Here is a 57,645-nt window from a genome sequence, read left to right as displayed (position 1 = left end):
TTTTTTAGGTATAGTAACAATGAATTCGCTACCTTGTCCTAATTCACTATTTACATTTATAGTTCCACCTAGATTTTTTACTATATGTTTAGTTATAGCTAATCCTAGACCCGTTCCACCTACATCTCTACTTCTAGCCTTATCTACCCTATAGAACCTTTCAAATATTCTGTAAGTATCTTCTTTAGGTATACCTACACCTTCATCAATTACTTTTATAACGATATTATCATTTTCTAAAGCAACTACTACATTTACATTTTTATTATCCTGTGTATATTTAATAGCATTATCTATTAAATTTAAAAATACTTGTTTTATATAGTCTCTATTAGATAAAACTTTTATAGACTTGTCACTAAACTCATAGGATACATTTATATTTTTAGATTTAGCTATATAGCTTGTTAAATCATATACTTCTTTAAATACCTCGTATACAGATACATTATCAAATGACATATTCTCATTATTTTCAATAAATGATAATAATAAAATATCATCAATTAATCTTTTTAATCTATCTGACTCACTCTCTATTATTTCTAAAAATCTATTTCTTGTTTGTATATCTATATTTTCATTTAACTTTAATGTTTCAACAAATCCACTAATAGAAGTTAATGGTGTTTTAAGTTCATGGCTTACATTTGCAACAAAGTCGCTTCTCATATTTTCTAATTTTACTTTTTCTGTAATATCTTCTATGTTAATGATAGAACCAATTATTATGTTATCAAAATCTTGAAGATATATTGGATCTAAATTAACCTTATATACTACATCATCTTTGGTTTTAAGTTGTAAACTTTTATTTTTCTTTGAACCTTTAAATGATATTATTTCTTTTAATATTTTTTCTTCTTTTATTACTATATTAATATTATTTCCTTCTATCGGCTTATTCGTGTCACATTTTAATATTCTTTTAGCTTCTTGATTTATTAGCATTATGTTTCCATCTATATCTACTGCCAAAATTCCATGAGATATACTTTTTAATATAGATGTCATTTGAAGATGATTATATTCAACCTCTGCTATTGTGCTGTCCATTATTTTTATCATCTCATTAAAGTTCTTAGCTAATTCTCCAAGCTCGCCTTTAGCTGATATATTTAATCTTGAATTAAATTCTTTATTACTTATTCTTTTAGATACATAAATAAATTCCTCTAAGTACCCTCTTAAGCTTAATGTATATCTTATAGATATTATTGCTATGATTACTGATACTAAAGCAATAAAGAATAATATTCCTTGTAATTCTTCCATAAAATAGTTCTCCTAAATATATTTCTTTTAATCAACCTTATATCCAACGCCTCTTATTGTTTGTATATATTTTTCAGAACTACTATCTCCTTCTATTTTCTTTCTAAGATATCTAATATGAACATCTACCGTTCTAGTCTCTCCATAGTATTCATACCCCCAAATTTTATCTAAAAGATGATTTCTAGAAAGAACTTTTCCCTTATTTTCAAGAAGTAACTTTAAAAGTTCAAATTCTTTAAGTGTTAGTTCTATTTTCTCAGTTCCTTTATATACTTCATGTTTATTTAAATCTACTTTTAGATTTCCAGATGATAATATACTTTCTGCATTTTGACCACTAATATTGTACCTTCTAAGTACAGAACTAATCCTTGCTAATAATTCTTTTACACTAAATGGCTTAGTTATATAATCATCGGCTCCTATTTCCAAACCTTCAACTTTATCATTTTCCATATTTTTTGCTGTCAGCATTATAACTGGTATTTGTTTTAAAAATTTATCATTTCTAATTTTTTTTAAAATTTCTATACCACTTATATTAGGTAACATCCAGTCTAGTAATATTAAATCTGGTTTAGTTTCCTTAGCTTTTATATAACCATCTATGCCATCATAAGCATAATCAACATCATAATTTGAAGTCTCTAAATTAAATTTTAGAAGCTCAACTATATGTATTTCATCGTCTATAACAAGTACCTTTGCGTTCATATTAAGTTTATCTCCTATCTATTTTATCTCAAGTATCATTCCTATCCTTTGTGGAGTTTTATCATGTTTTCTATAAGAGTGAAACTTATGACAGTTACAGCTTGTGCATAAGTTTAAATTAATTATATTATCTTCTTTGACTCCACTAGATTTTAGGACATATTCATTCACTTTCCATAAATCTAAATAATACTTATCTTCTTTTATTATATAGAATTTATCATCACAGTTTGTAAGATTTGTGTTAAATTTTTCAACTAAATCTTTAGATACTTCATAACAACATGGTCCTATTGATGGCCCTATAACGCAAACTAAATCTTCAGGATTTGTATTATATTTTTTTTTCATAACTTCTATTGTTTTTTCTGCTATTTTATCGTAAGTCCCTCTCCAACCTGCATGTGCTAACCCTATTGCTTTTTTCTTTTTATCTATAATAGCTATTGGTACACAATCTGCTGTAAATATTAATAGAGGAACTTTTTTTAGATTTGTTACTAATGCATCCCCTTCAATCTTTTCGTCTATATTATTTTCATTAACAACATTAACTATGTCTGAATGTATTTGTATATTACTAGTTAAATTTTTTATTTCAATATTTTTACTTTCACATACTTTTTTCATATCTTCACGTGATTTAGCGTCTACATTTTTAAGGGTTATAGCTAAATTTACAAAATCAATATTTTCTTCAATTTCTTTTACTGTTATATAATTATTCATTTTAGTCTCCCTTTTCCATTAGTATGTTCTTTAATTCTATAACAAATGTATTTATATCTTTAAATTGTCTATATACAGATGCAAATCTTACATAAGCTACTTCATCTAAGTCTTTTAGCTTATCCATAACCATTTCCCCAATTTTTTCAGTTTCTATTTCTGTTATGTAACACTTATTTATTTCATTTTCAACATATGATACTACTTCTTCAATTTGTTCTAATGAAACTGGTCTTTTTTCACAAGATTTTAGTATTCCATATTTTATTTTTTCGCCATCAAAGTATTCTCTGCTATCATCCTTTTTTATAACCATAACAGGAGTTGTTTCTATTTTTTCATAAGTCGTAAATCTTTTTTTACAAGATTCACACTCTCTTCTTCTTCTTATAGATTTACCATCTGTATGTCTTGAATCTATTACTTTAGATTCTTTATAGTTGCAGTAAGGGCATTGCATTATTTTTTCCTCCTTAGGTTTGCTATATGTTAAATTCGTCTAAATTAAGTTCTGATCCTATATTTACTATTATAGTATCACATCCTATTTTTAGTATATCATTCCAAAATATTACTTGTCCTTCATAACCTCTAGAAAATATTCCTCTTCCGCCATCTCCTGTTATTGTAAATGACATTATTTTACCTTCGTTTATATCCATATCTATATCAGTTATAAAGCCCATCCTTTTTCCATTCTTTACATTTATGATTTCCTTTTCCATTATATCAGATACTCTAATCATATTATATAATTCCTCCTTTTAAAATTAAGTAGTCTTATAAAAATAAATATGTTCTCGTCCAAAAAAAAATGACCTATCTAGGTCATTTTTTTAAAAGTTGTCCTTATATTTTTCAAGCATCTTTATAAATTCTTCAACTAATTCAGGGTCAAATTGAGTTCCTGCATTAGCTCTTAATTCTAAAATACCTTCTTCATGACTTTTCCTAACATTATATGGTCTATTAGATGTCATTGCATCAAAGCTATCAGCTATTGTAAGCATTCTTGCTAAATAAGGTATTTCTTCCCCTTTTAATCTATCTGGATAACCAGATCCATCATATCTTTCATGATGGTGCTTTATAAGAGGTGTAAATGATTCAAATGGCTTTATATTTTGTATAAGATCCACTCCAGCTTGAGGATGATCTCTAAACATTTGAAATTCTTCATTTGTAAGCTTTTCTTTTTTATTTAACACTTCTTCAGGTATTTCTAATTTACCTATATCATGTAAATAAGATGCAATTTGTATCTTAACCTGATCCTCTTCAGGTAAGTTAAGCGATTGTGCAAACCATTTAGTATAAATTACAACTCTTTCTGTATGACCATATGTATATCTATCTTTTATATTTATCATACTTATAAGAGATTTCAGTGACTTTATTCTATCTTCATTTATTCCTATTTGCCTACACAAGTCATCTAAGACACTATGATAAGATTCAACTCTATTTTTATTAAATGATTTAGCTCTGTAAAGAGCATCATCTGCTGTATTTATAAATTGATGTTTACTTGTAGCTCTTGTTGGATAAGATGATACTCCTATTGATATAGTTATATTTTTATCTGGTTGATTTTCTTGACCTCTAAAGTTAGTATTTTGAATAGACTGTCTTATTCTCTCTCCTATTTTTATAGCATCCTTTTCACCTGTATAAGGTAGTATAGCTGCAAACTCTTCTCCACCATATCTTGCTACAACATCATCTTCTCTAACACATGTTTTTAGTATTTTACCTATTTGTCTTAATAGTACATCTCCTGCTTGATGCCCATTTACATCATTATAATTTTTAAAGTAATCTATATCCATAAATAATAATGATACTTCACTATTGTTTTTATCTGCATTATCCATGGCTTTACCAAGATACTCTTGGAAGTATCTATGATTGTACAATCCTGTCAATTCATCTCTATTTGCTATATTTTTAAGTTCTTTACTATGTTCTCTTTCTATATCCACATACATACCTAATATAAATGCAGTTACAGATAAAGCACTTACTATTATTAAATCACTTTCAAAGTATACACTTAGAGTTTGCTTGCCTTGATCACTTGCTAAAAAATAACCCATTATTATTGGCCTATTTTTAGCACTTATCAGAAAGTCTATTATAAATATTAATATTGATGAGAATGTAGCAACCCCTATACTATAATTTTTCCCAAATTGTATAGCCGCAATTAATACTACAAATACACTAATTAATTTATACTCACTAGATTCTAAACCAGTAGAACATACAACTATCGCGAATATAAACAATGTAAAACTAGTTTCTATTAAATCTGTTAGTCTTGGCTTTTTATCTATCCTGTCTTTAGTATGAGTTGCCATCCATAAGAGATACCCTAATATAGAAATTAAAATTAGTGTAAATATTATAGGCGTGAATATAACATCTTTAGCTTCTGTTGGAGCTTTCGATGCACCACTAGATATGGCCACCATACTTAGTATTATATATATTACTTTCAGCAGTATTATTATTTCACATACTTTATCATTTCTTTTTTTATCAAAGTTACTCATATTCTATCACCTAAAATAATTATCTTTATCTAAACAAAACCATAAGGATATATTTCCTTATGGTTTTTGATTGTTTATTCTTCTCTTAATGACTCTGGTACTTCTGCTTCAAAGAACATAAACGCACAAAATGTTGATGCTCCTCCAGCTACCTTTGTTAATAAATCTGATACAGAGTTAAATAAAAATTCCATTCTGTATACCCCCCCTTTATCGTAAAGTTAAATTTATTTTAAAATAACTTACATGTTACTTTAAAAGCAAAATATTTATATATTCAATGATTTTTCCATGCTATTAAAAATATTATCTAGCATATAAATGAATTTAGAACCTATATTAGTTAAAACAAACACTTGCAAACCTATTCCTAATAACATTGATAAGCATATTATCTTTATACTTTGTATACTAAATATGAAATATATTATGCTTAGTAATATTATTAATACTGAATATATAGTTATTAAATTAAATGCTTTTTTCCTTAATTTTTTCTTGTACTCTCTTTTTTTAGAGGTTTATTTTTTGATGGTACTGGACATTTTTTATATACTACACAATAAGAAAAACTTAAAATTATAATTTCTAATAATATTAACCATTTAATATCCAATACGCTTTCTAAATATCTACATACTATAGATAATATAAACGACAATAAAACTCCTATTATGGCACACCTTTCAGGAGTAGATGCATGAACACCACCTGTATATCTTTTTAGCCAAGCAGTTGTAACAGATATAATCATCATCTCTAAGACCATTCCTGTTATTATACCCACCAAAAATGTTATTACTATGCCTATAAATGTATGTAGCATTACAAATAACCCATAATTTAAAACCGCTTTTTCTTCAGCTGTTTTATTTAGCTTTGTACCTAATTTATCTGATAAATCTAGCGATACTTTCTCTATACATCCCATAATTAACCCTCTTTATGCAGATTTATTAATTTTATTTTTAATTTCTTTAAATATAAATACTAATATTAGTATTATTATTAAAGACGGAAGAGTTATTAAAGCACCTGATATCTCTTTATTCATCAATATATCAATTGGTATTTTTAAAATTACAGTTGCTATAATTGAATATACCCCTTCACTTAATACTAATGCTATCCAAACTGTACATGTTGTTATCATAGTCTTTATTGTATCTTTACCTGAAAGATTAAAAATTATTAATCCAAATGATATCATTGCTAGCATAGTATGTACTCCAAAATTTATAGGTAATAACCTTATACATACAATAGTAGTACCTAGTAAAATTCCTTTTTTGAATACTTGCTTTATATCTATACTATTTCCTAGTAACATCATCCCCGATAACACTAATACTAAACTTTCCGGAATAGTTCTTACAAGTGTGTAAACTATAGATGATTCTAGCATTATTATTCTCCTTTTATTCATTTTTGCATATACTCAATTATACCATATTTTGCATATATTTTTCATTTAATTTCATTTTAATGTAAATTTTTATTTAAATAAAATAAGAGTTAACATAAAATATGATAACTCTTATTTTTTCTATATATACTTTTTCATATTTTTTAAAGCATTTTTTTCTATTCTAGATACTTGAGCTTGAGATATACCTATCTCATCAGCCACTTCTATTTGAGTCCTTCCCTTGTAAAACCTTAGATCCAATACTAGCTTTTCTCTACTGTTTAATTTTTTTATAGCTTCTTTAAGAGCTATCTCTTGTAACCAATTTTCATCTGTGTCCTTTTTATCTTGTACTTGATCCATTACAAATATAGCATCTCCATTATCCTGATATACTGGATCAAATAATGATATTGGGTCCTGTATTGCATCTAATGCCATAACTACATCTTCTACTGGTAGTTCTAATTCTTTTGATATTTCCGATACCGTCGGTTCTTTTGCATTAGCTCTTACTAGTCTTTCCCTAACTTGTAGTGCTTTATATGCTATGTCTTTTAACGATCTACTTACTCTTATAGGATTATTATCTCTTAAGTATCTTCTTATTTCGCCTATAATCATAGGTACTGCATAAGTTGAGAACCTTACATTCTGACTTAAATCAAAGTTGTCTATAGCTTTTATAAGTCCTATACATCCTATTTGGAATAAATCGTCTATATTCTCTCCTCTGTTATTAAATTTTTGTATTACACTTAGAACTAGCCTTAAGTTTCCCCTTACAAACTGTTGTCTTGCTTCTTCATCTCCATCTTTTATTTTCAAAAGAAGCTCCATCATTTGGTTGTTTTTAAGAACGGGAAGCTCAGATGTATTTACACCACAGATTTCAACTTTATTAATTTGCATACATTTCAGTCCTCTCTTAAAAGTTTTATCTATATGAAATTATTTACACATCATATATTTTTATACTTTTAAGAGAGAATTATTTATTTATACAAATTTTTTCATTTCTTTTTTTAATCGTGAAATTATTTTTTTCTCAAGCCTAGAAATGTAAGATTGAGATATTCCAAGGATGTTAGCAACTTCTTTTTGTGTTCTTTCCATTCCTCTATTAGTTAATCCAAATCTTAATTCCATAATTTGCTTTTCTCTATCTGATAATCTATCTAATGCCATTACTAATAAATCTTTGTCAATTTCTTCTTCGATAATCTTATATATCTCATCATTTTCTGTTCCTAACACATCAGATAATAAAAGTTCATTACCATCTAAGTCCACATTTAATGGTTCATCAAAAGATACTTCAGTCTTTTTCTTGTTATTCTTTCTAAGATACATTAAAATCTCATTTTCAATACATCTTGATGCATATGTAGCTAACTTTATATTCTTATTTAATTTAAATGTATTAACAGCTTTTATTAAACCAATTGTACCGATAGAAATTAAATCTTCAACATCAATTCCAGTATTTTCAAATTTTCTAGATATATATACTACTAATCTTAAGTTTCTTTCTATCAAAACAGCTTTTACACTTTCATCATTTTCTAATTTTTGTAACAGTTCATTTTCTTCATCTGCTTTTAGCGGTGGTGGCAATATATTCACTCCACCCATGTAATAAATTCCTTTAGGTTTTATTATACCCAACTTAATTAATATAGATATAATTCCATTCATAATTTTTGACATTAGCAACTTCATCTTTTATATCCCCCTTAATTTTATCTAATTGAATTTAAATTAATATGCTTGGATTTAATATTGCGCTATACTCATCATCCTCAAAGTTTGATATCCCCAAAACTACATTTCCAATCTTACTTTCATCAACCTCTACATAATCAGCTTTCAAACCTAAAATAATACTTCCCTTGTTGCTACCTGCATGTTTATATGGTATAAGCCTAACCTTAGCTGATATGTCACCATCTAATAAGTTTATTATTTCATCAACCTTAACTACATCTAAGTCTTTATCATAAGAATTTATTAATATATCCGGGATTATTCCCTTTAACACTTCTGATTTCACAATAATAACATCATTATTGCTCATAGGATCTTTTAATAAATTCCCACTATCTAATAAAGCTTCACAGCTACAGCTATTACCTAATAAATTTATAGTTATGGTCTTTTTTAATTCTTTAATTTGTTTAAGTATTTTTATATCCTTGTATATGTATTTAAGCAACTCACAGCTAGCAAAGGCACAGATTATTATAAAGGATATTTTCATATGGTCTATACCCGTAAAATAAATTATAAAATAAGTACTTCCAGATATAAAAACATTTACCAAATAAAAAACAAGCGCTATACTTATGTACTCTCTTTTATTCTTATATGTAAAAGATATTAATGTTATAAGAGTCATAATTAACACTTTAAATGGCAAAGTAAATAGTATATCTAACTCTGGATAAATATATGCAACTGAATATAACATTCCTACAAATGCACCTAAGAATCTTTTTTTAATAGGATTATATTTTTTTGTAAGAATAGAAGTACAACTTATAATAATATAATTTATTAATAGGTTTTCTATAATGTAGTACTCTATGTACATCACAGATTCCCCCTTTTACTTTTAAACCTTTGTGTATATTATAAATTAGTATGCATAAAATTTTATGTCACTTTTAATAGTCGAAACCGAATTAATTTATTATTAAAAATAACAAAAAAAGAAAGCATTTTGCTTTCTTTTTAATCTAAAAAATAACTTATATATTTATGTAAGTTCTAATATATCGTTGATATTAGCTTAATCCTATACTAATATTTATTCATTTAATGTAACTTTTATGATTATTTTCAACTTTTAAAATTTCTAAATTAATTTGCACATTTAGTCTATTAAAGTTGGAAATTGATATAAAAAAAGAAGTCTATTAGACTTCTTTTTATCTTCTTCTTCTTAAGAAAGTTGGTATTTCCATATCATCTTCCATAACATTCATTTTCTTAGGTTCTTCTTTTTGAAGAACTATTTCTTCTCTAACTTCTCTTTGTTCTACAACAGGAGTAGCTTCTACTTCTGGTTGTCTTATAGACGAATTTAGAGTTGGTCTTGAGTTCACTTTAGGTCTTTCATTTAAATCAAATGATAAATCTTTACTATCATCAAATCCTGTAGCTATTACAGTTATCATTATTTCTTCTCCAAGATCTTCTCTTATAGAAGCCCCAAATATTATGTTAGCTTCTGGGTCGCAAGATTCTTGAACTAATGTAGATGCTTCATTTATTTCTAATAGTCCTAAGTTAGACCCACCAGTTATGTTAAGTAATACTCCCCTAGCACCTCTTATCGAAGTTTCTAAAAGTGGTGATTGGATAGCTTGTCTAGCTGCTTCTATAGCTCTATTTTCGCCTGAAGCGTTACCTAATCCCATATGAGCTAGTCCTTGTTCTTTCATTACTGATGTAACGTCAGCAAAGTCTAAGTTTATAAGTCCCGGTACTGCTATAAGGTCTGATATAGATTGTATGCCTTGCTTTAATACATCATCTGCTATAGAGAATGCATCTAGCATTGAAGTATTTTTTTGTACTATTTGTAATAATCTATCATTTGGTATAGTTATTAATGTATCTACTTTAGATTTTAATTCAGATATACCACTTTCAGCATTTTTCATTCTTACTTTACCTTCAAATAAGAAAGGCTTAGTAACAACTCCTACTGTTAGTATTCCCATTTCTTTTGCTAGCTGAGCTATAACTGGTGCTGCACCAGTACCTGTTCCTCCACCCATACCAGCTGTAACGAATACCATATCTGCACCTTGAAGTACTTTTACTATTTCATCTTTGCTCTCTTCAGCAGCTCTTTTACCAACCTCAGGGTTAGCTCCTGCTCCAAGTCCTCTTGTTAATTTCTCACCTATTTGAATCTTATGTTCAGCTTTTGATGTATGTAAAGCTTGTTTATCTGTATTAACAGCTATAAATTCGACACCTTTAAGTTGTGCCTCAACCATTCTATTAACCGCATTGTTTCCTCCGCCGCCTGCGCCGATTACTTTAATTTGCGCAAGACCATCTGTTTCTAGGTCAAAGTTTAGCATTTATAAACCTCCTCATTTTATGATTGTAAGTAAATGTATGTATTAATTATATCATTTAATCTTTCAATTTTGTTAATATTTAACTAACTTATTCCACAAAAATGTTTATTTTCCTCTTTTTTTATTACTTAAATTTGCAATAATATGTCTCCTAATTATCGATAAATTGTCAAATAATCTCGACCCAAATACTAATATAGCGACATAATAAAGCGGTAGACCTAATCTATCTCCTATATATGTCAATATTATAGCTAATAATGCATTTCCTATAAACCCAGTTATGAAAATTATATTATCATATTTACCTTCAAATCCAGACTTAACTGCACCAAATATTGAGTCCATTGTTGCAAGTATTGCAACAGACATATATAGCGAGTAATCCATAGTATAAGTAAATGGAATATAATATCCAACTACTACTCCTAATGCTAATCCAGCTAATATCCATATCATAAATGATCACCTTCTTTATTTTACTTTGAAACACCTACATTTTTCAAGTTTTTTAATGCTTTTTATTTAGATTTTTCATAAGAATTAATGACTATGTCATTTTTTTCTTCTGCTTTTATATAAATTCCATATCCATCTTTTAATAAATTAGCATAAGACTGAGGTGAAATGATAGAAGCCATTAAACCATCTGAATCTCCTATAGCTTTTATAACAAATGGTTGACCATATGTTATATCATTAACAGTTATAGTTGCTCCCGAACATTTTATTCTACTTGTTGGCAATAATCTCTCTCCATTTATAGATAAAGCCTTAGCTCCTGATTTTTTTAAATCATTTATTATCTTAAGTACATCTATATCATGAACAATAAAATCATTTGGATTTTCACCACTTTTAACTTCTTTTTCGCTATCTTTTATTGTCACTATTAATCCTTCACCATTTATATCTGTATATCCACTTAATTCTTTAAAGTTTTTTAATTCTTCTTCTAACAAATCATTTATTGATTTATTATTATCTTTAGATGCTTCTTCATATTTTTTAACATATGTTTCTAAATCTAATTTTGTTTTTTCTAATTTCTCTATATTATTTTTACTTGATTCTATTTTGTTTTCTAGTTTCTTTTTTTCATCTAAACTTATGTAAACTTTAGATGAATCAAATGTTTTCAAATATGTAGATACTAAGATTCCCGCTACAAAGGCTCCTAAAATTACCATCTTTTGCTTAATATTTTTTCTTTTAATATTCATTCTTTTACCTCTTAATTATCATCAAAAGAATGATTTATTTTTAATTCATGGTTATACTCATTTATTTTTACTTTTTCTTTTTTCTCAATTTCAACTTTAACATCATAATACTTTTCCATCTCCCAAACAATTCCGTATTTAATTTGAAGAGCTGACGATAAAGTATCAGAGTCTCCTATAGCCTCTATGGTAAAAGGTGCTTTTATCTCTGTATTATTTATATATAACTTGTCTTCTTTTAATTCAATATAACTGCTCCCAACGACTCTTTCATTATTTATGGATATAGCATTAGCTTGAGCTGAATTTAATTTATTTATCATAGATAAAAGTAAATCATAATTATATATAATACTATCATTTGAGTTTTCAGTTTTAATACTATCATTATTAGGTTTAATTTTTACTTCAATACCTTTACCTTCTACATCAGTGAATCCCGCTAAAGTTTCATATTTTTTTATTTCAGATTGTATAGCGCTTTCTCCTTCATCACCTTTGTACTTATCTATACTTTCTTTAAGTGCATTAACTTCTAACTTAAGTTCTTCTTCTTTTTTCTTTAGACCTTTTAATTCTACGGCCAATTCTTTTCCTTTTTTAGATGTAGTCATACCATTATTTTCTAAATTTAAAGTTTTTAATTGCAAACTTATAAAAATACCTAATATCGTACTGCAAATTACCACACTCTTATAAGGAATTTTTCTCTTCAATAAAATCACTCCTTATTTAAATCTATCTATTACGGTTTATACACTGCATAATTTCCGTAAGTTAAATCGATAGTTCCTTTTCTTTTAATGTCATCTTGTAAATCTGATATTATATAACCCATTCTAGAAATATTATAATCTAAGTCTTTATCATTTCCTAATATTATTTTGATATCATCTTTTGTGTACATATTTATAATATCATCTTTTTCATAGTTTACCTTAACTATTTTTTTATAAAGATTATTTTCCTTCATACACTCTAGTAAATATAATAACCTTTCTTTAGTTTCATCATTCTTAAATTCTATATTTTTATTCTCGTCTATTATATAGTCTATATCTACGATTGGACTACTTTCTTTATCACTTATTTCTTTGATTTTTTCTATGTAATTTCCATCTTTATCTATATAACAATAATCGTCGTTATCTTTAATAATTGCAAAAATTTCCTTTTCTTTTATTAGTACCTGTAGCTTATCTGGAAGTTTCCTTTTTACTTGAACCTCCTCTATGTACGGATTTTCTAGCACTATTTTTTCCATTTTATTAGTATCATACATAAATATATTTTTATCTTTCCTTATATCTAAGTTTTTTAGTATTTCATTTTTTTTAACCTTTTTGTTTCCTTCAACTTCTACCTTATTAGTATTGAATAAAGAACTATTTAAAATAGAATACATTCCTATTGTTATCATTAATAAAAAACTTAATAATATCATTAAATTACTGGTATTAATCTTTCTTTTCTTTTTCTTTTTCAAAATTTTTCCCCCTTTTTGTATTTTTATTTATAAATTCAACCTATTTATAATCAACATAATTAAATTTTTTCCCTCTACTTATAAATACAACTTTTAGCATAAAATATCCTACAAAATGCATAAAAAATAAAAGGCTTAATAGCCTTTTATTTTATCAATATCTTCTACTTTGTATATGTTTGCTCCTAAATTTCTTAATACATTCTCAATATTTTCATATCCTCTTTCAACGTGATATATATTTGATACTTCAGTCTCGCCTTTAGTAGCTAGCGCTGCTAATACTAAAGATGCACCTCCTCTTAAGTCTGGAGATTTAACCTTTGCTCCATGTAAGCTATTTACACCTTTTACCATACAAATATTATCTGTTATATATTTTATATTAGCCCCTAATCTAATTAATTCTGCACAATGCATAAATCTATTTTCAAAAATCGTTTCATAAAATACTGTAGTTCCATTAGCTAATGTCATAAGTGCCATTAATTGAGCTTGCATATCTGTTGGAAAACCTGGATGAGGTGCTGTTCTAACTAAATCTATAGCTTGTATAGTTTTGGGTGATTTAAGTATAAGTCCCTCTTTAGTATATTCTATTTCACATCCTACATCCCTTAACTTATCACATATCGGCTCCATATGTGGTACAACCACTCTATCCACCTCTAATTTTCCTCCTGTCATTGCAGATGCCACCATATATGTTCCTATAGCAATTCTATCTGGTATAACAGCATGTTCTACTTCATGTAACTTATCTACACCTTCTATTTCTATATAACTAGTTCCTGCTCCTTTTATCTTTGCTCCCATTTTATTTAAAAAATTTTGTAAATCTTCTATTTCTGGTTCTCTTGCTGCATTACATATTTTTGTTATCCCTTTTGCTTTAACTGCTGCAAGAATTGTATTTTCAGTAGCTCCTACACTAGGAAATTCAAAAGTTATCGTATTTCCTACTAGTTTATCTTTATAGCAACTTATAAATCCACTTTCCTCTTCTATTCTTATTCCTAGCTGTTTAAGCGCTTTTAGGTGTAAGTCTATCGGTCTTGAACCTATTGCACACCCACCTGGATAACTTATTTTTGTATAATCTAATCTACCTATCATAGCACCCATTACAATTATTGATGATCTCATTTTTCTAACATATTCTTCATCTATTTCCATCGAATTTATATTCGAACTATCTACAACTAAAGTTCCATACTTATAGTCTACTTTACACCCTATACTTTCTAAAATCTTTATCATTACATATACATCAGATATATCTGGTACATTATGAATTGTACTTTTATTTTCGTTAAGTATAGTAGCTGCAATTATGGGTAGTATTGCATTTTTAGCTCCCCTTATATCTAATCTACCCTCGATTTTATTTCCTCCCCTAATTATATACTTAGACAAAATTAAACCCTCCTAGCGTTGTATATTAAATTATAGTGCCTATAATTTTAATATTATGTACTAGAAGGGTTACATGTTACTTTTTCTTTATTCCTATTACTTTAGGTTGTTTTTCTTGCTCTTCATTATTTTCTAAATTTTTATTTTCTTCATCATTTTTTTGAACTTTAGATTCCTTATTTTCTTTTTTTGATGAAGGTTTTTGCTTATAATTAGCATTATATATTTTTATAACTTCATTATATATTAAGTCTATCGCTTCTGGCTTTCCTATTGCTCTACTAGCATTTTCCATATCTATTAAGGCTTCTTTATCTCCTAAAAGTTTAAATACAGCTTCATTTAGACTTTGAGGTGTTAAATTTTTCTCAAGTATTGCTATACCTGCACCTTGCTTTTCAATACTTTTTGCATTATATTCTTGGTGATTTTCCGCTGTGTAAGCTTTTGGTATTATTATAGACGGCTTACCAAGTGCTGTTATCTCAGCTAAAGATATTGCTCCTGCGCTACCTATAACTAAGTCACTTGCAGCTAAAGCATTTGCCATATCTTCTAAATAAGGAACTATTCTTTGATATGGTTTTAAATTTATATCTGATACACTTTTTGAAAACTCTTCATAGTAATATTTCCCTGTAGCAAATATAAATGCAACATCATCTTTGACCATATTTTCTATTACTAATCTCATTGCGTCATTTATTTCTTCACTTCCTCCACTACCTCCGTAGCAAAGTACCATTTTCTTATCTTCAGTGATTCCTAAATTTCTTCTAGCAACATTCTTTCTGGCAACTAAAATTTCTTTTCTAACTGGGTTACCCGTAAGAACTAATTTTTCTCTAGTACCTTCTGGGAATCTTTGATGTGAATCTTCAAAGCTAGTTAAAACTGTTGTAACCATTTTAGCAAGTATTTTATTAGTTACTCCTGGGAAAGAGTTTTGTTCATGGATAATAGTTGGAATTTTTTTCATAGATGCATTGAATAACACCGGTCCACTAACATACCCTCCAGTTCCTATTACTATGTCTGGCTTAAACTTTTTAACTACTGATCTTGATTGTTCTAATCCTTTAAATAACTTAAATACTCTTTTTACATTATCTAAATCTATTTTTCTTTTAAACCCTTGAACTGTTACTGTTTTTAATTCGTATCCATATTTTGGAACTATTTCTGATTCTATACCTTTAGCTGTTCCTACGAATAATATTTCAGCATCTGGGTGTTCTTCTCTTATTCTGTTAGCTATGGCTATAGCTGGATATACATGACCTCCAGTTCCGCCACCTGATAATAATACTTTCATTGTATCATCTCCTGTTAGTTAATTTTGACATGTTTTGAGATGTTTAATACTATACCTATTGCACTCATAAATATTATGAGGGATGTTCCTCCGTAACTTATAAATGGTAAGGCAACACCTGTAACTGGCATTGATGATGTTGCTACTGCAATATTTAATGCTGCCTGAATTCCTATTTGAGCACCTATACCAATCACTACCATACAAGCAAATACATTTGAACATCTTAAAGCTATTCTTATACATCTATATACTAATATTACAAATAGCATAATTACTACTGCGCATCCCACAAGACCTAATTCTTCACCTATTATAGCAAATATAAAGTCATTTTGTGGTTCGGGTATGTAAAACCATTTTTGTTGACTTTTACCTAATCCCATTCCAAATAATCCTCCTGATCCTAATGCGTAAAGACCTTGGATAACTTGATATCCATTTCCAAGTGGATCTTGGAATGGATCTAGGAAAGAAGTAACACGTTTTAATCTATAAGGCGCTGCTATTACTAATGCAGCAAACAAAGCAGCACCGCTACCTATCATCGCAATTACAAACTTCATATCCATACCTGCCACAAATATCATTACAAATGTAACTAATATTACAGTCCCCGCTGTAGACATGTTTGGTTGAAGTATTATTAATGCGAAAAATAGTGATGGTATCATAAGAAGTGGAATAACTCCTTTTGTTAAAGATTTGATATTGTCATATCTCTTTTCAATTAGTTTTGCCGTTATTATTATAGTTGCAAACTTTGCAAGTTCTGCTGGCTGTAAAGAAAGACCTCCAACACCTAGCCATCTTCTAGCTCCGTTTGCTTTTATTCCTAGTGGTGTTAAAACAAGAAGTAATAATATAATAGCAACAATACCTATAGTTTTTGCATTCTTTTTCCAAAATCTATAATCTATCTTTGCAGTGAACATCATAGATATAAATCCTAATGTTGCATATACTAAATTTTTCTTAAGAAAATAATAAGCATCATGATGCTTAAATGAAGATTGAACAAAACTTGCACTAAACACCATGATGATTCCTATAAACACTAAAAGCATAGTGGTATAGAATACAACACTATCAAATTCAGTCTTCATCCCCTTGTCGATTTGCTTTTTTAAAGCTTCTTTAGACATTTGATAAACCTACCTCCATTCCCGAGATAAGAGGTTATTTTAAATTGTTTACATTATCCTTGAAGTCATCTCCTCTTACTTCAAAACTTTTGTACATATCCCAACTTGCACAAGCTGGTGAAAGAAGTACTACATCATCTTTAACTGCTATTTCATATGATGTTTTAACTGCTTCTTTCATATCCTTTACTCTATATATATTTTCAAACCCTTTTTCTTTAGCACATTTTTCTATAATAGGCGCAGTTTCACCTAATAAAACTAATGTCTTAACTCTTCCTTTTGCTATTTCTAATAATTCATCGAAACTACTTTGCTTATCCTTACCACCTGCTATTAATATTATTGGTCTATCGTAAGACTCAATAGCCTTTATAGTAGAGTCTGGATTAGTTCCTTTTGAATCATTAACAAACATAATATCATTTAGGTTTCTTACAAACTCTTGTCTATGAACTACTGCTGCAAATGACTTTAATACCTTTTTTATTACTTTTAAGTCTATATTAGATACATAAGCTATACCTATTGCAGCCATACAGTTTTCTAAATTGTGGTCACCTGGTAAGCTTAATTCACTTTTATTTAAAAGTGTTACTTTTTCATCTACATCTATAACTATATTATTATTTTCATCTAAATATACTCCACCATCTATTTGTTTTTTTCTAGAGAAGAATATTTTTTTAGCTTTTATTTTTTCATCTAAATTTCTAACTTTTTCATCATCATAGTTTAATACACAAAAATCATCACTATTTTGATTCATAAATATTTTAGATTTAGCTTCTATATAGTTTTCTATAGTATGATGTCTATTCATATGGTCTTCTGTAAAGTTTAATATAGCACTTACCTTAGGTCTAAATGTATCTATGCTCTCAAGTTGGAAACTACTTAATTCAGTTACTAGGACTGATTTTTCATTAGCAACTCCTACAGTATCAATAACAGGGTTTCCAATATTACCAACTATATATGTATCACAATTAGCTGTCTTAAATATTTCTCCAACTAAGCTAGTTGTTGTTGTTTTCCCATTTGTTCCAGTTATACCTATAAACGTTGGTCCATTAGATAGTCTATAAGCAAGTTCCACTTCACCTATAAGTTCAATATTGGCTTCTTTTATTTTTATAATAAAAGGTAAATCTAATGGTACTCCTGGAGATACTACAGCCATATCTATATCATCTATATTTTCTGGATGGTATCCAAGTATATATTCTACATTATTTAACTGTTCTAATTCACATAATATATCTTTTAATTGTTCTTTATCTTTTATATCATTTACAACTATATTTACACCTAACTTATCTAGGTGTTTAATTGCTGATACTCCAGTTTTTGCAAGACCAATTAATAAAACTTTTTTCCTTCTAGGTCCATTTTTATACCCCCAAATTTAGAATACTGCTATTATACTTATCCAAGCTAAAACCACAGTTATTATCCAAAATACAAATACTACTCTAGTCTCTGGCCATCCACATTGTTCAAAATGATGGTGGATTGGAGCCATTTTAAATATTCTTTTCTTTCTTATTTTGAAAGATGCTACTTGAAGTATAACAGATATAGCTTCTGCAAAGTATATACCTCCTACTAAAGGTATTATAAGTATAGAGTTAGTTAAAACTGAAAATGCTACAACAGCTCCTCCTAACGCCATAGATCCTGTATCACCCATAAATATTTTTGCTGGGTATGAATTAAATCCTAAGAATCCTAAACATGCTCCTACTGTAGCTGCAGCTAAAACTGCTACATCAGTATTTATAGCAACTGTTCCTGCAAATAGCATAAAGAACGTAGCAACTATTAAAGTTACTCCTGATGCTAAACCATCTAACCCATCTGTCAGGTTTACTGCATTAACAATACCAATTATTATAAATGTCATTATAGGTATATATAAAACTCCTAAGTTTATAACGGCATCTGTAAATGGTATCATAAGTTGAGTAGCACTAGGTGATGTTGTATATTGATAGTACGATATATATATAGCTAATGCAAATTGAAGGACTATCTTTTGCCATGGCTTTAATCCTAACGATCTTCTCATTTTTATTATTATAAAATCATCTAAGAATCCTACTAATCCAAATCCTACTATAGATATAAGCCCAACTACCATATCATTGCTTATTTTGCTTCTAGTAAGACCTGTTATAAGTATTGCAACCATCATTAATATTCCACCCATAGTAGGTGTTCCATTTTTGGCTAAGTGTGTTTTAGGGCCGTCGTCTCTAACCGTCTGACCGAATTTAAATTTAGTTAACATAGGTATAAATATTGGTCCTAATATAACTACTATTAGAAATGAAATCAATGCTGTATACGTAAGTTCTGTTATTCCTAACATAATATTTCTCCTCTCCCTTGCTGGCTATTTCGTCTATTTTATTACTTATTAAGATGTTCTACTATTTTTTCTAATTTCATACCTCTCGATGCTTTAACTAGTACTACATCTTCCTCTTTTAATAAGCTATCTATCTCATTAATAGCATCTTCTCTTGTTTTAAAGTGATATAAATTCTTTTCATAAAATCCTAACTTTTTTGCTTCTTGGCCTATAAAGTTTGAATCATTACCAATAGTTATAAGAACATCTACATTTCCTATTGATACTTCTCCTACTAATCTATGACCATACTCTGCATATTCACCCATTTCAAACATATCTCCAAGAATTGCTACTCTTCTAGTCTTATATCTTCCTAGTATTTTTAAAGCTGCTTTCATAGAATCAGGGCTTGCATTATATGCATCATTTATTATTGTCATTTTATCATTTTTAACTATATCTAGTCTCATCTTTGTTGCTTTAAAATGTTTAAGACCATTTTTTATTTCATCCAAAGTAAGTTCTAAACTAATTCCAACTAGTATAGCTGCCATAGCATTATATATATTATGTTCACCTACTGTTGGTATAAATATTTCTTCCTTTTTTCCGTTTATGTTGCATATAAATGTTATACTGTCTTCAGTCATTTCATATCCTTCACAGTATATATCATTATCTTTATCAAATCCAAATGTTTTTAATGTATATTCATGATTTTTATTTTTTAATGTGCATAAAAATTTATCATCTCCATTTACTATTAAAGTGTTTGAAGAATCAAAATTTGTAGCTATCTCCATTTTAGCTTTTAGAATTCCTTCTTGTGATCCAAGATTTTCTATGTGAGATAATCCTATATTAGATATAACTCCTATTTTTGGTTTCACAATATTGGCTAAATATTCAATTTCATTGAATCCTGACATACCCATCTCAATTACAGAACATTCATAAAATTCATCTAAGTTAAATAAAGTTAATGGGACTCCAAGTTGATTATTTAAATTACCTTCATTTTTTAATGTATTAAACTTAGAAGATACTGCTGCATATATCATATCTCTAGTACTAGTTTTACCTACACTACCTGTTACACCTATGTATGGTATATCAAACTTTTCTTTGTAGTATTTAGATATCTCACCTAGAGCTATTTCAGTATTACTTACTTCTATTAAATTTATGTCCGAACTCTCTAGTTTTATGCTACTACTTTCATTTTTTATAAAAGTTTTACAACCTTTTTCGTATGCAGAGCTCATAAACTCATGCCCATCTAAAGTTTCTCCTATTATAGCTACAAATACATTTTCGCTACTTGCTTTCCTACTATCTATAACAACGTCATATACACGGTCATTTTCATTTCCAATAAGTAATTTACCATTTGTCGCAAGTACTAACTCTGATACTGTTAGACACTTCATATCTAACCCTCCTTTACCATTTTAACTATGATTTATTGATTACCTTAATAAAAGGCAATGTATACCAATATATACATTGCCCCTTAGTAAACTTAACTTTTTAATTATATACCATATTTTTATTTTTTTGAAGGTATTTCTAACTATATGTTACTTTTCTTTATTCAAAATATAGCATTATGCTAGAACCTTCAGATACTTTTACACCCGGCTTTGGGAACATATCTTTTATTTTAGTATCTTTAGGCATTTCTACATCCTCATCTAAATTAGGGCTTAATTTAGCCTCTTCTAGTACTTTAACAGCTTCCTCAATTGATAAGTTTCTTATATCTGGAACTGTTACTTGTGGTTTTTCTAACTCTTCTTTTTCTTTTTCTGTATATTTTGGTTTAACGCCTAAATACTTAAGAGAATCATTCATTATTTCTTTAATAATAGGACCTGCTGTTGTACTACCAAAAGCACTTACTCCTGTTGGTTCGTCAACTATAGCTAAAACTACTATCTGTGGATCATCACTTGGAGCTACCCCCATAAACGAACATATATATTTCCCTTGAGCATATTTTCCATCTATAACCTTTTGAGCTGTACCTGTTTTACCACCTATTCTATAACCTGGTATATATGCTATCTTACCTCCACCTTCACTAACAACAGATTCTATGATAGGCATCATTTTTTTAGATGTTTCTTCTGATATTACCTGTCTTACAACTTTAGGTTCAATTTTTTCAACTATATTACCTTTATTATCAGTATAACCTTTTACTACCCTTGGTTGCATAAGTTTTCCATCATTTGCTATTGCTGAAATAGCTGTTATAAGTTGAACTGGTGTAACTGAGATTGATTGACCAAAAGACATTGTAGCAAGTTCTACTGGACCTACATTCTTTTCATTATATAATATACCTTTTGCTTCCCCTGGTAAGTCTATGCCTGTTTTTTCAGTAAATCCAAATGCTTCTATATAATCATACATCTTTTTTACGCCTAACCTACTTGCAACTTCAACAAAGACTGGGTTACAAGAATTTTGAACACCTTGTTTAAAAGACTGAGCACCATGTGGTCTATAATGTCTCCAACATTTTATTCTTCTTCCTCCTACTGTTACACTTCCCGTACAAACAAATTGTTCATTATCTTTTATCACATTTTCTTCAATACCTGCTGATGATGTAATTAGTTTAAATGTAGAACCTGGTTCATATGTATCACTTATTGCTGGATTTCTCCACATTTGAAAATATCCTTTTAATTTATCTTTATCATCATATTTTTCAAGTTCCTCTTCGTAATATGGATAAATAGGCGTTCTTGAATCATTCGGATCATAATCTGGCTTTGATGCTAGAGAAAGTATATCACCTGTTTTTGGATCCATAGATATTACTGTTACCCTTTTTGCATTATTAACTTCATATGCTTTTTGAACTGCTTTTTCAGTATAATGTTGTATTACTTCATCTATTGTAAGCACTAAACCTTGACCTTGTACTGGTTCATAGTATTTTTCCATACCTCTAGGTATTTCTCTTCCTGATGCATCTGTACTAACTATTAATTTACCAGGAGTTCCTTTTAAATGCTTATTGTATTTCATTTCTATACCAGCTATACCTTCTGAATCTGTTGAAGTATGGCCTAGTACATATGGAGCAAAGTTTCCATATGGATAATATCTTTGATTATCTTCTGCCACCCAAATACCAGGTATTTGAGCTTCTCTTATTTGTTTAGCTTTATCATCATCTATCCATCTTTCAATCTTTACTAATGCCATATTTTTCTTACTTACTAATTTATGTATATCTTCATACTCTTTCCCTAAAATCTTTGATACTTTTTTTGATGCCTCTTCCTTATTTGATACTTCTACTGGCTTACACCAAACAGTGTATTTTGTTACACTAACAGCAAGTTCTTTCATATTCTTATCATATATAGTTCCTCTTTTAGGCTCTATCGGAATTTCTCTTGTTTGTTGATCCGTTGCCTTAGTACTTAACCATTCTCCCTTTACTAGCTGAAGATATCCTGTTCTAAATATTAAAGCTAAAAATAGAAAACACGCTAGTATAAGAACAAGTACTAATCTTTTTTTACTTATCCTTTTTATTTTTTTCAAACTATCTTCCCCCCTAGTTCTTCACATCTATATACTTTATTTGTTCTTGTTTTGGATAATCCATATTTAGTTGTTCTTTAGCTTTTTTCTCAATCTCAGGTATTGATGTACTAGTGTCTACTTTTGTTTTTAATTCATCTCTTGATATTTCTGTCTCTTTTAATTCTTTTTTTAAGTAATGTATATCGTATTTAAGCTTTGATATAACTGAATATCCACATATATTCCCTAAAATCACTGTAAATACTACTACTATAAAAGTACTCCCGAATATTATTTTTTTATTTTTAATTTATATTTACTTTTATACTTATTCTTTTTCTTTTTTTTATATTCGTTCATGTCCTTTATTTTATTATTTTTTTTCATATAGACCACCTCTAATAATTCTTTTTTAAAAGAAAATCAATATTATTATATTTGTTGTATACACGACATCTTCCTTTAACAGTTTGTCGTGAAATTAATACACAAAAAAACAAAATTCACTTCGTTCGTTGCTTAAATTTAGATATTTAGATAATAAATTATCAATTAATATAGAAAAAAGGCTACAATACTAAACTTAGTATTGTAGCCTTTTTATATTTACTCGTATAATCCATAAACTAATATTTCTTTATTTTCTATCATTATTTTTCCATTTGCCATTACAGTATCAATATCTAGATTTTTATCTAATAAAATAATATCTGCATCTGATCCCTCTTTTATACATCCCTTTTTAGGATATACTTCTAAAGCTTTAGCTACGTTAGAAGTTATATAAGATAAACTTTCTTCTATACTAAAATCTAATTCTTCCACCATAGATTTAAACTCATCATGTAAACTTTTAACACTAGAAACTCCCATTTTAATTAAGTTCCCATCATCGTCATATTTTGACCAACTTCCATATCCATCAGAGCTTATAGTTATATTTTCTAAAGGAACATTATTTTCAGTTGCTCTTTTGATACACTTTCCTGGATTTAAATCTCTTTTCATTCCACAAGTTAAATCAATTTTACCGCCACGTTTTGCATAATCAAAAGCCTCTATTAAAAGTTTTTCTCTTCTATTTACATGAGTTGGCCTTATAGTCTTTATAGGTATTTCGGTTTCTTCTAATATTTCATTTACAGGTGAAATACCTTTCTTTCCATCTCCCATATGAAGTACTACAATTCCAGCCTTACCACTTAACATTCCAGCTACTCTAGCATCAGATGCTACTTTTATAAGCTCATCATTAGTAACATTTGGGGCTCTATGGTCTGATAGTGCCAACTTAACACCTATAATTTCATCTATAAAGCATATATCTCTTTTAACTGAATTCGTAAGTGTGACTGTCGGATATTCATATGAACCAGTATGTGCAAATACTGTTATCCCTTCTTCTTTTAAAGCTTTTGCTTTAGCAACTAAATTCTCTACACTTCTTGTAGTTCCATCTGTTCCTAAAAGCCCAACTACTGTTGTTATTCCAGCTGTAGTTAATTTAGTTAGTGTAATTTCAGGAGCTCTAGTCTTAAAGCTTCCTTCTCCTCCACCACCAGTTATATGTACATGTTGGTCTATAAATCCCGGAGTAAGTATTTTATCACTACCATCTATTATCTTTATTTTATTATTTTTAAACTCAATATTTTCTTCTATTAAAACAATTTTTCCACCACTTATAAATATATCTTTTTTACCAATATACTGCGGTGAATAAATATCTATATTTTTAATTAATATCATAAATTTATACTCCTTTAATAACATCCCTATCTTCTATATTTTTTTCACCATCATTTTTATCTAGTTTAGCTATACCAAATCCTGTAATGGCAAATATTATTGCAAATATTATACCTGTGTAATTAAGTATCGCCCATGGTAAGTATTCTAGTGTAGGTACACCTAATGTTGCTGCCATATAAGCACCTGCCGCTGACCACGGTACTAAAGGTACTATGACTGTACCAGAATCTTCTAATGTTCTTGATAAGTTTTTAGGATGTAAATTTTTCTTTGGATAAACATCTTTAAATAGTTCACCTGGTATAAGTATAGAAAGATATGAACTTCCTGTTACAAAAGCTACTGTAAAACAAGATACTATTGTAGCTATTATTATACCAACTGTAGATTTCACCTTTGACATTAATAAATCAAGTACTACATCAAGCATTCCAGAAACACTTACTATTCCTGCAAATCCCATAGCACAGAATATTAATACTGTTGTACTTGTAACTGAGACCACTCCACCTCTATCTATAAGCTTTACTACTTCGGCTATTGGCTCTCCAGCAAATCCAGTCATAGTGTATTTAAATCCTCCTACTAAAGATTCAAATCCATCTACAATATTAAAACCTTGAATAATAACTCCTAAAAATATAGTAAGTATGCTTACACCTAACATAGTAGGTATAGTAGGCCATTTTCTTAAAGATCCTAAAATCACTAGTACTATTGGAATTAATAGTATTATATTAAAATTAAACATTGATTCTAGTTGATTCATCATTGTATTAACTAACTCTGGAGTTACCATATCTCCAGATGCATTAAATCCAACTATTGTATAAACTATTAAAGAAACTGCTGCAGCTGGTAATGTTGTATATAACATATGTTTTATATGGTCATATAAATCACTTCCTGCTGCCATTGGTGCTAAGTTTGTAGTGTCTGAAAGCGGAGATAATTTATCACCAAAAAATGCTCCTGCAACTACTGCTCCAGCTGTAGCTGGTAGAGAAACTCCAAGTCCTCCTGCAATTCCCATCATTGCAACTCCAATAGTACCTGCCGCACCCCAAGATGTTCCTGTTACTATAGAAAGTATAGCTGATGCTAAAAATGCTGTTACTAATAAAAACTTTGGACTTATCATTTGAACTCCATAGTAAATTATCATTGGTACTGTACCTGCAAACATTAATGACCCTATTAAAAATCCTACACTCCATAATATTAAAGTTGCAGGTAAGGCACTTGCTATTTTATCAATTATAGCCTTTTGCATTTCTTGCCATGTATAACCTAGCTTTAATGCAATTATTCCTGCCACAAATGCCGATATAACCATTATTGGCTCTATCCTCATTTTAAACTTACCATAGCCTATAGTTAAGGAAACTATCATAAATACTATAGGTATTAGTGCCTGTGCTAACGTAGGCTTTTTCTTTGCTATATTACTCATATTTTATATCCTCCCTTTGTTATAACATTATGGATTTATATATAAGCAAATACTGTGCCAAGTTATGATTAACGTTATAGTATTTAAAAAATAAAGTATTTTTTAAATTTTCAATTAATTTTTAAAATAAAATAAGAAAAGTATCTTACTTTAAAAATGTGTACTTTTTATAGCTAAATAATAAAAAAGGGTTAAGTTTTTAACTTTTAACCCTTTTCATCCCATTTTCTTTAATTTTTGTCCCATTCAAACCTTTATTGACATCTATATACTCTTTTTCTTTTAATGTATTTATTATTCGTCTTAACTTACCTTCTCCTAAATCTATTCCTTCTTCATAAGAAATCATAGATAATGTCCTTCTTCCAATACCATCATATTTATAAATTGTTTTTAACACCCATAACTCATTTTCATTTAAATCATTTTCGATTTTATATTTATCTTGTTTTATACTTATATTATCTAATATATATTTAGGTAAATCTAAAACTTTTATTTTTAAGTTATCTTCTTTTATACTACTCAGATATTCAACTATATTTATAAGTTCTCTTACATTACCTGGCCAATTATAATCTTCAAGTACTTTAATAACATCTTCTTCAAAGAATTTTTCAATATCATAGTTTCTATTAAACTTTGATATATAATAGTTTAAAGTAAGCGCTATATCTTCTTTTCTATCTCTTAAAGGTATTGTATATATTGGCATTACATTTAATCTGTAATATAAATCTTCTCTGAAATTCTTATTTTTTACTTCCTCTAATAAATTTTTATTAGTTGCTGCTATTATTCTTATATCGACAGGTATAACATCTGTGCTACCAACTGGAGTTATTTCTCTTTCTTGTAATACTCTAAGCAATCTCGCTTGTAAATTAAGTGGTGCATCCCCTATTTCATCTAAAAATATAGTTCCTTTATGTGCTTTTTTAAATAAACCTTCTTTTCCACCTTTCTTTGCTCCTGTAAATGCACCTTCTTCATATCCAAATAACTCACTTTCTATTAAATTTTCAGAAAGTGCAGCAAAGTTAACAGCAATAAATGGATAATCACGTCTATCTGATTCGTTATGTATAGCTTGTGCTAATACTTCTTTACCTGTTCCAGTTTCACCTTGAATTAATACAGTAGAACTAGTCTTAGAAATTTTTTTAGATAACTTTATACTATCTAAAGTATTTTTACAATTCCCTATAATACTATCAAAAGTATATTTAGAGCTATTTTTAATGTTCTTTTTCTTCTTTCTTAATTCTTCATCAATTTTATGTATATTATCAACCTGACTTATAACAATCATATTCCCAACATAGTTTCCATCATTTCCTATTCTTTGTTTAGAAATTAAAAATTCTTGATTGTTTATTCTTACTATGTCATTCTTTAAATTTTCAAATATAGAGTATATATCTTTAGATATGATATTATTTCTATCTATATTTAGAAATTGTACTGCTTTTTCATTAAGAACTAAAACTTGATTTATAGAGTTTGTATATATTATACCTTCTCTCTGATTATCTAGTATACTAGTTAGCATATTTTTTAACTTTGTTGATTCATGAGCCATATTTATATACTTTTTAGATATCTCTACTATGTTTCTATAAAAATAAGAAGATAATAAATCCCCATACTTGTCTACCATATTTAATTTTATTAATATTTCTGTAATACTTGTTATATCCATTTGCCTAGATTGTATATCAATAACTTCTTTTATTTCTTTAGGGACAAATTGAGATTCTCCTGGTGTAACTGCTATGTTGGTTTTTTCATAACTTTCTATACCTGGATAATAAGGGAAGTATTTTATATGGTCTATACCTTGATTTTTAAGTTGCTTTATAGCTATTTCACAACTTTCTTTATGATCATTTACAAGTAATACTTTTTCGCCTTTTTTTATCTTAATAAGCTTATCTATAAAGTTATGTCTTATTGATCTTTTAACTACAATTTGATTTACATTTACTCCTAATTTATCTATCATCATTTTTCTTACTATTTCACTAGAGAATATTATCAAATCCCAATCCGGATTTATATCTAAATTTTTATCTATGCTAAATACGCTTATATCTATTTTTTCATCTAAAATACTTTCAAGTTGTTCTTTTATAGTTAAACCAGTGTCTTCTCCTAAAGATATTATTGCAATTTTTTTCATATAGTCCCCTCCTATCTGATTATGGCTTTATATAAAAATATAGGAGGAAATATTAATTTCCTCCTACTTAATAATTTATTTTCTTTGTGCAACTCTTAACTTAGCACTTCTAGATCTTGGGTTTACTTCTATTTCTTCATCACTTGGAATTATCGGTTTTCTAGTTACAACCTTTACTAATGATTCCTTATCACATTGACATAATGGGAAATGTGATGGGCATATACAATCTGATGCTAAATCTCTAAAAGCATTTTTAACTATTCTATCTTCTAAAGAATGGAATGTAATTATACATATTCTACCATCTTCATTCATTATAGATACTGCATCTTCTATCATTTTAGTTATTACACCTAGTTCATTGTTAACTTCAATTCTTATAGCTTGGAAAGTTCTCTTAGCTGGATGTGGTCCATCTATTCTAGCTTTTTTAGGTATAGCTCTTTTTATTATATCTACAAGCTCTCCTGTAGTCTCTATGTTTTTTTCTTCTCTAGCTTCTACTATAAATTTAGCTATACGCTTAGCCCAGTTATCTTCACCATAATCTTTTATTATCTTAGTAAGTTCTTCTTCACTATAAGTATTTACTACATCATAGGCAGAAAATTCACATCTTACATCCATTCTCATATCAAGTGGTGCATCTTGCATATATGAAAATCCTCTATCAGCTTCATCTAATTGATGAGAAGATACTCCTAGATCTGCAAGTACTCCATCTATTTTGTGTACTCCAATTTTTGCTAATTCTTCTTTTATATTTTCAAAGTTACTGTGAACAAATTTTACTCTATCACTATATTCACTTAATCTTTCCTTTGCTGTAGCTATAGCATTTTTATCTTGGTCAAATCCTATAAATAGACCTTTATCAGATAGTCTTTTTACTATCTCTTTAGAGTGGCCTGCACCACCCATTGTACAGTCTACATAAACACCATCTGGTTTTATATCTAAATTTTCTATGCACTCATTTAAAAGCACGGACACGTGATGAAATTCCATTTTATTATCTCCTTAATTACTACTTCTTTATTCTTCTATTTTATTTTTCTTTGATAAATATATATGAGCTATTATACCACCTACTACACCTACTAAGCTTATAACTTGAGCCATTCTAAGTGGTCCTATCATAAGGCTATCAGTTCTTAATCCTTCTATAAAGAATCTTCCTAGAGAATATAGTGTTATATAATAAACTATAATTTGTCCTTCATATTTCTTTTTCTTTCTAAATATCCATAAGAATATAAATATACCTAAATTCCATATAGATTCATATAAAAATGTAGGATGAACCTTCACTCCATCTACAACTATACCCCAAGGTAAGTCAGTTGGCCCACCATGAGCTTCTCCATTTATAAAATTACCCCATCTACCTATAGCTTGTGCTAAAGGCATACCTAGAAGAACTGTATCTGCCATTTTCCAAAAATCAATATTTCTAATTTTAGTAAATATGTATCCTGTAAGTATTCCTCCAATTAAAGCTCCATGAATGGCCATTCCTCCGCCTCTAAAGTTTAGAATTTGAGAAACGTTTTGAGAATAATATTCCCAATTAAATATTACATAATACAATCTTGCACCTAAAAGTCCTACTGGGATAGCAAAAATCGCTAAATCTAATACATCATCTTCTTTTATTCCAACTCTTTTTGCTTCTTTTATAGCTATAAGTGTTCCTAAAATCATACCTGTTGCCATAAGTACACCATACCACATTACATCTATGCCAAATATACTAAATGCTACTCTATCCATATTTTCACCTCTTATCTTTATTTTTTAATATTTTAAATAAGTTTATAATTATAATAAACTCAAAATTTGTATTTTTTATGAAGTATAATATGATATTTTAATAATATTAATATATCTTATATATGTTAATTATTCAATGTTAATAGTATTATATTTACTATTTTAGCTAAATTTTATAATATAGACATATTTATATTTAAGGTTTAAAATATTATCTGAAGTATATACTTGAGGTGGAAAAATGGATAAAAAATATTCAATGCCTATATATCATAAAATTGCTCTAGATATAGCCAATAAAATTTATGTAGGCGACATAGAAGAAGGCAGCTTGCTGCGTGGAAGATCATCTCTTGCTGGTACATACAATGTATCTCCAGAGACAATAAGAAGAGCTATGAAAATACTTGAAGATTTAGGTGTGGTTTCTAGTGTTAAAGGAAAAGGAATCTTGGTACTTTCTTCTTCTAAAGCTTTATCTTTTTTAAATAAGAACCAAAATATTACTAATGTCTCTTCATATAAATCTAACTTAAATAAACTTATGGCAACAAAATCTAAGTTAGAAAATGAAATAATTGATAATATAAATAAAATAATAGACTACTCAAGTAGGTTATCTAATATTAATCCTTTGGTTCCATTTGAGTTTGAAATTACAGATAAATGTAAATTTATAGGTAAAACTGCTGGAGAAACTAAATTTTGGCAACATACAGGCGCAACTATTGTAGGTGTTAAGAGAGATGGTGAACTTATAATATCTCCTGGTCCTTATATTGAATTTATGGAAAATGATATACTTATGGTCGTTGGTGACAGTAGTATACACCACTCAGTACCATCATTTTTATATGAACAGTCAAATGAAAATATATAAGTATTAAATTAACAAAAATACAGGCTATAATCTTAACAATTATAGCCTGTATTTTTATATTAGTTTTTAATTTTATATTATTGTTATTACATCATATAATTTTGTATTGCATTTTTTAATTTTTTAACTTTAGATTTTTCAGAAACTTCTTTTTTAGATTTTAATTTACTTTCTTTTACTTCTTCTCTTAATGCTTTAATAATCGATACCATACTAAGTAGCACTATTATAGTAAACGGAAATGCCGATACTATTGAAACTGTTTGTAAAGTTCCAAGTCCACCCGATAATAAAAGAGCTATTGCTAAAGTAGCTTGAACAACTCCCCAAATTATTTTTTTAGTACCACTTGGGTTTAAATCTCCATCTGATGTAAACATACCTAAAACATAAGTAGCCGAGTCTGCTGATGATATAAAGAATGTACAAAGAAGTACCATTGCAATTATAGATAAAATTTGACCAAATGGATACTTAGCAAATACTTCAAATAATGCTAATTCAGTTACTTTAGTAGCTGTAGTTGCAAAGTCTGCACCTAAGTTTATTCCAAGTGTACCAAATACTGTAAACCAAACTATACAAGCTATTGCAGGTACTAATGTTACACCTATTATAAACTCTCTTATTGTTCTACCTTTAGATATTCTTGCTATAAATATACCTACAAAAGGTATCCAAGCTATCCAAAGTGCCCAATAAAATACTCTCCACTGACCTATCCATTCTTTACTTGAATCCATATATAAACTTTGAGATACAAATTCTGTTACATATGCAAACATTCCATTTTGGAAATTATTTAACATATCAAGTTTCGGTCCTATTAATATAGCTCCTATTAATATAAATCCTGCTAAACTTAGGTTTATATTAGATAATATCTTTATTCCTTTATCTAATCCACTAGTAGAACTTAATATATAAAGTACAGTTGCAATTGCTATAATTATAATTTGTAATTTTATAGTATTTTCTATATTAAATACATATTCTAATCCTCCAGCAATTTGCATAGTACCCATTCCTAGTGATGTAGCTATTCCTGTTACAGTAGTAAATACTGCTAATATATCTATAGTTTTACCTATTGGTCCTTTTACGCCCTTTTCACCTAGTATTGGTAAAAATATACTACTTATAAGACCCGGAGCACCTTTTCTAAATTGGAAATATGCAAGTGCCAATCCCATTATAGAATATGCTGCCCATGGGTGAAGTCCCCAGTGTATAAATGACTGTTGCATAGCAAAAGTTATAGCTTCATTAGATCCTGAACTTGCTCCTATTGGTGCTATAAAGTGCTTCATAGGCTCTATAGCTCCAAAGAATACTAATCCAATCCCCATACCAGCTCCAAATAACATTGAAAACCAAGATAGATTACTAAATTCCGGTCTATCATCATCTTTTCCAAGTCTTATATTTCCATATTTACTAAATACTAAAAACAAAGCAAATAGTACAAGTAAAAGCATTGCTATTATATATACGAAACTGAAATTATTTATTATTACTTTAAATATACTGTTAGATATATTTTTAAATTCATTTGGAAAAATTATCCCTGTAAAAACAACGCATACCGATAGTATTAGCGATATTAAAAACACATAATTTTTCTTAATATTTTTATATATATTACTCAAAACACTCACCTCTATTCAAAAGAAACAACTTCTTTTTTTATTTAAGTTTTTTGTAACCTACAACCTGATTATATGTCGAAGTTGTATCTTTTGTCAATTAAGGCCCTTGTATTATACTATCTTTCATATAAGTTTTAACTATTGATATCACTACAGTATAGCTATATAAAAAAAATTATAAAATTTATATATATTTTTATAAAAATAACCTAATAAAATTACTATTATTGATAATAAAAAGTTTAAATTATGTCTATAAAAGCAATAGTAAATTTAGTTTCATTGCAATAAAAAAGCAAGGGTGTTTTTTAACATCCTTGCTTTTTTATTTGATTTATTTTTCACTAGGCTCTACTATAGATATTACGCAATATTCTTCTTTTAAATGAGAATTTAATCTTTCTACAACTTCATCAAAAGTTACTTCTTTTAATACATCTAAATAATCTAGTAAATTTATTTCCTTAAATTTATAAGATATAAAGTTATTAGCTATAAAGTTTACAGAGTCAAAATACTTTAAGAAACTACCTATTTTTTTCTTCTTAACTCTTTCAAACTCATCTTTACTTAAACCTTCATCTTTATATTTTTGTATATATTCTAATATAGTATTTTTAACAGCTCTTGGGTCTTTAGATTCGCCACCGATTATTGTAAACCCATAATCAACTTGAGAAGAGAATCCTCCTCCAAAGTTGTCATTTATAAGGCCTTTCATATATAAATCTTCAAATAGTAAACTACCTTTTTTAAATATCATATCTATTAATATTTCAGTAATTATTTCTTTTCTTAAAAGTTCAGTTCCCTTAATACCTACTTTATTATCTTTAAATGCAATATTAAAAGATGGCATAGAAACTGGGAATTTCGCAACAATTTCTTTTTGGTTAACGTGTTCTGGTTCCTCAGGATAAAACTTTTCTATTTTATCTGAAAGTTTAGCTACATCATAATGGTTAACTTTTTTTGCAACTTCCATAACTTTTTCTTCTTCTAAATCTCCTACAACAAATAACATCATGTTTCCTGGATTGTAGAAAGTATTATAACAAGTATATAATTCTTCTTTAGTTATTTTGTAAATACTTTCAACAGTACCTGCTATATCAACTCTAACTGGATAGTTTACATATAATGCTTTTAAACAGTTAAAATAGACATTCCAATCTGGATCATCGTTATACATTTTTATTTCTTGTTCAATTATACCTTTTTCTTTTTCTACATTTTCATCTGTAAAATATGGAGTTTGAACATAGTCTATTAAGTGTTCTAGACTCTCATAAAAGTTTTCAGTCGCAGAGAAAAGATATGCTGTCATTGTAAAGTTTGTAAATGCATTTGCGCTTGCTCCCCATTTAGAGAATTTATCAAATGCATTACCTCCATCGGGTTGTTCAAACATTTTATGTTCAAGGAAATGCGCTATACCTTCATTTACTCTTATTTTCTTGTCTTCACCAATTGGAATAAATTCTAATTCATTTGATCCATAGTTAGTTGCTAGTATTGCATATTTTTTAGTAAATCCATGCTTTGGCATAAAATAGACATCTAGTCCATTTTCTAATTTTTCATAATAAATTTCTTCTTTTAATATATCATTAACTATTTTCTCCATTTATGTCACCTCACTTAGTTTCTTAAGAAATAAACAGTATCAAGTTGTAAATCTTTAAAAGATTTAACTATATCCTCTACTGAAACATCAGATATATAATTGATTATATCTTCTACTGTAGAATTTGTTTTACTCATTCCTTGCGCAAAATAGAAATCGGACATTCCACCTATACTATCTGCTAAAGATCTCATAGAGTTTATTAATGCACTTTTACTATTATCTATTTCTTCCTTAGATATTTCTTTAGCTTTTAAGCTTTCTATTTGTTTTTTAACTAATTCTAATGTCTTTTCATAATTTTTAGTTTCTATACCTGATGATACAAATAATATCCCTTTATATTTTTCAATAGAAGAGTAGATATAGTAACATAAACTTTCTTTTTCTCTTATATTTATAAACATCTTAGAGTGAGGTCCTCCACCTAGTACGTTGCATCCCACTACTAAAGAGTAATATTTTTTAACATCACTAAAATCTATATTAGTTCTATATCCTATAACTAATTTTCCTTGAGTTATATCCATTTTATCAATTACTTCTTTAACTTCATCTACTTGCTTTTTATAATCTTCTCTTGGTATTTCTATTATATTACCTCTTTCAAAAGTAAAAGTATTATTTATTATATCAACTATTTCTTTTTCATTAAAATCTCCTTCTACCACTATATCTATTGGAGATGTTTTTAATATTTCTACATAATGATTATATAAATCTTGAGCGCTTATTTTATCTATCTCATCTTCATAACCATATTCACTTATACTAAATCTTTCATCTTTACACATTTCTTCAAATGCTCTTTCAAGGGCATATCTACCTTTATCATTTATAATCCCTTGTATTCTATCTCTTAAATTTACTTTTTCTATATCTAAATATTCTTTTTTAAACCCTCCTTCGACTATTAAAGGGTTGTTTACAACTTCATTTAAAAATTCTAATGTACTTTTAAGTATTTTTTCATCTAAATATTTTTCATTAGTACTTAGCATTTTAAAAGTTATAACTTGACGCTCTCCTCTTTTACTTACATCCGAAAGCATTGCTGAACCATATAAATCATCTAATTTATTAGATATTTCTCTTAAACTCGGATATTTTTCGCACCCACTAGTTATAATACTTGGAAGTAATGCATTTTTTGTAACTTCATTTTTATCTAATAGTCTTTGAATATATATACTAACTAGATTAGATTTGAATTTTTTAGCCGGTATTAGAGTTAGGTTAATATTATTACCTAAGTTTATTTTCTTAATGTCTTTTTCCATCTTATCCTCCTATTTGTTTTATCAATGATATTCTTGTGAAAAGTTCATCTACTATTGCATCTATTTTTTTGTCAGGCTTTATATAGTAAAACTTAGTATTTCCCATATCTAAGTTTTCAAGTATGCTACTTACTAAATGTTTTGTATACATAGTATCAATTGTACATGTAGGTAGTACAACATACAAGGTATTAATTCCATATTCTAACAATTGTTCTCCTGATTTTATTATATCGTCTTTATTATTTTCTAAAAGTGGTAATTTTATTTGAATATCTAAATCTTTTTGCTCTGATTCTATGTAATCTTTTATTTTTTCTCTAAATAATATGTCTTGTTCTAAATTATTTTTATTATGTAGACCTATTAATAAAACACCTGCATCTTTTCCTTCATTTTTTATGTTTTTTAATATTTCATTTTTATAAACCATAGCTAAATTATTCGACTTGTAAAAAGGTTCTAATATATCTATACCCACTAAATTATGAGAAGTTAAACTTAGTTTTTCATATCTTTGCTTAAATATTTCATAATCTTTACCCTCCGTCATAAATAAAGGACAAATTATAATTTTTTTATAGCCTTGAGATACGATATTCTCCATTGAATCTTCAAAGTATGGAGTTGAGTACATATATGAATTTACTACTTCATATTCTTCTCCTAAATTATATCTTAGTTTTTGTGCTATTTCTTCTGCTTGATTTTTAAAATTACTAGATCCTAACTTATTATAGTAACTTTTGTAATCATATAAATTTTTAGTACTGGTTAAGAGTGACTTATAACCTTTCTCATAATAAATTTGTGTTGCTCTTTCCTTTAAATTGTAATTTTTATCTTCCCCTTCTGAAACTAATAATACTAAAGTTTTTTCCTTTTCTCTTGACTCTTGTACATCTTTAAAGCTTACATAGTTCCTAAATCCAAAAGTTATCATGAAATTTGTACCAATAAAAGCAATAATAAGAGCTATGACCATATATTTATATTCTTTATTTATTATTATTTGCTTATAAAATAATGCTGTTGTTAAAACTATAAATATATTTTCAATATAACCATTAAATATAAAACTTAAAGCTAAAGATATACATAAAGCTATTGAAATCCACATTATATCAACCCCAATATATAAATTCTATTTTAAATAGCCTATAAAGTAGGTCTATTACTTAAAATTAATTACATTTATATTGCTAAAATGATTTAAATAGGTGTAATCGCTTAATTCGCTTTAATAAAAGCCTAGTTTACAGTTATTATATATATGATGTATAATCAATATGTATGTCTAAAATAGATTTTTGTAAATTTATTAAAGTAGCTTGTTGACTAGGTTTCACATAGGGATAGGTTGTTTAAATTTATAATATAATTTATGATTTAAAACTGTCATAAACATATAAATATCATAAAAAGAGAGGACGATGACTATGAAATTAGGTATAGTAGGTCTACCAAATGTAGGTAAAAGTACATTATTTAATGCAATAACTCAAGCAGGAGCTGAATCTGCAAACTACCCTTTCTGTACAATAGAGCCAAACGTTGGTGTGGTTGCTGTTCCAGATGAAAGATTAGATAAATTAAAGGAGTTATACGATTCTAAAAAAGTAGTTCCAACAGCTATAGAATTCTGTGATATAGCAGGACTTGTTAGAGGAGCTTCTAAAGGTGAAGGTTTAGGTAACAAATTCTTATCTCACATAAGAGAAGTTGACGCTATAGTTCACGTTGTTAGATGTTTTGAAGATCCTAACGTTGTTCACGTTGATGGATCAGTTGATCCTTTAAGAGATATTGAAACTATAAACTTAGAATTAATATTCTCTGATATCGAAATACTAGAAAGAAGAATCCAAAAAAAATACTAAAGCTGCTAAAGCTGATAAATCTTTGGCTTCAGAACTTGAGTTCTTAAAAGAAATAATGGCTACTTTAGAAGACAGTAAATGTGTAAGAACTATGGACTTTACTGAAGATCAACAAAAATTTGTTGATTCATTAAACTTACTTACATCTAAGCCTGTAATATATGCTACAAATGTATGTGAAGATGATTTAGCTGATGAAGCTGAAAATAATGAATATGTTGCTAGAGTTAGAGAATTCGCATCAACTGAAGATGCTGAAGTTGTTGTTGTTTGTGCTCAAATAGAAGCAGAAATAGCTGAACTTGATACTGATGAAGAAAAGATGGAATTCTTAGAGACATTAGGACTTGAACAATCAGGATTAGACAAGTTAATAAAATCTTCTTATGCTTTATTAGGTCTTGTATCTTACTTAACAGCAGGACCTCAAGAAGTTAGAGCTTGGACTATAAAAGTAGGAACTAAGGCACCTGCTGCTGGAGGAAAAATCCACTCTGATATAGAAAGAGGATTTATCCGTGCAGAAACTATAGCATTTAATGATTTAGTAACTGTTGGTACTATGACTGCTGCTAAAGAAAAAGGTCTTGTTAGACTTGAAGGAAAAGAATATATAGTCAAAGATGGAGACGTTATATTATTTAGATTTAACGTATAATATCAAAGCTTATAGCAATTGCTATAAGCTTTTTATTCTTTTTTCATAGAAAAAGAGTGTCTACAAAATGATTTAAATCATTTTTAGACACTCTTTTATATAATTATTGAGCTATTTTATCACACTCATCATTTACTTTTATATTCTTTTTGCTTACCATGAAGAATACAAATAATACTACAGCTACAACTGCCCCTACTCCATTAGATAACATTGCGTTTAATCTAAATCCTTCTGGAGCTTGTAGTAAATATGCTACACATACAGCACTCATAAATGTTGCTGGTATTAAAGTCATCCAATAATTAGCCTTATTCTTAACTAAATATACTGTTGCTGCCCATAAGAATATAGCTGCTAATGTTTGGTTAGACCAAGCGAAGTATCTCCAGATTATGTTAAAATCTATTGTAGTTAAGAATATACAAACTACGAATAATGGTATAGCTAATTTAAATCTACTTAATAATCCTTCTTGTTTTATATTAAATGCATCTGCTATAGTAAGTCTAGCACTTCTAAATGCAGTATCTCCACTTGTTATAGGACAAGCAACAACACCAAGTATTGCTAAAATTGAACCTATAGAACCTAATAATTCTTTAGATAATAATCCTACTACTCCTGATTGCCCACCATACTCTGTTAAAGCGCTTTGTATTGATGCACTATCTCCAAAGAATGCTATTGTAACAGCACACCATATTAAAGCAACTATGCCTTCAACAACCATTGCTCCATAGAAAACTTTTTTACTTTCACTTTCTCTGTGGATACATCTTGCCATCATAGGTGATTGTGTTGCATGGAATCCTGATATAGCACCACAAGCTACAGTAGTAAATAAGAATGGGAATATAGGTAACCCTTCTGGATGCAGGTTTTGTAAAGTCATCTCTGGCATTACCATTGTTCCATTAATATCCCCTATAATCATGGCACCAGCTAAACCTATTGCCATGAATAATAGTGCAGCTCCAAATATTGGGTATATTTTACCTATTACTTTATCAACTGGTAAAACTGTAGCTGCTAGGTAATAGATTATTATTATAACAACCCATATAGTTTGATCTATACCAGTCATAGATTTTAATAATCCTGCTGGAGATGTTACGAAAACTGTACCAACTAATACTAATAGTATTACAGAGAATACTCTCATTACATTTTTCATATTTTTCCCTAAATACATACCAACTATTTCAGAAACAGAACTACCATCATGCTTCATAGATATAACACCTGAGAAGAAGTCATGTACTCCTCCTGCAAATATAGTACCAAATGTTATCCATAAAAATGCAACTGGACCAAACATAGCCCCCATTATAGCTCCAAATATTGGACCTGTTCCTGCTATATTTAAGAACTGTATTAAAAATACTTTATACCAAGGCATTGGTACATAATCTACACCATCTTCTAATCTTATTGCTGGTGTAGAAGTTGAATCACTTAATCTTACTGATCTTTCAACTACACTTCCGTAGATAAAATATCCAGCTATTAAAATTGCTAAACAACTTATAAATGTTATCATACCATTCTCTCCCTTATTAAAATTTTATTATTACATTATTAATCCTCTTAAATAATAACGTTTTTTCATTTTAATAAGTAGTTTTTCTACATGAGATGCATAAATTTCTACATGAAATACAATTATATATTCATAATTTTTCTAAATTCCTTTATTTTACTTCTACTTACATAAACTTCATTGTTTATATCATTTAATTTCAATTTATATGTAGAATTAAACCATGGTATTATTTCTTTAATTTTAGTTGTATTTACTATATAAGACCTATGAATTTTAAAAAATTTATCTGAAGATAATTTTTTTTCAAATTCTATTATAGATTTTTTAGATATATACTCATGCTCTTTAGTATAAATTAAAGTTTCTCTTTCCCTAGCTTCACAATAATATATATCATCTATATTTATAACTACTAATTTATTATCTTTCCAAAGAGTCACATTAGATGATTTAACTTGTTTATTTTCATTTTCTAATTTTATAGAATCTATCTGCCCTAGCTTATTTAAAGTAGAAACTATTCTTTCTTCTGAATATGGCTTTAATATGTAATCAAATGCATCTAGCTCAAAAGCATCTACTGCGTGTTCTTTGTATGCTGTAATAAATACTATCTTTGGCTTATCTTTAAACTGATTTATAGTTTTAGCTAATAACATACCATCAAACATTGGTATATTAATATCTAAAAATATTACGTCTATTTTATTTTTTTGCATAAATTTTAATACGTCTACACCATTATCAAATTCACTTGCAATTTCTATATTACTAAAACTATTTATAAAATATTTAAGTTCTTCTCTTGCTGGAAATTCATCTTCAACTATTATCGCTTTCATAATAAAACTCCTAAATAATAAATTCTATTTTAGTTCCAGGTTCTAACTGCTCTATTTTTAAACCTTGTCCATAAATTAATTTAAGCCTTAAATGTACATTATATAATCCAATTTTATTTTCTGGCATATTACCTTTATATACCTTATTTATTATATCATTTTCTATAGTAATACCATCATTTTCAACACAAATTCTAGTATAATCTTTTTCTTTTTTTACACTTATTTTTACAATTCCAGCCCCACCATTTTCTCTTATTCCATGTATAATTGCATTTTCTACTAGTGGCTGTATTATTAAACTTGGCATTTTTACATCTATATTTTCATCAATATCATAAATTACATTTAATTTATCTCCAAATCTTGCTTTTTCTATTTCTACATATGCTTTTACTTGTTCTAGCTCTTTATTAATATCTATTAAATTACTATTTACCTCTAAATTGTATCTCATATATGTTGATAAATTAATTATAAGGTGTCTTGCTTTATCTGGATTTATCCTAATAAAAGACGTTATTGTGTTTAATGCATTAAATAAAAAATGAGGATTTATCTGCGTTTGTAATGCTTTTATTTCAGCTTTATTTTTAGCAGTTTTTATTTCTTCAATTTTAGATATTTCCATAAGAGTTGAAATAATATGAGATAAACCTATTGCTAAAGATTTTTTAGAATAACTCATATCATATTTTTCTGTATAGTATATTTTTAAGCTCCCTATAACTCCTTGAGAATCTCTAAGAGGTATAATAAGTGCGGTTTTAAGATTTACCTTCTCACTTAAAGAATGTTCATTTTTATCCACTTTTACATTTAATATCTTATCTTCTTCCATCGCTTCTCTTGTTATATTACTAAGTTCTATATTATCATCCTTATATACATCTTCTCCTACACCTACATATGCTAATACCTCTTTAGTATCGGTTATACTTACAGCATCCGAATTTATTTCTTCTTTTATTATAGTACATATCCTTTTAAGAGACTCTAAGTTAATAGACCTAAAATAAGGCAAAGTCTTATTAGCTATATCAAGTGCTAGCTTTGACTGAAATGCTGCTATTTCTTCTTTTTCTTTTTTTATATCATTTACAATTGATACTAAAAAACCTATACCAACTTGACCAACTATCATCGGTACATAAATTTGTCTTATAATATATACAGCTATTTCACTTGGCCTTGATAGAAAATATATTAAACACATAGTTACACTTTCTGATATTACTCCACATATAATTCCATAAAACCATTTATGCTTATCTTCTACTTTTTTACCAACATATCCTGACAATATACCTGCAATTATGCTTGATATAAGACATGGTATTGATGTTATTCCATTTACATCGATAATAAATCTATGAAACCCAGATATAATTCCTGAGGATATTCCTACAAATGGTCCAAATAAAATTCCTCCTGATACTATAGAAATTACCCTAGTATTAGCAAGAGAGCCTTCAACGCTTATACCATTATAAGTCCCAAGTATAGCTAATGCTGTAAATATCATTGATATAAAAAGCAAATCGTTCAATTTATATGAGTCCTTTTGAAATATATATTTAAAGTTCTTTATTTTGCATATTATTATAAATAAAACTATTGTTAAACTAGTTTTTTCAATTAATGCTAAAAGTATGGTTTCTTGCCCCATAAATTCCTCCTTTAAAAAAGGGAAAGTATTTTACCTTTCCCTTTTAATAAGTCTATATAGTTTTCTTTACTTAGTATCTACTTTATTATCATCATAGCTTATCCAATCACTAAAACTTCCTGGGTACACTTTATGTTTTATTCCCACTTCTGTAAGTGCTAAGCTATTTGGACATGCTGTTATCCCTGAACCACAATAGACTATAATTTCATCATAGTCATTTAATTTTTCAAAGTGAGTACTTAAATCTTTTTTAGATTTAATTTTTATCCTATCTTCATCTTTATCTAGAATATCCATCCAAAAATAATTTAGCGCTCCTGGTATATGTCCTGCCTTTTTATCTACTGGTTCCCACTCTCCAATATATCTTATGTTTTCCCTAGAATCTATTATTGCTACATTTTCATTATGAAGTTTTCCTTTTACATAATGCATATCAACTCCCATATCTTCATTAACTAAGATGTCAAAGTTACCTCTTACTACATTAGTATTATTGGTAACTATTTCTCCATTTGATTCTTTAAAAGAATTAATTCCTCCATCTAATATGTAAACATTTTTATGACCTAGGCATTTTAGTATCCACCAAAGCCTTGATGGCCCTGCTAGGTCTCCTTCATCATAAGCAACAACTATAGAATCATTACTTATACCTATACTTTCAAAAGTTTCTTTAAGTTCGTCTATAGTTGGAAGTGGATGTCTTCCTCCAAACTCTTTTACTTCACTTGATAGCTGTGTTTCTAAGTCTATCCTTACAGCTTTCTTTATATGACCCTCTTCATAGCTTTTTCTTCCATAGTCTTTATCCATTAAATTAAATCTACAATCGACTATAACTAATTTTTCATTATTTAGATTATCTTTTAACCATGATGCATTAACTATATTTTTCATCGTCTCTCCCCTATACTTAAATAATGAAAGAATATCAATTATTATTTTAACTAAAACTCTTTCATTATCTATTAATACTATATAAACTTTATTTTATGCTAATACACTTGTATCTTCAGACTTAGTTCTTTTATTAGCTGCATTTATAGCTATTTCAGTTTCGCTAAATGGCACTCTTTCACCTTTTATTAATTGATATTCTTCATGGCCTTTTCCTGCAAATACTATCATGTCACCTTTTTGAGCTATTTCTATTGCTTTTTCTATAGCTACTTTTCTATCAGGTTCAACTATATACTCACAATCTGTATTTTCAAATGACTCAGCAATATCTTTTATAATATTCATAGGATCTTCAAAGTCTGGATTATCACTTGTTAATATGCATAAATCGCATTCTCTTGCTGCAACATCTCCAAGTTCTTTTCTTCTTAATTCTGTTCTTCCGCCAACTGATCCAAATAAGCATATTACTCTATTATGATCATAATTTTTAAGTGTTTGTAGTATATTTTCTAAGCTTACTCCATTGTGAGCATAATCTATTATTATAGTCGCATCTTCAAGTACTGGTAATACTTCAACTCTTCCTTTTACCTTTGCATTTTTAAGAGCATCTAACATTACATCTTGGCTAACATTTAAGTATCTACATACAGATATGACTGCTAATGCATTATATATACTAAATGTCCCAGGTGAGCATATGTAAGCATCAAAGCTGTCGTTTTTAGTTTCGCATTTAAAGCTAACTCCTAAAGAATCTATAGCTCTTGAGTACTCTATACTTTTAGCTACTAAATCAGCATCTTTTTCTATACCAAATGTTTCTATATCACATGTAGCTTTTTTAATTATCTCTTTTGCATGTTCATCATCTATATTTATTATTCCATGTTTAGCTAATGTAAATAATCTAGCCTTACACTCTAAATAGTGTTCAAATGTTGGATGTTCTTTTGGTCCAATGTGGTCTGGTGATAAGTTTGAGAATATTGCTATATCAAAATCTACATCTTTAACTCTTTCCATCATTATTCCACCTGATGAAACTTCCATAGATACACATTTTACACCGTTATCTATCATAGTTCTAAATATTCTATGAAGCTCATAACTTTCTGGTGTTGTGTTTACTGTTTTTTCACTTATTCCATTGTAAAATGTACCATTAGTTCCTATAACTCCAGTATTTACACCTGACTTATTTAAAACCTCACTTATATAATTTGTTATAGTCGTTTTCCCTTTAGTTCCAGTTACCCCTATAACTTTTAATTCTTCTGATGGGTTACCAAAGTAGTTAGCTGACATTTTTGATAAAGCTATTCTACTATCTTCTACTATTAGTTTAATTGCATCCTCATTAAGTTTTATATCATCTTGTAATATAAACACTCTACAACCTCTTTTGTATGCATCACTTGCATACTTGTGACCATCTACTGTTTCTCCTTTTATTGCTATAAATATATATCCATCTTCACATTTTGAAGAATTGTAAGCTAAGTCTTTTATTTCTGTATCTTTTATTTCATTCCAAGGCTTAACTGAAGAAAATTTAACTTCATTCATTACATTTGATAATTTCATATTTTAGCCCCTCCTCATAAGTTTTCTTCCGTATGTAGTATATCATATTATTTATAAAATTTGTTTTACAAATAATTACTAAATATGTTCTTTATTATAAAGTTAACATTTAAATTATAATCAATATTTCTAAAACTAATACTACAACTGATATTATTGCCTTTAGCTCAAACTAATTTTTATATTTAAAAATAGAGTAGTTTCAGCTACTCTATTTTATACATCCTATAAATTATAAATTTCTACACTATTATTTGATCATTGCATTTGTCAACTTTACCAGAATTTACTATAGTCCTTCTTGCTAATACTTCTAATGAATCTATATAAAAATCATTATCTAGATTATTATCATTTTTAAGTATTGATAACTCCGTGCATCCAAGTATAGCTCCATCGCAATTATTTTCTTTTAAGTAATCTACAACTAAATTAAATTTGCCCATATTTGCAGGCTTTCCACTTTTAATATCTTTGTAAATTATATCCATTATATACTGTTGTCTATTATCATCTAAAACCAGATAATCAATATTATATTTTTCACACATATTTTGGTATAATTTTATGTGTATATTACCAGTTGTAGCTAATATTCCAAGCTTTTTATACCCTTTTTCATGAGCATGCTTAACTGTTTCTTCTATTATATTTAACGTTGGTATACTAACACTACTTGATATTTCATTGTAGAAATAGTGTGCAGTATTACAAGTTATTACTAAAAAGCTACATCCAAATGCCTCTAACTTTTTAGCATCTTCTATAAGTATATTTACTGGAGATTCGTCAGACTTACCTATTATAAAATCCGTTCTATCTGGTGTTGTTGCACGATTAGTTATAACCATATCTATATGATCTTGGTCATAGCTTGCGTCTGTTAATCTAACTACCATGTCATAAAAATAAACTGTAGCCATTGGGCCTAGTCCACCCATTACTCCAACTGTCTTGTTAGTTTTCATATATACATCACCAATCTATTTGCAGTATTTTTTAAACTTCCTCATTTGGTTTATATTGTATAAGAATATATACCATCTTCTCTTAAAGTTTCCTTTTAAGTCTTTTTCATATCCAAATGAAGTTGCACTTTTTCCTTCGCTTACTAACTTCTTAGCTTTATTTACTAATTCTTGATTTTTTACGTATTTATAAACTACATTATTAGGTATAACATGCCAGAAGAAAGCATCTTTTTGAATTTTTAAATCTAGCTCTTTATTATATACTCTATCTTCTACTACATACTTAGCTATATTGTTCCCTGAACTTGTAACATAGTAGTTACTTCTACCTTGTCTCAAGTTTATTTCAAACACCTTGTATGTGTTGTCTCTTGTATCAAACTTTATATCAAAGTTTGAGAAACCTGTATAGTTTATATCCTCTAAGAATGCTTTAAATTTTTCCATTAAAGCTTCATCATACTCTGTAATTATAGCAGCATGATTTCCTATACCTTTTGGAGTATGTTCTTCTAATAATACATGTCCTAAACACATCATTTTAACTTTACCATGTTGGTCTGAGTAGCAAGTTAAAACTCTCATATGTGAGTCATCACCTGGTATAAAGTCTTGTATTATTAGGTTCTTATCATATTTACCACTATATATTGCAGAAGTAATTTCTATAAATTCTTTTTCATTGTTTGCAACGTATGCTTTTTTCATACCTTCAAATGGGAACTGCCAATATAATACACTATCAGAAGGCTTTATTATAACTGGATAGTTAAATCCAAAGTCTTCTATCTTATCGCCTTTTGAGTATATAAAAGTCTTAGGATAATCTAATCCTTTTTCTTCACACATTTGATAGAATAATTCTTTTTCTATTAATTTGTTCTTTAGCTCACTATCAATGTAAGGAACTATGTATTTTTCTTTTAGTATATCTCTATGGTCTATTATTAATTCTGCGTATTCATCCGTACATCCCATTATTATTAACTTCTTATTAGGTGCTGCTAATTCATCTGCAGTCTTTAATAAAACTTGTATAAATTCTTTTTCTTCCGTTATTCTTGGGTCTATTCTAAAATCTATTATATTACTATCCTTAGTTGCTCCTAATGCATATCTACCAAATGCTATAGACTTTACTCCATATGCTTCATGATATGCTCTTGCCACGCTATAGCAGTTTATATCTCCACCTACTAATACGGGTTGTATTACTATATTATCCACGTTTTCCACCTCATTTTAAATCATCATTCTACGATTAAATTTACTCGTTAATTATACTCCATTTCACCTTCAATGTCAAAAAACCTAGCATATTCGCTAGGTTTTCTAAATATTTGTCAATTTTCTTTTTTTACTTAATTATATTCACTCTATTGCTTTCTTTAGCGAATGTTTTACCTGTTTTTACTTTAACTTTTTCGCCCTCTTCTAAATTGGTAAATATTACCGGACTTATTGTTGATGTTGCATTTTCACGAATATAATCTAAATCCATTTTAACTAATTTATCTCCAGCTTTAACCTGTTGCCCAACTTCAACAAACATTTCAAAGCCCCTACCTTCTAACTTAACAGTTTCTATTCCTAAATGTATAAGTACTTCTCTGCCGCCTTTTGATTTTATTATCACAGCATGCTTTGTAGGGAATATTACTTCTACACTACCATCTACTGGTGAATATATATTTCCATCAGATGAATCTATAGCAAATCCATCACCCATTAATTTTGTTGAAAATACTTCATCAGGAACTTTTGATATATCTAATATATCACCGTTAGTTAATGATAATATTTCTTCATTAGAGTCTATTTTTTCTTCTTTAGCTTCTTTAACTTCTATTACTGGTTCTTCTACTTTTTTATTTACTTTAACTTTTCCTGATACTATCTCGTTTATTTCTGATTTTAATGTATCTGATTTAGGTCCGTATATAGCTTGAATGTTATTACCTATTACCATAACACCTGCTGCACCTAGTGATTTTAATTTATCTTGGTCAACTTTTTCTATATCATCAACTGCTACTCTAAGTCTAGTTATACAAGCATCTAAGCTTTTTATATTTTCTTTATTTCCTAAAGCTTCTAATATTCCTGCTGCTAATTCACTATTATTTAAAACAGCACCTTCTGATTCTTCTATATCATCTTCTCTTCCTGGAGTCTTTAAGTTAAACTTAGTTATTATAAATCTAAATCCAAAGTAGTAAACTACTGCAAATCCTAATCCTACTAATATTGCTAAATACCATGGAGTTCTATTTGGTAAAACTCCGAATAGTAAGAAGTCTAAAAGACCTCCTGAGAATGTCATACCTATCTTAACATTTAATAATTGCATTAACATAAATGATAGTCCTGCAAATAAACAGTGAACTGCAAATAATGCTGGAGCTACGAATAAGAATGCGAATTCTATCGGTTCAGTTATACCTGTTAAGAATGAAGTAAGTGCTGCTGATGCCATTATACCTGCAACAAACTTTCTTTTTTCAGGTTTAGCAGTATGAACCATAGCAAGTGCTGCTGCTGGAAGACCAAACATCATGAATGGGAATTTACCAGTCATAAAAGTACCTGCTGTAAATGCTACACCATCTTTAAGTTGAGCCATGAATATACTTTGGTCACCCATTACTAGTTGACCTGCATTATTTGTATATTCACCAAACTGATACCAGAATGGATTATAGAATACGTGATGTAGACCAAATGGTATTAATGCTCTTTCAACTACACCAAATAAAAATGCTGCTATTGTTATATTTGCCTCTATTACTGTTTTAGAGAATGAAAGTAATCCATTTTGTATTGGAGGCCATATAAATGATAATAGTATACCTATTAATATAGCACTTGCTGCTGTTACTATTGGAACGAATCTCTTACCTGCAAAGAATCCTAAATATTGAGGTAAATCAATTTTGTAGAACTTCTTATAAAGTCCTGCAGCTACTATACCTATTATAATACCGCCAAATACTCCTGTTTGAAGAGTTGGAACTCCAAGAGCCATTGTATACATCGGGTTTCCTTTTAAACCTGGAACAGCACCAGCTAATTCTGGAGTTACTCCAGCCATAATTCCCATAGATGTATTCATTATTAATAAACCAACTATTGCAGCTAATCCTGCAACACCTTCACCTTCAGTTAAACCGACTGCAGTACCTACTGCAAATAGTAAAGGTAAATTATCAAATACTATTCCACCTGATTTTTCCATTATTTTAATAATAAGTTGGAAAGTTGTATTGTCTAGAAAAGGCATCATTTGTATTAATTCAGGGTTTGCTAGTGCATTACTCACGCCTAGAAGTATACCTGCTGCTGGAAGTAGTGCAACTGGTAACATTAATGCTTTTCCTACTTTTTGTAAAACACCAAATAATTTTTTCATAGTTATCCTCCTATAATTGTTTTTTAAATATAAAAAGACTTAAATTTATAACAAGTATAAATAGCTGGAATTTACGCTATTAATTAAAGATAATATCACTAAGTAATATTCTCCTTAATTAATAACACTATTCCTAAACTATCAATACAAATTTATAAACTTAAGTCTTGCCTGCTTAACCAGTAACAATCTTTTATTGTTTACTTTATTAGTTTAAGTATTTAATTTTGATTATCTTTTATTGATGATATAACTCTATTTATATGCAATGTAAGGTAAAGTATTTCATCTTCACTTACAATGTATTCATGATTTTGTTCTATAAATTTTTTTATTCTACATGCACAATTATATGCACTTTCATATTTTAATTTTATTAAATCTATAAGTTCATTATTCTTATTATCTAATATTTCTTTTTTAATTAATCTTTTAGCAAAAAACTTTAAATGAGTTATTAATCTATCATAATTATAATCATCTTCTTCAAATTCAACTGAATAATAATATCTTATTATATTAAGTATATCTTTAACTATTTTAGTCATTAAAAAAGATTCACTTGTACTTTCTTTATAATTTGCATTAACTATATGCATTGCTATAAATCCAGCTTCATCTATTGGAAATTTAACATTAAGCTCATTATTAATATAATCTATTGCCCATTTTCCAACTTCAAACTCTTTTTTATGAATTCTTCTTATTTCATATAACAAATCATTTTTTATTTCTATGTTTTCTTCAAATCTTTTAAGAGCAAATGATATATGGTCTGTTAAAGATGCATATATATATTCATCCAGTTCAGTATTTAAAAAACTCTCTGCATATTCTATTATATTAGAGCTTGCATTAAATACTTTTTCATCTACTTCACTTGCTAATTTTATTATTTTCTTTTTAAAGGTATCATCTTCTGTAATAAATTTTTTTTCAATTTTATTTTTATCAATTTCTTGGCCTATCTTTTTTTGAAATCCTATTCCACATCCAGTGAGCACTAGTTCTTTTTTACTTTCCTTATCTATAACCAATACTACATTGTTGTTATAAATTTTTTCAATAATCATAGATATTTACTCACCTCTTTTAATAGAATTCTTTTTATTTATACCCTTAACTTTAATCTTTTAAAAATAAAATACCTAAATCAAAACACAAAAATTTCGTGTCCTAACTTAGGTATTGCCTGCTCAATCAGTAACAATCCAATTTTGTTGATTTATTTTAATTAAATTTATTCAATATTTCTACAAATTTAATTTTATAATATTAATAAACCTATGTCAATACTTTTGAAAACTTTTTCACACTGTAGATTAATACTATCTTGCAAATGGAGAATTTGAGTATAATATAAAGTATCCCTGAGGATGAGAGCATACTGGACATATTCCAGGTGCATCTTTACCTGTATGTACATGACCACAGTTTAAGCATATCCATTGTTCTTCTTTATCACTTTTAAAAAGAGTGTTTGATTCTAATTTGTCAGCAAACTCTCCAAATCTATCCCCATGCATCTTTTCTATTTCTGCTATTTTGTTAAAAGTATTTGCTACATTTGTAAATCCTTCTTCCATTGCAACCTTACCAAACTCTTTATATACATCTCCCCATTCTTCATATTCATTATGTTGGGCTGCTCTTAGAGTTTGAGCAATATTATCGTATATATCTATTGGATAACCACCATCTATAAATATTGTTTGACCTGAAAGTTCTTTTAAATGATTATAAAATACTTTAGCATGCTCTTTTTCTTGATCTGCAGTATATATAAATGCCTGTTGTATTAATGCTAGGTTTTGACTCTTAGCTTGACTTGCTCCAAATGTATATCTGTTTCTAGCTTGACTTTCTCCTGCGAAAGCTCTCATTAAATTATTTTTAGTTTTACTATCTTTTAATAAATTCATAATTTACCTCCACTTTAAGTTATTATTAATTTTTACCTTAGTTTTACCACTTCATACTACTATTATGATTTTTATAAAAAAAATAGAAGTCTTGCGACTTCTATTTACTGTATTTCCTTTATTAAACCCTTTTTATACGCCATTAAAAGTAATTTTAAATCTTTTACTTCTTCTTCTAATTTTTTACCAGCATCTGTATCTCTTACTGTTTTTCTATTTACTTTATGTTCTACAACTATTGTTGTTGATAATATATCACTTTCATTTACTATAGCTTCCTCTGCACATGTAAATGGTTCATGAGATACTAATTGTAAAGTTTGAGAGTTATATATTAGTGTGTAACCCGCTATACCTGTTTTCTTTTGATATGCTCTTGAAAATCCTCCATCTATAACAAGAATTTTTCCATTAGCTTTTATAGGACTTTCCCCATTTTTACTTTCTACAGGAACATGACCATTAATAATATGCGATTCTTCAAAATCTAAATTAAACTCTTTAAATATTTTTCTACACATATTCTCATCTTCTCTTAATTTAAAATATGGATTTTTATTTTCCTTATGAGCTTCTTTTTCATTAATAAAGTATCTTTCAAAGGTTGTCATATCATCTTTTCCAAATAGAGATGAGCATTTACCAGTCCATAAATACCACATTATATCCATGCCATATTGTTTTTGTTCTGTTTTTTCTTTAAAGAAATATCCCTCTCTTGCTAAAGCTTCCATTCTATCCATTAATACCTTACCACTATACTCTTTGCCTTGTAGAGTCATACTCATAAAGCTTTCATCTTTATTTAAAGGAATACATCCATGGAATAATAAGTTTGAGTTAGCAATTAAGTATATACTTCCTTTTGAAAATAAGAAAGAAACATGCTTTTGAAGTTTTTCGCTATTTTTAAATGATGATACTAATTTTTCAATAACTACACTTTCTTTTTCAGTAAGATTATATGGATTGTTTTTATCTATTGTCGGTAAATATGAGTCTTTTAATTTATAAATCTTACCTTTTAATGATATTGTTCCTTCATCGTAGTTTATATTATTAAGAAGTAACCTATGTTTCATGTCAAACTCTGGCCTTTTATTTATAACTTGTCCTTCAAGCTTAAATTGAATTATACTTATTGCCTTATGCATTTTTGCTATTAATGACTTTTCTGTACTTGATACATCTTCATCACTTATTTTAGGCATAAAGTTATTGCAAGGATCATCTTTGTAAACATCCATAGCAAATGTAGCTAGTGGTAATAGGTTTATTCCATAAATATCTTCTACAATATCTAAGTTTGCATATCTTGCAGATATTCTAAGAGCATTTGCTATACAAGTTTTTTGACCAGCAGCTGCTCCCATCCATAATATATCATGATTTCCCCATTGTATATCAACACTGTGGTAATCCATTAGAGTATCCATAACTATATCCGGTCTTGGCCCTCTATCATATATATCTCCTATAATGTGCAATCTATCTACTACTAGCTTTTGTATTACCTTTGATATTGCTATTATAAATTCCTTAGCTCTATCTATTTCTATAATTGTCTCTACTATGCTCTTATAATATTCTTGCTTATGCTTGCTATCAATATTTTCATGTAGCAATTCTTCTATTATATATTTAAAATCATTAGGTAAAAGCTTTCTAACCTTTGATCTTGTATATTTACTAGATGCATATCTGCATAATTCTATAAGCCTGTATATATTTATTCTATAAAAATCATCTATATTTTCTTCTTCTTTTATTATTAATTCTAGTTTTTGTTCTGGATAATATACAAGAGTTGCTAAAGCCTTTTTTTCACTTTCTCTCATAGTATTTGAAAATAACTCTTCTATCTTTCTTTTTACAACACCCGAACCATTTTTTAGAACATGTACAAATGGCTCATATTCTCCATGTATGTCTGTTAAAAAATGTTCTGTTCCTTTTGGTAGATTTAATATTGCTTCTAAATTTATAATTTCAGTACTAGCTTTTGATATGCTAGGATACTGCTTTGATAACAATTGTAAGTACTTTATTTCATTTTCTAAAGTTTTCAACTATATACCTCCAAACTACTTATATAGTATTTATTATATCATATTTAGTTTTAGTATACATTAATTCTAAGAATTACCACCATTTGATACATACTTATTTTATTTACTTTCCTTACTTTCATCTGGCATTGTTAATGCTCCTGTGTACATGTTAATTTTATGAACTCCTAAGCTTTGCTCATGTTCATGATCTCCTAAATCTTCATGCGGCTCATCATCTTCTATGTAAACAGAAACATCTATAATATATTCATCACCTTTTATTTTTATATCATCTTCACTTACTGATATATAATCTCCATATTCAGATTTTAATATATTTATAGCGTGTTTCTTAGATAATGGCTCTATTTTTTGCGTAAATTTATCTGTATTATTTAATTTTTTATCATTATTTTCTTTATTTTTTAAAAATAAAGCTACTTCTATTATTGATACTATTATTAATATACTTATGATTATTTTTTTCTTCATGTCAAACCTCCAATTAATAAGTATCATACTACCTATTTTCTATTTTGTAAAATAAAAAATTCGCTTTGCTCATGTTACCAACAACCTAAAAAACATATCTGTTGCTCAAATATAATTTCCTGATACAAAAAAAGAATGGGCTTAAAAGCCCATCCTCTATATTAAACTATTATTTATTAGAAATTTTCAGCTAATCTCTTATAGTTATTGTATCTTTCTTTAGAATTATCTTCAGCAGCTGTGAATAATTCGTCAGCTATATCTGGGAATTGTTTAGCTATTGCAGAGTATCTTACTTGCCCCATTAAGAAGTCTTTGAAGCTTTCAGTTGGTTCTTTAGAATCTAAAGTGAAAGGATTTTTCCCTTGTACTTTTAATGTTGGGTTGTATCTGTATAAATGCCAGTATCCAGCTTTAACAGCTTGCTCTATGTTTGCTTGAGCTCTTCCCATACCTTCTTTTAATCCATGAGATATACATGGAGAATAAGCTATTATTAATGATGGTCCATCATAAGCCTCAGCTTCTATTACAGCCTTCATTAATTGGTTCTTATCTGCACCCATACCTACTTGTGCTACATATACGTTTCCGTAACTCATAGCCATCATACCTAAGTCTTTCTTCTTAGATCTCTTACCAGCAGCAGCGAACTTAGCCATTGCAGCAACTGGAGTTGATTTAGAAGCTTGACCTCCTGTATTTGAGTAGATTTCTGTATCAAATACTAATACATTTACATTTTCACCACTTGCAAGAACGTGATCTAATCCACCGTATCCGATGTCATAAGCCCATCCGTCTCCTCCAAGTATCCATTGAGATCTCTTAACTAGGTAATCTTTTCTACTTTCTATTTCAGCAACTAAGTTTCTAACTTCTTCATTTTGTATATGATGAGCATCTGCTAATAATGCTTCTACTTTCTTGCTAGCAACTGAAGATCCTTGTGAATCTTCTTTGTTTTCTAACCAGCTAGTAAATGCTGCTTTAGACTCTTCACATATATCCATAGTTAATAGCTCTTCCATAACGTCAGCTATTTTATTTCTTATTTGTTCAACAGCTATTTTCATACCATATCCGAATTCAGCATTGTCTTCGAATAATGAGTTTGCCCAAGATGGACCTTTACCTTCATGGTTAACTGTATATGGAGTTGCTGGAGCTGACCCTCCCCAGATTGATGAGCATCCAGTAGCATTTGCTATCATCATTCTATCTCCGAATAATTGAGTAACTAACTTGATATATGGAGTTTCTCCACATCCAGCACAAGCTCCTGAGAATTCCATTAATGGTTGTCTGAACTGACTTCCTTTAACAGTATTTACATTCATTACGTCTCCTTTTGGAGCTACCTTAGTTGGGTCTACACCAAATGCCCAGTTTTCAACTTCAACTTCTTGGCTTCCAAGTGGTTCCATAACTAAAGCTTTACCTTTAGCTGGACAAATGTCAGCACAGTTTCCGCATCCTGTACAGTCCATTGGACTTACTTGTATTCTGTATTGTAATCCTTCTAATCCTTTACCCATAGCCTTCTTAGTATTGAAGTTTTCTGGTGCATTAGCTAACTCTTCTTCATTAACTAATACTGGTCTTATACATGCATGTGGACATACATAAGCACATTGGTTACATTGGATACAGTTATCTACTATCCATTCTGGTACGTTTACAGCAACTCCACGTTTTTCATAAGCTGCAGTTCCGCTTGGGAATGTACCATCTTCCATTCCATTGAAAGCACTTACTGGTAAATTGTTACCTTCTTGTGCATTCATTGGTCTTAATATATTCTTAATGAAGTCAGGTTCAACTACTTCATCTTTCTTTTCATCTGTTGCTTGTGCCCAAGATGCTGGTACTTCTACTTTAACTATAGAGTCAGCTCCTTGTTCAACAGCTTTATAGTTCATGTTAACTATTTTTTCACCTTTTTTACCGTAAGCTTTGTTTATAGAATCTTTTAAGTATTCTACAGCTTGCTCTTGAGGTATTATGTTAGCTAACTTGAAGAATGCTGATTGCATTATCATGTTTATTCTATTTCCAAGACCTATTTCTTGTGCTATTTTAACAGCATTTACAGTATAGAAGTTTATTTCATTTTCAGCTATAAATTTCTTCATTTTTGCTGGTAAATGTTCTTCTAGTTCTTGAGCTCCCCATATAGTATTAAGTACGAATGTACCACCTTTTTTAAGTCCTTTTAATAAATCATATTGGTTAACATATGATTGATTATGACATGCTATATAGTCAGCTTCATCTATTAAGTATGTCGCTCTTATTGGATCATTACCAAATCTTAAGTGAGACATAGTTATACCACCAGATTTTTTAGAGTCATATGCAAAGTAAGCTTGTGCATACTTATCTGTGTGGTCCCCGATTATTTTTATAGCTTGCTTATTAGCTCCAACTGTACCATCTGATCCTAATCCCCAGAACTTACATCTTACAGTTCCTTCTGAAGCTATTTTTATAGGTTCAGCTTGTTCTAATGATGTATTAGTTACATCATCAACTATACCTACTGTAAAGTGATTCTTAGGAGCATCTGCTTTTAAGTTTTCTATTACAGTTTTTATATCTGTTGGAGTAACATCTTTTGATCCTAATCCGTATCTTCCACCTATTATCTTTGGTGCATTTTCTACTTCGAAATATGCAGAACGTACATCTAAGTATAATGGCTCACCAATTGAACCTGGTTCTTTAGTTCTATCAAGTACACAGATTCTTTCAGCTGATGCTGGTATAGCATCTAATAAATGCTTAGTTGAGAACGGTCTGTATAAGTGAACTTTAACTAAACCTATTTTTTCACCTTTAGCATTTAAGTAATCTATTGTTTCTTCTATAGCTTCTGTTACAGAACCCATAGCTACTAATACATACTTAGCATCTTCTGCTCCATAGTAATCAAATAATCCATGTTTTCTACCAGTTAATTCACTCATTTGGTTCATGTATTTTTCAACGATTCCTACGATATCATTGTAGTATTTATTTGAAGCTTCTCTTGTTTGGAAGTATATATCATCATTTTGTGCAGTACCACGAGTAACTGGGTGGTTTGGAGATAAAGCTTTATTTCTAAATGCTTCAACAGCTTCCATATTTAATAATTTTGCATAATCTTCATTTTCTAATAATTCAACTTTTTGAATTTCGTGTGATGTTCTAAATCCATCGAAGAAATGTATGAATGGTAATTTACCTTCTATAGCTGCTAAGTGAGCAACAGGCGCTATATCAGCAACTTCTTGAACTGATCCAGAAGCTAATAATACACATCCAGTTGATCTAGCACTCATAACGTCTTGGTGATCACCGAATATAGATAATGCTTGAGATGCAAGAGCTCTAGCACTTACGTGGAATACTCCAGGAAGTAATTCCCCTGCAACTTTATACATATTTGGTAGCATTAATAATAAACCTTGTGATGCTGTAAATGTAGTAGTTAAAGCACCAGCTTGTAAAGAACCGTGGAATGCTCCAGCAGCTCCAGCCTCTGATTGCATTTCAACTACCTTAACTTGTTGTCCAAATATATTTTTTCTTCCTTGTGCTGCCCATTCGTCAACTACTTCAGCCATAGTTGAAGATGGAGTTATTGGATATATAGCAGCCACGTCTGTAAACGCATAAGATACGTGAGCGGCAGCTGTATTTCCATCAACTGTTTTCATAAATTTAGCCATAATTATGTATCCTCCTTATATTACTCCAATTGTACTTAAATAAATTAAGTGATAATTATAAATACTTCTGCACTTTAGATACAATGTACATTAAAATACATTCATCCCCCAATACATAAA

Annotated in this window: 48 protein-coding genes and 1 pseudogene; 2 read left to right on the top strand and 47 right to left on the bottom strand. The window is 28.6% G+C overall.

Going from position 1 to position 57,645, the window contains the following annotated elements:
- The 30 genes from BN899_RS00865 to lgt all read right to left on the bottom strand — a co-directional run.
- The coding region (locus tag BN899_RS00865) for a HAMP domain-containing sensor histidine kinase (RefSeq protein WP_042271577.1) at positions 1-1,275 on the bottom strand (1,275 nt) is incomplete at its 3' end.
- A 27-nt stretch (positions 1,276-1,302) separates the two neighbouring features.
- Positions 1,303-1,992: a winged helix-turn-helix domain-containing protein gene (locus tag BN899_RS00860; RefSeq protein WP_042271574.1), complete on the bottom strand. Its 690-nt coding sequence runs from the start codon at positions 1,990-1,992 to the stop codon at positions 1,303-1,305.
- A gap of 18 nt (positions 1,993-2,010) precedes the next feature.
- Complete coding sequence (gene pgeF, locus BN899_RS00855) at positions 2,011-2,721, bottom strand: peptidoglycan editing factor PgeF (RefSeq protein WP_042271571.1); 711 nt, start codon at positions 2,719-2,721, stop codon at positions 2,011-2,013.
- A 1-nt stretch (position 2,722) separates the two neighbouring features.
- Entirely contained in the window at positions 2,723-3,181 is a 459-nt protein-coding gene (nrdR, locus tag BN899_RS00850) for a transcriptional regulator NrdR (protein WP_042271567.1), read from the bottom strand.
- A 22-nt stretch (positions 3,182-3,203) separates the two neighbouring features.
- Positions 3,204-3,467 (bottom strand): YlmC/YmxH family sporulation protein, encoded by a 264-nt coding sequence (locus BN899_RS00845; RefSeq protein ID WP_042271564.1) that lies wholly within the window; start codon positions 3,465-3,467, stop codon positions 3,204-3,206.
- Between the two features lie 90 nt (positions 3,468-3,557).
- Positions 3,558-5,276, bottom strand: coding sequence for a bifunctional diguanylate cyclase/phosphohydrolase (locus tag BN899_RS00840; protein WP_042271562.1), 1,719 nt, complete (start codon positions 5,274-5,276; stop codon positions 3,558-3,560).
- 74 nt (positions 5,277-5,350) lie between these two features.
- Positions 5,351-5,470 carry an AgrD family cyclic lactone autoinducer peptide gene (locus BN899_RS18845; RefSeq protein ID WP_147568460.1) on the bottom strand — a complete coding sequence of 40 codons (120 nt, stop codon included), beginning with the start codon at positions 5,468-5,470 and terminating at the stop codon, positions 5,351-5,353.
- Positions 5,471-5,763: 293 nt separating this feature from the next.
- Entirely contained in the window at positions 5,764-6,207 is a 444-nt protein-coding gene (locus BN899_RS00835) for an accessory gene regulator B family protein (RefSeq protein ID WP_042271560.1), read from the bottom strand.
- Positions 6,208-6,219: 12 nt separating this feature from the next.
- A complete protein-coding gene (locus tag BN899_RS00830) occupies positions 6,220-6,681 on the bottom strand; it encodes a hypothetical protein (protein ID WP_042271559.1) in 462 nt (153 codons plus the stop codon).
- Positions 6,682-6,822: 141 nt separating this feature from the next.
- Complete coding sequence (gene sigG, locus BN899_RS00825) at positions 6,823-7,596, bottom strand: RNA polymerase sporulation sigma factor SigG (RefSeq protein WP_042271558.1); 774 nt, start codon at positions 7,594-7,596, stop codon at positions 6,823-6,825.
- Between the two features lie 87 nt (positions 7,597-7,683).
- Positions 7,684-8,406 (bottom strand): RNA polymerase sporulation sigma factor SigE, encoded by a 723-nt coding sequence (gene sigE / locus BN899_RS00820; RefSeq protein WP_042271556.1) that lies wholly within the window; start codon positions 8,404-8,406, stop codon positions 7,684-7,686.
- Positions 8,407-8,440: 34 nt separating this feature from the next.
- Positions 8,441-9,277 carry a sigma-E processing peptidase SpoIIGA gene (locus BN899_RS00815; protein WP_042271553.1) on the bottom strand — a complete coding sequence of 279 codons (837 nt, stop codon included), beginning with the start codon at positions 9,275-9,277 and terminating at the stop codon, positions 8,441-8,443.
- A 337-nt stretch (positions 9,278-9,614) separates the two neighbouring features.
- The gene (gene ftsZ / locus BN899_RS00810; protein ID WP_042271550.1) at positions 9,615-10,781 is read right to left on the bottom strand and encodes a cell division protein FtsZ; all 1,167 of its coding nucleotides are present in this window, start codon (positions 10,779-10,781) and stop codon (positions 9,615-9,617) included.
- Positions 10,782-10,886: 105 nt separating this feature from the next.
- Positions 10,887-11,240 (bottom strand): small basic family protein, encoded by a 354-nt coding sequence (locus tag BN899_RS00805; protein ID WP_042271548.1) that lies wholly within the window; start codon positions 11,238-11,240, stop codon positions 10,887-10,889.
- 62 nt (positions 11,241-11,302) lie between these two features.
- Complete coding sequence (locus BN899_RS00800; protein ID WP_242824037.1) at positions 11,303-12,004, bottom strand: DUF881 domain-containing protein; 702 nt, start codon at positions 12,002-12,004, stop codon at positions 11,303-11,305.
- An 11-nt stretch (positions 12,005-12,015) separates the two neighbouring features.
- Entirely contained in the window at positions 12,016-12,720 is a 705-nt protein-coding gene (locus BN899_RS00795) for a DUF881 domain-containing protein (protein WP_042271546.1), read from the bottom strand.
- Positions 12,721-12,749: 29 nt separating this feature from the next.
- Positions 12,750-13,490, bottom strand: a complete 741-nt coding sequence (locus BN899_RS00790) for a cell division protein FtsQ/DivIB (RefSeq protein WP_052356477.1) — start codon at positions 13,488-13,490, stop codon at positions 12,750-12,752.
- Between the two features lie 135 nt (positions 13,491-13,625).
- On the bottom strand, positions 13,626-14,906 hold the full coding sequence (gene murA / locus BN899_RS00785) for a UDP-N-acetylglucosamine 1-carboxyvinyltransferase (protein WP_042271544.1): 1,281 nt from the start codon (positions 14,904-14,906) through the stop codon (positions 13,626-13,628).
- A gap of 76 nt (positions 14,907-14,982) precedes the next feature.
- Positions 14,983-16,221, bottom strand: coding sequence for an undecaprenyldiphospho-muramoylpentapeptide beta-N-acetylglucosaminyltransferase (gene murG / locus BN899_RS00780; protein WP_042271541.1), 1,239 nt, complete (start codon positions 16,219-16,221; stop codon positions 14,983-14,985).
- Positions 16,222-16,235: 14 nt separating this feature from the next.
- On the bottom strand, positions 16,236-17,366 hold the full coding sequence (gene spoVE, locus BN899_RS00775; protein ID WP_052356475.1) for a stage V sporulation protein E: 1,131 nt from the start codon (positions 17,364-17,366) through the stop codon (positions 16,236-16,238).
- Between the two features lie 34 nt (positions 17,367-17,400).
- Positions 17,401-18,774 carry a UDP-N-acetylmuramoyl-L-alanine--D-glutamate ligase gene (gene murD / locus BN899_RS00770; protein ID WP_042271538.1) on the bottom strand — a complete coding sequence of 458 codons (1,374 nt, stop codon included), beginning with the start codon at positions 18,772-18,774 and terminating at the stop codon, positions 17,401-17,403.
- Positions 18,775-19,743, bottom strand: coding sequence for a phospho-N-acetylmuramoyl-pentapeptide-transferase (mraY, locus tag BN899_RS00765; protein ID WP_147568459.1), 969 nt, complete (start codon positions 19,741-19,743; stop codon positions 18,775-18,777). It abuts the gene before it with no gap.
- A gap of 38 nt (positions 19,744-19,781) precedes the next feature.
- On the bottom strand, positions 19,782-21,155 hold the full coding sequence (locus BN899_RS00760) for a UDP-N-acetylmuramoyl-tripeptide--D-alanyl-D-alanine ligase (protein ID WP_042271532.1): 1,374 nt from the start codon (positions 21,153-21,155) through the stop codon (positions 19,782-19,784).
- 160 nt (positions 21,156-21,315) lie between these two features.
- Entirely contained in the window at positions 21,316-23,292 is a 1,977-nt protein-coding gene (locus tag BN899_RS00755; protein ID WP_042271529.1) for a stage V sporulation protein D, read from the bottom strand.
- A 13-nt stretch (positions 23,293-23,305) separates the two neighbouring features.
- A complete protein-coding gene (locus tag BN899_RS19465) occupies positions 23,306-23,530 on the bottom strand; it encodes a hypothetical protein (RefSeq protein ID WP_242824036.1) in 225 nt (74 codons plus the stop codon).
- Between the two features lie 350 nt (positions 23,531-23,880).
- Entirely contained in the window at positions 23,881-25,023 is a 1,143-nt protein-coding gene (gene iadA, locus BN899_RS00745; RefSeq protein ID WP_042271583.1) for a beta-aspartyl-peptidase, read from the bottom strand.
- 4 nt (positions 25,024-25,027) lie between these two features.
- Positions 25,028-26,479, bottom strand: coding sequence for a Na+/H+ antiporter NhaC (gene nhaC, locus BN899_RS00740; RefSeq protein ID WP_042271526.1), 1,452 nt, complete (start codon positions 26,477-26,479; stop codon positions 25,028-25,030).
- Between the two features lie 199 nt (positions 26,480-26,678).
- Entirely contained in the window at positions 26,679-28,661 is a 1,983-nt protein-coding gene (locus tag BN899_RS00735) for a sigma-54 interaction domain-containing protein (RefSeq protein ID WP_042271523.1), read from the bottom strand.
- 75 nt (positions 28,662-28,736) lie between these two features.
- A complete protein-coding gene (rsmH, locus tag BN899_RS00730; RefSeq protein ID WP_042271520.1) occupies positions 28,737-29,672 on the bottom strand; it encodes a 16S rRNA (cytosine(1402)-N(4))-methyltransferase RsmH in 936 nt (311 codons plus the stop codon).
- 27 nt (positions 29,673-29,699) lie between these two features.
- Positions 29,700-30,437 (bottom strand): prolipoprotein diacylglyceryl transferase, encoded by a 738-nt coding sequence (gene lgt / locus BN899_RS00725; RefSeq protein ID WP_042271517.1) that lies wholly within the window; start codon positions 30,435-30,437, stop codon positions 29,700-29,702.
- Between the two features lie 241 nt (positions 30,438-30,678).
- On the opposite strand from lgt, the gene BN899_RS00720 reads away from it, so the two are divergent.
- Positions 30,679-31,317, top strand: coding sequence for a TrkA C-terminal domain-containing protein (locus BN899_RS00720; RefSeq protein WP_042271514.1), 639 nt, complete (start codon positions 30,679-30,681; stop codon positions 31,315-31,317).
- Between the two features lie 86 nt (positions 31,318-31,403).
- Here the strand turns inward: BN899_RS00720 and BN899_RS00715 are convergent, their stop codons facing one another.
- From BN899_RS00715 to BN899_RS00700, 4 genes are all read right to left on the bottom strand, one after another.
- Positions 31,404-32,966 (bottom strand): BCCT family transporter, encoded by a 1,563-nt coding sequence (locus tag BN899_RS00715; RefSeq protein WP_330362402.1) that lies wholly within the window; start codon positions 32,964-32,966, stop codon positions 31,404-31,406.
- Positions 32,967-33,300: 334 nt separating this feature from the next.
- Positions 33,301-34,593 carry an EF-P 5-aminopentanol modification-associated protein YfmH gene (yfmH, locus tag BN899_RS00710; protein WP_042271511.1) on the bottom strand — a complete coding sequence of 431 codons (1,293 nt, stop codon included), beginning with the start codon at positions 34,591-34,593 and terminating at the stop codon, positions 33,301-33,303.
- 14 nt (positions 34,594-34,607) lie between these two features.
- A complete protein-coding gene (gene yfmF, locus BN899_RS00705) occupies positions 34,608-35,873 on the bottom strand; it encodes an EF-P 5-aminopentanol modification-associated protein YfmF (RefSeq protein WP_042271506.1) in 1,266 nt (421 codons plus the stop codon).
- Between the two features lies 1 nt (position 35,874).
- A complete protein-coding gene (locus tag BN899_RS00700) occupies positions 35,875-36,993 on the bottom strand; it encodes a ferrochelatase (protein ID WP_042271503.1) in 1,119 nt (372 codons plus the stop codon).
- A gap of 319 nt (positions 36,994-37,312) precedes the next feature.
- On the opposite strand from BN899_RS00700, the pseudogene ychF reads away from it, so the two are divergent.
- Positions 37,313-38,411, top strand: a pseudogene (gene ychF, locus BN899_RS20725) (redox-regulated ATPase YchF).
- Positions 38,412-38,514: 103 nt separating this feature from the next.
- Here the strand turns inward: ychF and BN899_RS00690 are convergent.
- From BN899_RS00690 to nifJ, 13 genes are all read right to left on the bottom strand, one after another.
- The gene (locus tag BN899_RS00690) at positions 38,515-39,954 is read right to left on the bottom strand and encodes a carbon starvation CstA family protein (RefSeq protein ID WP_042271500.1); all 1,440 of its coding nucleotides are present in this window, start codon (positions 39,952-39,954) and stop codon (positions 38,515-38,517) included.
- A 122-nt stretch (positions 39,955-40,076) separates the two neighbouring features.
- Positions 40,077-40,799: a LytR/AlgR family response regulator transcription factor gene (locus BN899_RS00685; RefSeq protein WP_042271497.1), complete on the bottom strand. Its 723-nt coding sequence runs from the start codon at positions 40,797-40,799 to the stop codon at positions 40,077-40,079.
- Between the two features lie 10 nt (positions 40,800-40,809).
- Complete coding sequence (locus BN899_RS00680; protein ID WP_042271493.1) at positions 40,810-42,468, bottom strand: sensor histidine kinase; 1,659 nt, start codon at positions 42,466-42,468, stop codon at positions 40,810-40,812.
- A 66-nt stretch (positions 42,469-42,534) separates the two neighbouring features.
- Positions 42,535-43,371 carry a sulfurtransferase gene (locus BN899_RS00675; RefSeq protein ID WP_042271490.1) on the bottom strand — a complete coding sequence of 279 codons (837 nt, stop codon included), beginning with the start codon at positions 43,369-43,371 and terminating at the stop codon, positions 42,535-42,537.
- Between the two features lie 93 nt (positions 43,372-43,464).
- Positions 43,465-44,964 (bottom strand): UDP-N-acetylmuramoyl-L-alanyl-D-glutamate--2,6-diaminopimelate ligase, encoded by a 1,500-nt coding sequence (locus BN899_RS00670; RefSeq protein ID WP_042271487.1) that lies wholly within the window; start codon positions 44,962-44,964, stop codon positions 43,465-43,467.
- Between the two features lie 242 nt (positions 44,965-45,206).
- Positions 45,207-45,932, bottom strand: coding sequence for a cysteate racemase (gene cuyB, locus BN899_RS00665; protein WP_042271484.1), 726 nt, complete (start codon positions 45,930-45,932; stop codon positions 45,207-45,209).
- Positions 45,933-45,947: 15 nt separating this feature from the next.
- The gene (locus BN899_RS00660; RefSeq protein WP_042271481.1) at positions 45,948-47,162 is read right to left on the bottom strand and encodes a carboxylate--amine ligase; all 1,215 of its coding nucleotides are present in this window, start codon (positions 47,160-47,162) and stop codon (positions 45,948-45,950) included.
- Positions 47,163-47,292: 130 nt separating this feature from the next.
- The gene (gene ptsG / locus BN899_RS00655) at positions 47,293-49,344 is read right to left on the bottom strand and encodes a glucose-specific PTS transporter subunit IIBC (protein ID WP_042271478.1); all 2,052 of its coding nucleotides are present in this window, start codon (positions 49,342-49,344) and stop codon (positions 47,293-47,295) included.
- Between the two features lie 221 nt (positions 49,345-49,565).
- Positions 49,566-50,417, bottom strand: a complete 852-nt coding sequence (licT, locus tag BN899_RS00650) for a BglG family transcription antiterminator LicT (RefSeq protein ID WP_042271468.1) — start codon at positions 50,415-50,417, stop codon at positions 49,566-49,568.
- 255 nt (positions 50,418-50,672) lie between these two features.
- Positions 50,673-51,266, bottom strand: a complete 594-nt coding sequence (gene rbr / locus BN899_RS00645) for a rubrerythrin (RefSeq protein ID WP_147568458.1) — start codon at positions 51,264-51,266, stop codon at positions 50,673-50,675.
- A 104-nt stretch (positions 51,267-51,370) separates the two neighbouring features.
- A complete protein-coding gene (locus tag BN899_RS00640; protein ID WP_042271462.1) occupies positions 51,371-53,335 on the bottom strand; it encodes a fructose-1,6-bisphosphatase in 1,965 nt (654 codons plus the stop codon).
- 99 nt (positions 53,336-53,434) lie between these two features.
- Positions 53,435-53,809 (bottom strand): hypothetical protein, encoded by a 375-nt coding sequence (locus BN899_RS00635; protein WP_042271458.1) that lies wholly within the window; start codon positions 53,807-53,809, stop codon positions 53,435-53,437.
- Between the two features lie 176 nt (positions 53,810-53,985).
- Positions 53,986-57,525: a pyruvate:ferredoxin (flavodoxin) oxidoreductase gene (gene nifJ / locus BN899_RS00630; protein WP_042271456.1), complete on the bottom strand. Its 3,540-nt coding sequence runs from the start codon at positions 57,523-57,525 to the stop codon at positions 53,986-53,988.
- Positions 57,526-57,645 lie beyond the last annotated feature (120 nt).

Origin of the sequence: Faecalimicrobium dakarense, from assembly GCF_000499525.1 — a bacterium.
In the GTDB taxonomy this organism is placed as follows: Bacteria; Bacillota; Clostridia; order Peptostreptococcales; family Peptostreptococcaceae; genus Faecalimicrobium; species Faecalimicrobium dakarense.
This window is presented reverse-complemented; position numbering and strand designations above follow the sequence as displayed.

What these genes read in the sequence shown, in the direction of transcription:
- BN899_RS00680 (WP_042271493.1), bottom strand. Translation starts at nt 42,468, where the DNA reads ATGGGGCAAGAAACCATACTTTTAGCATTAATTGAAAAAACTAGTTTA.
- lgt (WP_042271517.1), bottom strand. Translation starts at nt 30,437, where the DNA reads ATGGATAGAGTAGCATTTAGTATATTTGGCATAGATGTAATGTGGTAT.
- rsmH (WP_042271520.1), bottom strand. Translation starts at nt 29,672, where the DNA reads ATGGAATTTCATCACGTGTCCGTGCTTTTAAATGAGTGCATAGAAAAT.
- cuyB (WP_042271484.1), bottom strand. Translation starts at nt 45,932, where the DNA reads ATGAAAACTAACAAGACAGTTGGAGTAATGGGTGGACTAGGCCCAATG.
- pgeF (WP_042271571.1), bottom strand. Translation starts at nt 2,721, where the DNA reads ATGAATAATTATATAACAGTAAAAGAAATTGAAGAAAATATTGATTTT.
- BN899_RS00815 (WP_042271553.1), bottom strand. Translation starts at nt 9,277, where the DNA reads ATGTACATAGAGTACTACATTATAGAAAACCTATTAATAAATTATATT.
- BN899_RS00670 (WP_042271487.1), bottom strand. Translation starts at nt 44,964, where the DNA reads ATGAAATTATCAAATGTAATGAATGAAGTTAAATTTTCTTCAGTTAAG.
- BN899_RS00760 (WP_042271532.1), bottom strand. Translation starts at nt 21,155, where the DNA reads ATGAAGTGTCTAACAGTATCAGAGTTAGTACTTGCGACAAATGGTAAA.
- BN899_RS00685 (WP_042271497.1), bottom strand. Translation starts at nt 40,799, where the DNA reads ATGAAAGCGATAATAGTTGAAGATGAATTTCCAGCAAGAGAAGAACTT.
- nifJ (WP_042271456.1), bottom strand. Translation starts at nt 57,525, where the DNA reads ATGGCTAAATTTATGAAAACAGTTGATGGAAATACAGCTGCCGCTCAC.
- BN899_RS00720 (WP_042271514.1), top strand. Translation starts at nt 30,679, where the DNA reads ATGGATAAAAAATATTCAATGCCTATATATCATAAAATTGCTCTAGAT.
- ptsG (WP_042271478.1), bottom strand. Translation starts at nt 49,344, where the DNA reads ATGAAAAAATTATTTGGTGTTTTACAAAAAGTAGGAAAAGCATTAATG.
- BN899_RS00835 (WP_042271560.1), bottom strand. Translation starts at nt 6,207, where the DNA reads ATGGGATGTATAGAGAAAGTATCGCTAGATTTATCAGATAAATTAGGT.
- BN899_RS00700 (WP_042271503.1), bottom strand. Translation starts at nt 36,993, where the DNA reads ATGTGGATTTCAATAGCTTTATGTATATCTTTAGCTTTAAGTTTTATA.
- licT (WP_042271468.1), bottom strand. Translation starts at nt 50,417, where the DNA reads ATGATTATTGAAAAAATTTATAACAACAATGTAGTATTGGTTATAGAT.
- BN899_RS00805 (WP_042271548.1), bottom strand. Translation starts at nt 11,240, where the DNA reads ATGATATGGATATTAGCTGGATTAGCATTAGGAGTAGTAGTTGGATAT.
- BN899_RS00690 (WP_042271500.1), bottom strand. Translation starts at nt 39,954, where the DNA reads ATGATAACATTTATAAGTTGTTTAGCAATTTTAATAGCTGGATATTTT.
- BN899_RS00635 (WP_042271458.1), bottom strand. Translation starts at nt 53,809, where the DNA reads ATGAAGAAAAAAATAATCATAAGTATATTAATAATAGTATCAATAATA.
- sigG (WP_042271558.1), bottom strand. Translation starts at nt 7,596, where the DNA reads ATGCAAATTAATAAAGTTGAAATCTGTGGTGTAAATACATCTGAGCTT.
- iadA (WP_042271583.1), bottom strand. Translation starts at nt 25,023, where the DNA reads ATGATATTAATTAAAAATATAGATATTTATTCACCGCAGTATATTGGT.
- BN899_RS00845 (WP_042271564.1), bottom strand. Translation starts at nt 3,467, where the DNA reads ATGATTAGAGTATCTGATATAATGGAAAAGGAAATCATAAATGTAAAG.
- sigE (WP_042271556.1), bottom strand. Translation starts at nt 8,406, where the DNA reads ATGAAGTTGCTAATGTCAAAAATTATGAATGGAATTATATCTATATTA.
- yfmF (WP_042271506.1), bottom strand. Translation starts at nt 35,873, where the DNA reads ATGGAAAAAGACATTAAGAAAATAAACTTAGGTAATAATATTAACCTA.
- BN899_RS00830 (WP_042271559.1), bottom strand. Translation starts at nt 6,681, where the DNA reads ATGCTAGAATCATCTATAGTTTACACACTTGTAAGAACTATTCCGGAA.
- ftsZ (WP_042271550.1), bottom strand. Translation starts at nt 10,781, where the DNA reads ATGCTAAACTTTGACCTAGAAACAGATGGTCTTGCGCAAATTAAAGTA.
- BN899_RS00800 (WP_242824037.1), bottom strand. Translation starts at nt 12,004, where the DNA reads ATGAATATTAAAAGAAAAAATATTAAGCAAAAGATGGTAATTTTAGGA.
- rbr (WP_147568458.1), bottom strand. Translation starts at nt 51,266, where the DNA reads ATGAATTTATTAAAAGATAGTAAAACTAAAAATAATTTAATGAGAGCT.
- BN899_RS00840 (WP_042271562.1), bottom strand. Translation starts at nt 5,276, where the DNA reads ATGAGTAACTTTGATAAAAAAAGAAATGATAAAGTATGTGAAATAATA.
- yfmH (WP_042271511.1), bottom strand. Translation starts at nt 34,593, where the DNA reads ATGGAGAAAATAGTTAATGATATATTAAAAGAAGAAATTTATTATGAA.
- BN899_RS18845 (WP_147568460.1), bottom strand. Translation starts at nt 5,470, where the DNA reads ATGGAATTTTTATTTAACTCTGTATCAGATTTATTAACAAAGGTAGCT.
- BN899_RS00860 (WP_042271574.1), bottom strand. Translation starts at nt 1,992, where the DNA reads ATGAACGCAAAGGTACTTGTTATAGACGATGAAATACATATAGTTGAG.
- BN899_RS00675 (WP_042271490.1), bottom strand. Translation starts at nt 43,371, where the DNA reads ATGAAAAATATAGTTAATGCATCATGGTTAAAAGATAATCTAAATAAT.
- nrdR (WP_042271567.1), bottom strand. Translation starts at nt 3,181, where the DNA reads ATGCAATGCCCTTACTGCAACTATAAAGAATCTAAAGTAATAGATTCA.
- murG (WP_042271541.1), bottom strand. Translation starts at nt 16,221, where the DNA reads ATGAAAGTATTATTATCAGGTGGCGGAACTGGAGGTCATGTATATCCA.
- spoVE (WP_052356475.1), bottom strand. Translation starts at nt 17,366, where the DNA reads ATGTCTAAAGAAGCTTTAAAAAAGCAAATCGACAAGGGGATGAAGACT.
- nhaC (WP_042271526.1), bottom strand. Translation starts at nt 26,479, where the DNA reads ATGAGTAATATAGCAAAGAAAAAGCCTACGTTAGCACAGGCACTAATA.
- BN899_RS00735 (WP_042271523.1), bottom strand. Translation starts at nt 28,661, where the DNA reads ATGAAAAAAATTGCAATAATATCTTTAGGAGAAGACACTGGTTTAACT.